This is a genomic window from Myxococcus dinghuensis (assembly GCF_024198235.1).
GTDB classification, from domain to species: Bacteria; Myxococcota; Myxococcia; order Myxococcales; family Myxococcaceae; genus Myxococcus; species Myxococcus dinghuensis.
On the sequence record NZ_JAKCFB010000011.1, the window covers coordinates 114684 to 169578 of the forward strand.

The 54895-nt window shown below is 72.2% G+C and carries 53 protein-coding genes and 2 pseudogenes (2 of these 55 only partly in view); 26 read left to right on the forward strand and 29 right to left on the reverse strand.

Annotated features, from left to right (window positions below):
- The 3 genes from LZ198_RS17160 to LZ198_RS17170 form a co-directional block, all read left to right on the forward strand.
- Positions 1 to 804, forward strand: partial view of a DUF4215 domain-containing protein gene (locus LZ198_RS17160; protein ID WP_253973061.1) — the 3' portion only. Its footprint begins 702 nt before the window's first position; only the last 804 of its 1506 coding nucleotides appear in the window; the start codon falls outside the window, past its left edge; its stop codon occupies positions 802 to 804.
- A gap of 189 nt (positions 805 to 993) precedes the next feature.
- The gene (locus LZ198_RS17165) at positions 994 to 1638 is read left to right on the forward strand and encodes a LemA family protein (RefSeq protein WP_253973062.1); all 645 of its coding nucleotides are present in this window, start codon (positions 994 to 996) and stop codon (positions 1636 to 1638) included.
- A complete protein-coding gene (locus tag LZ198_RS17170; protein WP_253973063.1) occupies positions 1632 to 2855 on the forward strand; it encodes a TPM domain-containing protein in 1224 nt (407 codons plus the stop codon). Before LZ198_RS17165 ends, LZ198_RS17170 begins: the two co-directional genes overlap by 7 nt.
- Positions 2856 to 2888: 33 nt before the next feature.
- Here the strand turns inward: LZ198_RS17170 and LZ198_RS17175 are convergent, their stop codons facing one another.
- Positions 2889 to 4184 (reverse strand): hypothetical protein, encoded by a 1296-nt coding sequence (locus LZ198_RS17175; RefSeq protein WP_253973176.1) that lies wholly within the window; start codon positions 4182 to 4184, stop codon positions 2889 to 2891.
- 325 nt (positions 4185 to 4509) lie between these two features.
- On the opposite strand from LZ198_RS17175, the gene LZ198_RS17180 reads away from it, so the two are divergent.
- The 5 genes from LZ198_RS17180 to LZ198_RS17200 all read left to right on the forward strand — a co-directional run bounded on the left by LZ198_RS17180 (position 4510) and on the right by LZ198_RS17200 (position 10501).
- Positions 4510 to 5538 (forward strand): AAA family ATPase, encoded by a 1029-nt coding sequence (locus tag LZ198_RS17180; protein ID WP_253973064.1) that lies wholly within the window; start codon positions 4510 to 4512, stop codon positions 5536 to 5538.
- A 6-nt stretch (positions 5539 to 5544) separates the two neighbouring features.
- Positions 5545 to 6423, forward strand: a complete 879-nt coding sequence (locus LZ198_RS17185; RefSeq protein ID WP_253973065.1) for a DUF58 domain-containing protein — start codon at positions 5545 to 5547, stop codon at positions 6421 to 6423.
- Positions 6420 to 8522, forward strand: a complete 2103-nt coding sequence (locus LZ198_RS17190; protein ID WP_253973066.1) for a BatA domain-containing protein — start codon at positions 6420 to 6422, stop codon at positions 8520 to 8522. Before LZ198_RS17185 ends, LZ198_RS17190 begins: the two co-directional genes overlap by 4 nt.
- Positions 8523 to 8663: 141 nt before the next feature.
- Positions 8664 to 9560 (forward strand): ribosomal protein L7/L12, encoded by an 897-nt coding sequence (locus LZ198_RS17195; RefSeq protein WP_253973067.1) that lies wholly within the window; start codon positions 8664 to 8666, stop codon positions 9558 to 9560.
- 38 nt (positions 9561 to 9598) lie between these two features.
- On the forward strand, positions 9599 to 10501 hold the full coding sequence (locus LZ198_RS17200) for a hypothetical protein (protein WP_253973068.1): 903 nt from the start codon (positions 9599 to 9601) through the stop codon (positions 10499 to 10501).
- On the opposite strand, the gene dbpA is transcribed toward LZ198_RS17200, so the two are convergent.
- Positions 10502 to 11887 carry an ATP-dependent RNA helicase DbpA gene (gene dbpA, locus LZ198_RS17205; RefSeq protein ID WP_253973069.1) on the reverse strand — a complete coding sequence of 462 codons (1386 nt, stop codon included), beginning with the start codon at positions 11885 to 11887 and terminating at the stop codon, positions 10502 to 10504.
- A gap of 92 nt (positions 11888 to 11979) precedes the next feature.
- Positions 11980 to 12375 (reverse strand): DUF488 domain-containing protein, encoded by a 396-nt coding sequence (locus LZ198_RS17210; RefSeq protein ID WP_253973070.1) that lies wholly within the window; start codon positions 12373 to 12375, stop codon positions 11980 to 11982.
- 340 nt (positions 12376 to 12715) lie between these two features.
- Between LZ198_RS17210 and nagZ the strand changes: the two genes are divergently transcribed.
- A complete protein-coding gene (gene nagZ / locus LZ198_RS17215) occupies positions 12716 to 13780 on the forward strand; it encodes a beta-N-acetylhexosaminidase (protein ID WP_323382735.1) in 1065 nt (354 codons plus the stop codon).
- Between the two features lie 47 nt (positions 13781 to 13827).
- On the opposite strand, the gene LZ198_RS17220 is transcribed toward nagZ, so the two are convergent.
- The 4 genes from LZ198_RS17220 to LZ198_RS17235 form a co-directional block, all read right to left on the reverse strand.
- A complete protein-coding gene (locus LZ198_RS17220; protein WP_253973072.1) occupies positions 13828 to 14265 on the reverse strand; it encodes a hypothetical protein in 438 nt (145 codons plus the stop codon).
- Positions 14266 to 14366: 101 nt separating this feature from the next.
- Positions 14367 to 14861 (reverse strand): hypothetical protein, encoded by a 495-nt coding sequence (locus LZ198_RS17225; RefSeq protein ID WP_253973073.1) that lies wholly within the window; start codon positions 14859 to 14861, stop codon positions 14367 to 14369.
- A gap of 124 nt (positions 14862 to 14985) precedes the next feature.
- Positions 14986 to 15705, reverse strand: a complete 720-nt coding sequence (bcp, locus tag LZ198_RS17230; RefSeq protein WP_253973074.1) for a thioredoxin-dependent thiol peroxidase — start codon at positions 15703 to 15705, stop codon at positions 14986 to 14988.
- Positions 15706 to 15774: 69 nt separating this feature from the next.
- Positions 15775 to 16287, reverse strand: a complete 513-nt coding sequence (locus LZ198_RS17235) for a hypothetical protein (RefSeq protein WP_253973075.1) — start codon at positions 16285 to 16287, stop codon at positions 15775 to 15777.
- A gap of 57 nt (positions 16288 to 16344) precedes the next feature.
- Between LZ198_RS17235 and LZ198_RS17240 the strand changes: the two genes are divergently transcribed.
- A complete protein-coding gene (locus LZ198_RS17240) occupies positions 16345 to 16992 on the forward strand; it encodes a hypothetical protein (RefSeq protein ID WP_253973076.1) in 648 nt (215 codons plus the stop codon).
- A gap of 21 nt (positions 16993 to 17013) precedes the next feature.
- Here the strand turns inward: LZ198_RS17240 and LZ198_RS17245 are convergent, their stop codons facing one another.
- Positions 17014 to 18342, reverse strand: a complete 1329-nt coding sequence (locus LZ198_RS17245) for a response regulator (protein ID WP_253973077.1) — start codon at positions 18340 to 18342, stop codon at positions 17014 to 17016.
- 114 nt (positions 18343 to 18456) lie between these two features.
- Between LZ198_RS17245 and LZ198_RS17250 the strand changes: the two genes are divergently transcribed.
- From LZ198_RS17250 to LZ198_RS17275, 6 genes are all read left to right on the forward strand, one after another.
- Entirely contained in the window at positions 18457 to 18825 is a 369-nt protein-coding gene (locus LZ198_RS17250; RefSeq protein ID WP_253973078.1) for an MXAN_6627.5 family MYXO-CTERM protein, read from the forward strand.
- A 6-nt stretch (positions 18826 to 18831) separates the two neighbouring features.
- On the forward strand, positions 18832 to 19878 hold the full coding sequence (locus LZ198_RS17255) for a class I SAM-dependent methyltransferase (protein WP_253973079.1): 1047 nt from the start codon (positions 18832 to 18834) through the stop codon (positions 19876 to 19878).
- A gap of 95 nt (positions 19879 to 19973) precedes the next feature.
- A complete protein-coding gene (locus LZ198_RS17260) occupies positions 19974 to 21419 on the forward strand; it encodes a UbiA family prenyltransferase (protein WP_253973080.1) in 1446 nt (481 codons plus the stop codon).
- 13 nt (positions 21420 to 21432) lie between these two features.
- Complete coding sequence (locus tag LZ198_RS17265; protein ID WP_253973081.1) at positions 21433 to 22824, forward strand: FAD-binding oxidoreductase; 1392 nt, start codon at positions 21433 to 21435, stop codon at positions 22822 to 22824.
- A gap of 24 nt (positions 22825 to 22848) precedes the next feature.
- A complete protein-coding gene (locus tag LZ198_RS17270; RefSeq protein ID WP_253973082.1) occupies positions 22849 to 23586 on the forward strand; it encodes an SDR family oxidoreductase in 738 nt (245 codons plus the stop codon).
- A gap of 63 nt (positions 23587 to 23649) precedes the next feature.
- Positions 23650 to 24237, forward strand: a complete 588-nt coding sequence (locus LZ198_RS17275; RefSeq protein WP_253973083.1) for a Uma2 family endonuclease — start codon at positions 23650 to 23652, stop codon at positions 24235 to 24237.
- A 21-nt stretch (positions 24238 to 24258) separates the two neighbouring features.
- Here LZ198_RS17275 and LZ198_RS17280 read toward each other — a convergent pair whose 3' ends face one another.
- Positions 24259 to 25374, reverse strand: coding sequence for an aldo/keto reductase (locus LZ198_RS17280; RefSeq protein ID WP_253973084.1), 1116 nt, complete (start codon positions 25372 to 25374; stop codon positions 24259 to 24261).
- Between the two features lie 90 nt (positions 25375 to 25464).
- Between LZ198_RS17280 and LZ198_RS17285 the strand changes: the two genes are divergently transcribed.
- Positions 25465 to 26367 carry a LysR family transcriptional regulator gene (locus LZ198_RS17285; RefSeq protein ID WP_253973085.1) on the forward strand — a complete coding sequence of 301 codons (903 nt, stop codon included), beginning with the start codon at positions 25465 to 25467 and terminating at the stop codon, positions 26365 to 26367.
- Here LZ198_RS17285 and LZ198_RS17290 read toward each other — a convergent pair.
- Positions 26353 to 27819, reverse strand: a pseudogene (locus tag LZ198_RS17290) (alkaline phosphatase family protein); the annotation flags it as partial. The gene LZ198_RS17285 and the pseudogene LZ198_RS17290 sit on opposite strands and share 15 nt — an antisense overlap.
- A gap of 173 nt (positions 27820 to 27992) precedes the next feature.
- Between LZ198_RS17290 and LZ198_RS17295 the strand changes: the two are divergent.
- Positions 27993 to 28928 carry a LysR family transcriptional regulator gene (locus tag LZ198_RS17295; protein WP_253973086.1) on the forward strand — a complete coding sequence of 312 codons (936 nt, stop codon included), beginning with the start codon at positions 27993 to 27995 and terminating at the stop codon, positions 28926 to 28928.
- A 23-nt stretch (positions 28929 to 28951) separates the two neighbouring features.
- Here LZ198_RS17295 and LZ198_RS17300 read toward each other — a convergent pair whose 3' ends face one another.
- From LZ198_RS17300 to LZ198_RS17310, 3 genes are all read right to left on the reverse strand, one after another.
- Positions 28952 to 29515, reverse strand: a complete 564-nt coding sequence (locus tag LZ198_RS17300; RefSeq protein WP_253973087.1) for a regulatory protein RecX — start codon at positions 29513 to 29515, stop codon at positions 28952 to 28954.
- 222 nt (positions 29516 to 29737) lie between these two features.
- Positions 29738 to 31000 carry an RNA polymerase sigma factor gene (locus tag LZ198_RS17305; RefSeq protein WP_253973088.1) on the reverse strand — a complete coding sequence of 421 codons (1263 nt, stop codon included), beginning with the start codon at positions 30998 to 31000 and terminating at the stop codon, positions 29738 to 29740.
- Positions 31000 to 31407, reverse strand: a complete 408-nt coding sequence (locus tag LZ198_RS17310) for a YciI family protein (protein WP_253973089.1) — start codon at positions 31405 to 31407, stop codon at positions 31000 to 31002. Before LZ198_RS17310 ends, LZ198_RS17305 begins: the two co-directional genes overlap by 1 nt.
- Before the next feature lie 255 nt (positions 31408 to 31662).
- On the opposite strand from LZ198_RS17310, the gene LZ198_RS17315 reads away from it, so the two are divergent.
- Positions 31663 to 33003: a DoxX family protein gene (locus tag LZ198_RS17315; RefSeq protein ID WP_253973090.1), complete on the forward strand. Its 1341-nt coding sequence runs from the start codon at positions 31663 to 31665 to the stop codon at positions 33001 to 33003.
- A gap of 3 nt (positions 33004 to 33006) precedes the next feature.
- Here the strand turns inward: LZ198_RS17315 and LZ198_RS17320 are convergent, their stop codons facing one another.
- Positions 33007 to 34095, reverse strand: a complete 1089-nt coding sequence (locus LZ198_RS17320; protein ID WP_253973091.1) for an MBL fold metallo-hydrolase — start codon at positions 34093 to 34095, stop codon at positions 33007 to 33009.
- A gap of 95 nt (positions 34096 to 34190) precedes the next feature.
- Positions 34191 to 35234: an SDR family oxidoreductase gene (locus LZ198_RS17325; RefSeq protein ID WP_253973092.1), complete on the reverse strand. Its 1044-nt coding sequence runs from the start codon at positions 35232 to 35234 to the stop codon at positions 34191 to 34193.
- Between the two features lie 90 nt (positions 35235 to 35324).
- Here LZ198_RS17325 and LZ198_RS17335 point away from each other — a divergent pair, with 90 nt between their 5' ends.
- Positions 35325 to 35966 carry a TetR/AcrR family transcriptional regulator gene (locus LZ198_RS17335; protein ID WP_323382713.1) on the forward strand — a complete coding sequence of 214 codons (642 nt, stop codon included), beginning with the start codon at positions 35325 to 35327 and terminating at the stop codon, positions 35964 to 35966.
- A 7-nt stretch (positions 35967 to 35973) separates the two neighbouring features.
- On the opposite strand, the gene LZ198_RS17340 is transcribed toward LZ198_RS17335, so the two are convergent.
- From LZ198_RS17340 to LZ198_RS43660, 8 genes and pseudogenes are all read right to left on the reverse strand, one after another.
- Positions 35974 to 37071 carry an NAD(P)/FAD-dependent oxidoreductase gene (locus LZ198_RS17340; RefSeq protein ID WP_253973093.1) on the reverse strand — a complete coding sequence of 366 codons (1098 nt, stop codon included), beginning with the start codon at positions 37069 to 37071 and terminating at the stop codon, positions 35974 to 35976.
- Positions 37068 to 38822, reverse strand: a complete 1755-nt coding sequence (locus LZ198_RS17345; protein WP_253973094.1) for a fatty acyl-AMP ligase — start codon at positions 38820 to 38822, stop codon at positions 37068 to 37070. The genes LZ198_RS17340 and LZ198_RS17345 overlap by 4 nt, the downstream gene beginning before the upstream one ends.
- Positions 38819 to 39097: an acyl carrier protein gene (locus LZ198_RS17350; RefSeq protein ID WP_253973095.1), complete on the reverse strand. Its 279-nt coding sequence runs from the start codon at positions 39095 to 39097 to the stop codon at positions 38819 to 38821. The genes LZ198_RS17345 and LZ198_RS17350 overlap by 4 nt, the downstream gene beginning before the upstream one ends.
- A complete protein-coding gene (locus LZ198_RS17355; RefSeq protein WP_253973096.1) occupies positions 39090 to 39665 on the reverse strand; it encodes an isoprenylcysteine carboxyl methyltransferase family protein in 576 nt (191 codons plus the stop codon). Before LZ198_RS17355 ends, LZ198_RS17350 begins: the two co-directional genes overlap by 8 nt.
- The gene (locus LZ198_RS17360; protein WP_253973097.1) at positions 39659 to 40747 is read right to left on the reverse strand and encodes a type III polyketide synthase; all 1089 of its coding nucleotides are present in this window, start codon (positions 40745 to 40747) and stop codon (positions 39659 to 39661) included. The genes LZ198_RS17355 and LZ198_RS17360 overlap by 7 nt, the downstream gene beginning before the upstream one ends.
- 213 nt (positions 40748 to 40960) lie before the next feature.
- The gene (locus LZ198_RS17365) at positions 40961 to 42466 is read right to left on the reverse strand and encodes an MXAN_6640 family putative metalloprotease (RefSeq protein ID WP_253973098.1); all 1506 of its coding nucleotides are present in this window, start codon (positions 42464 to 42466) and stop codon (positions 40961 to 40963) included.
- Positions 42463 to 43377 (reverse strand): HmuY family protein, encoded by a 915-nt coding sequence (locus LZ198_RS17370; RefSeq protein ID WP_253973099.1) that lies wholly within the window; start codon positions 43375 to 43377, stop codon positions 42463 to 42465. Before LZ198_RS17370 ends, LZ198_RS17365 begins: the two co-directional genes overlap by 4 nt.
- Positions 43378 to 43426: 49 nt before the next feature.
- Positions 43427 to 43645: pseudogene (locus LZ198_RS43660) on the reverse strand (hypothetical protein); the annotation flags it as partial.
- A 459-nt stretch (positions 43646 to 44104) separates the two neighbouring features.
- On the opposite strand from LZ198_RS43660, the gene LZ198_RS17380 reads away from it, so the two are divergent.
- Positions 44105 to 44812 carry a siderophore-interacting protein gene (locus LZ198_RS17380; protein WP_253973100.1) on the forward strand — a complete coding sequence of 236 codons (708 nt, stop codon included), beginning with the start codon at positions 44105 to 44107 and terminating at the stop codon, positions 44810 to 44812.
- Positions 44813 to 44816: 4 nt separating this feature from the next.
- Here the strand turns inward: LZ198_RS17380 and glgC are convergent, their stop codons facing one another.
- Positions 44817 to 46064 carry a glucose-1-phosphate adenylyltransferase gene (gene glgC, locus LZ198_RS17385; protein WP_253973101.1) on the reverse strand — a complete coding sequence of 416 codons (1248 nt, stop codon included), beginning with the start codon at positions 46062 to 46064 and terminating at the stop codon, positions 44817 to 44819.
- Between the two features lie 307 nt (positions 46065 to 46371).
- Here glgC and LZ198_RS17390 point away from each other — a divergent pair, with 307 nt between their 5' ends.
- Positions 46372 to 46980 (forward strand): hypothetical protein, encoded by a 609-nt coding sequence (locus tag LZ198_RS17390; protein WP_253973102.1) that lies wholly within the window; start codon positions 46372 to 46374, stop codon positions 46978 to 46980.
- A gap of 45 nt (positions 46981 to 47025) precedes the next feature.
- Here LZ198_RS17390 and modC read toward each other — a convergent pair whose 3' ends face one another.
- Genes modC through modA form a run of 3 tightly spaced genes read right to left on the reverse strand, consistent with a single transcriptional unit; the run spans position 47026 to position 49540 of the window.
- On the reverse strand, positions 47026 to 48096 hold the full coding sequence (gene modC / locus LZ198_RS17395) for a molybdenum ABC transporter ATP-binding protein (protein ID WP_253973103.1): 1071 nt from the start codon (positions 48094 to 48096) through the stop codon (positions 47026 to 47028).
- The gene (gene modB, locus LZ198_RS17400) at positions 48093 to 48770 is read right to left on the reverse strand and encodes a molybdate ABC transporter permease subunit (protein WP_253973104.1); all 678 of its coding nucleotides are present in this window, start codon (positions 48768 to 48770) and stop codon (positions 48093 to 48095) included. The genes modC and modB overlap by 4 nt, the downstream gene beginning before the upstream one ends.
- Positions 48767 to 49540: a molybdate ABC transporter substrate-binding protein gene (gene modA / locus LZ198_RS17405; RefSeq protein WP_253973105.1), complete on the reverse strand. Its 774-nt coding sequence runs from the start codon at positions 49538 to 49540 to the stop codon at positions 48767 to 48769. The genes modB and modA overlap by 4 nt, the downstream gene beginning before the upstream one ends.
- Before the next feature lie 110 nt (positions 49541 to 49650).
- On the opposite strand from modA, the gene LZ198_RS17410 reads away from it, so the two are divergent.
- Together LZ198_RS17410 and LZ198_RS17415 are read left to right on the forward strand one after the other, a co-directional pair.
- Entirely contained in the window at positions 49651 to 50154 is a 504-nt protein-coding gene (locus LZ198_RS17410) for a MarR family winged helix-turn-helix transcriptional regulator (protein ID WP_253973106.1), read from the forward strand.
- 141 nt (positions 50155 to 50295) lie between these two features.
- Positions 50296 to 51864, forward strand: a complete 1569-nt coding sequence (locus LZ198_RS17415) for a trypsin-like peptidase domain-containing protein (protein ID WP_253973107.1) — start codon at positions 50296 to 50298, stop codon at positions 51862 to 51864.
- Between the two features lie 172 nt (positions 51865 to 52036).
- Here LZ198_RS17415 and LZ198_RS17420 read toward each other — a convergent pair whose 3' ends face one another.
- Together LZ198_RS17420 and LZ198_RS17425 are read right to left on the reverse strand one after the other, a co-directional pair.
- On the reverse strand, positions 52037 to 52660 hold the full coding sequence (locus LZ198_RS17420; RefSeq protein WP_256559660.1) for a YdcF family protein: 624 nt from the start codon (positions 52658 to 52660) through the stop codon (positions 52037 to 52039).
- A gap of 40 nt (positions 52661 to 52700) precedes the next feature.
- The gene (locus tag LZ198_RS17425; RefSeq protein ID WP_253973109.1) at positions 52701 to 54065 is read right to left on the reverse strand and encodes a hypothetical protein; all 1365 of its coding nucleotides are present in this window, start codon (positions 54063 to 54065) and stop codon (positions 52701 to 52703) included.
- A 159-nt stretch (positions 54066 to 54224) separates the two neighbouring features.
- Between LZ198_RS17425 and LZ198_RS17430 the strand changes: the two genes are divergently transcribed.
- Together LZ198_RS17430 and LZ198_RS17435 are read left to right on the forward strand one after the other, a co-directional pair.
- Positions 54225 to 54608, forward strand: a complete 384-nt coding sequence (locus tag LZ198_RS17430) for a hypothetical protein (protein WP_253973110.1) — start codon at positions 54225 to 54227, stop codon at positions 54606 to 54608.
- Positions 54609 to 54746: 138 nt separating this feature from the next.
- Positions 54747 to 54895, forward strand: partial view of a hypothetical protein gene (locus tag LZ198_RS17435; protein WP_253973111.1) — the beginning only. The gene runs 403 nt beyond the window's last position; 149 of the gene's 552 nt are visible here — the first part of the coding sequence; it begins with the start codon at positions 54747 to 54749; the stop codon falls past the right edge of the window.

Genomic DNA, 54895 nt, shown 5'->3' on the forward strand with positions numbered 1-54895 from the left:
TTCCCGGCGGACAACTGGGGGTGGGCGGCCAGCGGACAGGAGCCGCTCCGCAAGGACAGCAGCGGAATCGGACACAACTTCAGCTTCACCAGCGAGCTGCGCCACACGTTCGTCTACACGGGCTCGGAGGTCCTGAACTTCCTCGGGGATGACGACGTCTGGGTCTTCATCAACGGTCGGCTGGCGCTCGACCTGGGCGGTATCCATGGCGCGGCGGCGGGCTCCGTCAACCTGTCGCAGCGCGCCGCGGTGCTGGGCCTCGTTCCGGGCAAGACCTACGAAATCAGGGTGTTCCAGGCCGAGCGCCACACCGTGGGCTCCACGTACCAGCTCCGGCTCATCGGGTTCAATTTCTCCAGGACCCGGACGGAGTGCAGCACCCCTTCTGCGTGTGGCAACGGCGTCCTCGACGACGGTGAGGAGTGCGATGACGGCGTGAACGCCGGTGGCTATGGCCAGTGTGCTCCCGGCTGCGTCTACGGCCCCCGGTGCGGCGACGGAGTCCTCCAGGGCGCCAACGGCGAGCAGTGCGACGACGGCGTGAACGGCGGCGGCTATGGCCTGTGCGCCCCGGGCTGCGTGCTCGGTCCCCGCTGTGGCGACAGCATCGTGCAGCTCGCCTCGGGTGAGCAGTGCGACGACGGGGTGAATGGCGGCGCCTACTCCCGCTGCGCTCCCGCCTGCCTGTTCGCGCCCCGCTGCGGCGACGGCATCGTCCAGCTCTCCGCGGGCGAGCAGTGCGACGACGGCAACCTGCTGAACGGCGACGGGTGCGGCTTCACCTGCCAGCTCGAGCTGCCCTGAGTCACGCCCACGGCTCCGGAGGTCCGTCCTCCGGGGCCGTGGGGTCACTGTCCCACCGGATGAAGCAGCGTTGACCCGAGGCCAACGCGCTGGCCCCGCGGAACGCTGTCCACCCTCCGCACCCAGCACCAGCCTTTCCGTGTGCGTGACGACGGGCCACGCGTCCGTCGTCCGGCGGGGGGCCTGGGCATGAGGGACCGGCGTCGCACGGGTTCATCCGAGCCAGGTGAACAGGTCGCCTACGCGGATGTCGACGAGCTCATCCGCACGGCGACGAAGCTGATGCAGGAGGACGCATCGCTGGAGACCCTCACTCCCGAGGAGCTCCAGCGCATCGGCGAGGAACTGGACATCCCCGCCCGGTACATCGACCAGGCCCTGGCCCTCCGGGCCGAGCGGATGGAACGACAGGAGCAGACCCGGCGCGCGGCGGAGCACGCCCGGCGGGCACGTCGTCAATGCCTCCTCCGACGCGCGCGCTGGAGCGCGGCGCTGCTCGCGGGCGCGGGGCTCCTGCTCGGGATGGGGACGACCGCCGTCCACAACGGCCTCGACACGCGGGCCCAGGAGGTGGGGCGACAACGGGCCCAGGTGCGCAACGTGATGGAGCGCAGCGAACGACTGCGGTCGCGCTTCGCCACCACCACGCCCGGCCCGGAGCGCGACGCCGAGCTGTCCGGCGCCGACAACCGCGTGTCCGTGGAGCAACGCCGCTACGACCAACTGGCCTCCGACTACAACGCCGCCGCAGCCTCCATCCCGAACCGCTGGGTGGTGGAGGTCGCCGGCCTTCCCAGGAGACTCCCGCTGTCCACGGAGCTGACGTCATGGTGAAGACCGCCCTGCTGCTGTTGGTTCCGCTCCTCACGCTGGCCGTCCCCGTCCCTCGCATCACCCAGCCCGTCGAGGACCTCGCGGGCGTGCTGCCCTCCCAGGACCACGAGGCCGTGTCCGGCCAGCTGCTGCACCTGGGTGAGCGCACTGGCGCGCAGATGGCCGTGCTCCTCGTCGAAACCACGTCCGGAGAGCCCATCGAGGACTTCGCGCTGCGCGCCGCCGAGGCCTGGAAGGGCGGAAGCCCGACCCGGAACGATGGACTCCTCCTCGTGGTCGCCGTGAAGGACCGGCGCCTGCGGCTGGAGGTGGGGTATGGACTGGAAGCGTCCCTGCCGGACGGCATCGTGCGGAGCATCCTCGACGCGCAGGCGCCCTTGTTCGCGCGCGAGGACTGGCGCGGTGGGCTGACGAACATCGTCGAGCAGCTCCTCCAGCGGCTGGAGCGCGGAGACGCCGAACCTCCGAACACGCCGTCGGGCCCCGCCAGCGCCGCCGAGCCGCACCTCGCGCCGCGGCTCGAACCACCCGGAGCGTCCTTCTTGATGATGCTCGTCCTCGCCGCCGTGGCGGGCATCGCGCGGAGCCTGCCGTGCTCGCCTCGTTCGAAGCGCGCGCGCGGCCTCGCGGCCACGCTCATGGTGCTCGTGACCGGCGTCGTGACGGCGCTGGCCTCCTGGGGCGGGCAGTCCATCAGCATCGCCCTGGGCCTCTTCGGCGCCCTCACCCTCTGGTTCTTCCTGGCGTGGCGACTGCCGAGGAAGCAGCCCCCCAGCGCCAGGCTCGTCGCCATCGGTACGCCGCTGGTGGGGTACCTCCTGGCAACGCCCGCCATCGCCAAGGCGCCGACGTGGATGGACTGCGCCACCGTCCAGCCGCCGGTGGTGTTCCTCCTGCTCGCCTTCACGCTCCGCTACAGCGTCGGCATCATCGCGAACGCAATCCCGCTCCACCTCGGCTCCGAGCCCCGGGTCCAGTCCCTCACCCTGAAAGCAATGATTCGGTTCGGATACCTGCCGGAGTACCTCCGCCTCGAGTCCACGAGCCACCAACGACTCGACCGGCACGCGGGAGAACACGGCCCCGGGCGCTACGACCCTGGCAGCCACCCGGGTGGACACCTCGGCGGGGGCGAAGGCGGCTGGAGCGGAGGAGGTGGCGGCAACAGTGGAGGAGGCGGCGACTTCGGCGGTGGCGGCTCCAGCTCCTCCTGGTAGCCCCGCCCCGTACGGAGTCCGCGCGCGTCAGGCTCACTGCGGGACCACGCGCCGCACGAACCCATCCTGGTTCCACGTGTCGCCCGTGCCATCCCGCTGCCAGCCCGCGACCACGACTCCGCCCTGGGGCTCCGCCGCGATGCCCGTCGCCGCGAGCGAGCACGTCCCGCTCGCGCACCCCACCGGGGGCACCGTCCGGTCGTCGCGCCACGTGCCATCCGGCGTGTAGCGGGAGAGCACGTCGCCGCACACCACCGTCGCGCCGCCCTCGTCATCCACCGCGACCGAGGGCCCCAGCGCCATCACCTCGCCGCACGCCGGCTGGCGCAGCCCCAGCTCCTCGCCCTCCGCGCCCACCCGGAGCAGGAACGGCCCCGACGACCCGAGCGACGCCCCGTCCCACACCAGGAGCCCGGTGAAGTCCCCCACCACCGACACCGCGCCATCCGGTCCCGACGACACGGAGGTCACCCGCCCCTTCGCGCCCGGCAGCTCCTTGCCCCACACCAGCTTCCCCGCGTCGTCGAACGCCAGCACCACGAACCCACGCCGCCCCTTCGCGCCGAACGTCCGCCCATCCACCTCCAGCGTGTCCGACAACTGCCCCGCCCACACCGTCCGCCCGGAGGGCGTCAGCGTCACCGCGCGCAGCGCCGTCTCCTCCCCCGTCCCCGGGAAGCGCCGCGTCCAGCGCACCGAGCCGTCCGCGTCCAGCCGCGTGAGCACCGGGTCCTGGACCTCCTCGCCCTCCCACTCCTCGGCGGCCACCACCACGCCGCCCGTGCCATCCGCCGCCACCGACCAGGCCTTCTGCCCCACGCGGCGCTGCCACCGCGCCTTCCCCTCGGCGTCGAACCGCACCACGAAGCCGTCGTTCGTCGCCCCCAACCCGAAGTCCGCCGGGTACAGGAACGCGTTGCCGCTCAGGAACATCGAGCCGTCCGCCCCCGGGGACGCCGCCACGCGCAGCTCCGCCAGCCGCTCCCGGGGGAACTCGCGCAGCCAGCGCCGCGTCCCGTCCGCCGCGTAACGCGCCAGCGACACCACCAGGCGCTCACCCGGGACCGGCGCCCGGTCCTCGTCCTGCCGGGGCGTCCCCGACACCACCGTGACGACGTCCCCGTCCCGCCCCACGGCCACGCCCGTGGCCGTGTCGTCCTCGGGCCCGCCCAGGCCGTGGCCCCAGCCCCCGCTCGCCGTCTCCCCGGCCGAGGGGCGCTCCGGGTTGGACGCCGCGGAGCCGCCGCCCGGGCCCCCCGCGTCCGGAGACTCCGGAGTCCCGTGCTCCGTCCCGCAGGCCACCCCAAGGCACAGCGCGGCCAGGGGCACCCATGCCCTCCAGCCCCGAGCCCTCGTCCGCTTCGACCTCATGCGCGCTCCCAGGGGCCGCCTCCGTCCACCGGAGGCCGCGCCTCCTGGAAGGTAGCCAGCGTGTCCGGGACACGGCATTCCCCGGCCCTCCGGGGGCTCTGGAGCAGGCCTGGGGGGCATGCAGGCGCGGTCCACCGGGCACGAGGCCCTCCGGAAGCACCCTCCCGGAGTGTATGGCAGCGGAATAGGTCGTCGCTCCAACGGTTGCCAGCGCACGCCGCGGCCGCTTGGAGGGAGGAAACCGTTGGTCCGAGCGGCGCCCACGAATTAAGAGACATCTTCCATGGAAAGCGCCGCCCCCGCCCAGACTCCCGTGCCCGACGCCTCGAGCGACGACCTCCGCGCAGTCGAGGAGCTTGCCCAGGCCCGCAACGCCATCGTCGCGCAGATCGAAAAGCGCGTGGTCGGCCAGCGCGAGGTGGTGGAGCACCTGCTCATCTCCCTCTTCAGCCGGGGCCACTGCCTGTTCGTGGGCGTCCCGGGCCTCGCCAAGACGCTGCTCATCTCCACGTTGGCGGACGTGCTCAACCTGTCCTTCAACCGCATCCAGTTCACGCCGGACCTGATGCCGTCGGACATCACGGGCACGGACATCCTGGAGGAGGACCGCAACACCGGTCGGCGCAACTTCCGCTTCGTGCAGGGGCCGCTGTTCGCGAACATCATCCTCGCGGACGAGGTGAACCGCACCCCGCCCAAGACGCAGGCCGCCCTGCTGCAGGCGATGCAGGAGTACCGCATCACCGCCGGCGGCCGGACGTACCCGCTGGACCTGCCCTTCCTCGTCTTCGCCACGCAGAACCCCATCGAGCAGGAGGGGACGTACCCGCTGCCCGAGGCGCAGCTCGACCGCTTCATGTTCCTGGTGGACGTGGGCTACCCCACCGCCGAGGAGGAGGTGCAGATCGTCAAGAGCACCACCGGCGGCGCGCAGCCCGCGCTGGAGAAGATCCTCTCCCCCGAGCGCATCCTCGCGCTCCAGGAGCTGGTGCGGCGCGTGCCGGTGCCGGACCACGTGGTGCGCTTCGCGGTGGAGCTGGTGCGCAACACGCGCCCGAAGGAGGCCGGCGTGCCGGACTTCGTGGCGAAGAACGTGTCCTGGGGCGCCGGTCCCCGCGCCAGCCAGTACCTGGTGCTGGCGGCCAAGGCGCGCGCCATCCTCCACGGCCGCTTCGTGGCCACGGTGGAGGACGTGCGGGCGCTGGCGCGGCCGGTGCTGCGCCACCGCGTGCTCCCCAACTTCACGGCGGAGAGCGAGGGCATCACCTCCGTGAAGCTCGTCGACCAGCTGCTGTCGGTGGTGAAGGGCTAGCGCGGCGTGCTGCTCGATGCCCAGACGCTGGCCCGCCTCAAGGGCGTGAAGCTGCGTGCCCGCGCGGTGATGGAGGGCGTGCTCTCCGGCCTCCACAAGAGTCCGCACCAGGGCCAGAGCGTGGAGTTCGCCGAGCACAAGGAATACGCCCCCGGCGACGAGCTGCGGCACCTCGACTGGAAGGCGTACGGCAAGTTCGACAAGTACTACGTCAAGCGCTTCGAGCACGAGACGAACCTGCGCTCGGTCATGGTGGTGGATGCGTCCTCCTCCATGGGCTACACGAGCGGCGCGCTGACGAAGCTGGACGTGGCGACGACGCTGGCGGGCGCGCTGTGCTACCTGCTGGTGCGTCAGCAGGACGCGGCGGGGCTGGCGCTGCTCACCGGCGGCAAGTGGAAGGACGTGCCGCCGCGCGCGTCGGCGGGCCACCTCAACGTGCTGCTCGACACGCTGGACGCGACGGTGCCGGGGGGCGGCACGGACCTGGGCAGCGCGGCGGACCACCTGGCGGAGGTGCTGCCCCGGCGCTCCTCGGTCATCGTCCTGTCGGACCTGCTGGACGAGAAGCAGGACGCGCTCAAGCGGGTGCTGGCGCTGCGGCAGCGCAAGAACGACGTGTCGCTGTTCCACGTCGTGGACCCGGCGGAGCTGACCTTCCCCTTCGACGACCCCACCCTCTTCCTGGACATGGAGGGCGAGGGGCGCATCGAAGTGAACCCGCGTGAAATCAAGGAGAGCTACCTGGAGGAGTTCCACGCCTTCCTCGCCCAGGTGAAGGCCGCGTGCGCGGAGGCGGACGTGGACTACGAGCTGGTGCGCACCGACGAGCGGCTGGACGACGTGCTGCTGCGCTACCTGGCGCGGCGCGGGAGGCGCGGGTGACGTTCGGCAATCCGTGGATGCTCCTGGGCGCGCTGGGCGCCTTCATCCCCCTGCTGGTGCACCTGTTCGACCGGCGCCGGCCGCGTCCCCACCCGTTCGGCCCCATGGCCTTCGTGCTGCGCAGCCAGAAGCGCACCGCCAGCCGCCTCAAGCTCAAGCGCCTGCTGCTCTACGTTCTGCGCACGCTCATCCTGCTGGCCATCCCCTTCGCGCTGGCGAAGCCGGAGCTGGGCAGCGAGGCGAACGCCGCGCAGGTGGTGAAGGGGCCGGCGGCCACGGCCATCATCCTGGACGCCTCGCTGTCCATGCGCTGGTCGGACGGCACGGCCCTGTTCGAGCGCGGACGCGACGAGGCGCGCGACGCGCTGAAGGACCTGCTGCCGGAGGAGCCGGCCACGGTGCTGGTGTGCACGGCGTCGCCCGCCGCGCCGCCGCCGCCGGGCTTCGACCGGGCCCGGCTGCGCGCGTTGGTGGACGAGGCGAAGCCGACCTACGGCGGCGCGGACCTGTCGCGCTGCATGGACCTGGCGGCGCGCGCGCTGGAGGAGAACCCCATGCCGGGCAAGCGGCTGGTGGTGGTCTCCGACATGGCGGCGTCGGCCTTCCGGCTGGAGGCCCCGCCGCCCACGGTGAAGGGCCCCACGGGCGCGCCGGTGAAGCCGGAGGTGGTGCTGCGCGACGTGGCCTCCGGGCGCGACGCGCTGGGCAACCACGCCATCGTCGACCTCAAGGTGGAGCCCGCGCTCCAGGCCGGGCCGCGCGCGTTCCAGTTCACCTTCACGGTGCGCAACTTCGGGACGGAGGCGGCCAAGGACCTGGAGGCCGCGGTCCGCGTGGGCGAGACGACGCTGGCCAAGGGCTTCGTGGACGTGCCCGCGGGCGGCACCACGCAGAAGGCGCTGACGGTGCGCTTCCCGCAAGGCGGCACGGTGGTGGGACAGGTGACACTGGCGCCGGACGCGTTGGCGGAGGATGACCGCCGGGCCTTCGTGCTGCCGGTGCCCCGCGCGCTGAAGGCGCTGGTGGTGAACGGCGCGCCGCACGCGACGCGCTACCGGGACGAGGCCTTCTTCGTGGACGCGGCGCTGACGGCGCCGGGCTCGCCCGTCGAGGTGGCGGTGCGCGACGCCGAGGTGGGGTTGGGCGAGGACTTCTCCGGGTACGACCTGGTGCTGCTGCTCAACGTGACCGCGCCGAGCGCCGAGGAGGCCGCGCGGCTGGCGACCTTCGTGGAGAACGGCGGCGGGCTGTTCATCAGCATGGGCGACCGGGTGAACACGGAGGACTACAACCAGCGGCTGGGCGCGGTGCTGCCGAGGCCCCTGCGCGTGGTGCGCACCAGCGCCGAGCGCGAGACGGACCCGGAGGCGGAGACGAAGGCCGCGCGGCTGGCGCAGGTGAAGTCCGAGCACGTCCTCTTCTCGCCCTTCACGGGCCGCGCGGAGGAGGGCCTCATCGGGGCGCGCTTCTACCGGTACATGCTGCTGGAGGCGGACAACCCCGCGAACCCGGGCGCGAGCCAGGTGCTGGCCACGTACGAGGACGGCGCGCCCGCGGTGGCGGTGATGCGCAAGGGCAAGGGCCGCGTGGCGCTGTTCACCAGCACGGTGGACCGCGACTGGAGCGACTTCGCCATCCGCACCAGCTTCCTGCCGCTGATGCAGCGCTTCGCGGCGTACCTCACCGGCTCGCTGGAGGAGCGCGAGGAGGTGCGCGTGCGCGTGGGCGAGCAGGTGACGCTGCGCCCGGAGGGCTCGCAGAAGGTGACGGCCGTGCGCACGCCGGACGGTGGCGACCTGCCGGTGAAGGAGCAGTCGGACGGCTCCGTGGTGGCGGGCCCGGTGATGGAGCCCGGGGCGTATTCGGTGCTCGGCGCGGACGGGAAGATGCAGCCCGCGCTGTCCTTCGCCGCGACGCTGGACCCGGCGGAGAGTGACTTGACGCGCGTCCCGCAGGACACGCTGACCGCCTACTTCGGCGAGGAGACGGTGAAGGCATCCACGGGTGACGCGGACAAGCCCACCGTGCCGTTGTGGACGTGGCTCATCCTGGCCGCGTGCGTGGCGTTCTTCCTGGAAGGCACGCTGCTGCGCAAGTAGCGGCGGGGCGGGGCACTCCCTCACGCGCCGGCGGCCGTGTCAGGGAGTGGGGCGCCGGAGCCGTCATCCCCAGGCCACGCGTCCATCCCGGGCGCGCCGAGCCTGCGCGCCTGCACGGGCGCCCCGGATGGAGTCCCTGTCATGGTCCCCGGTCCCGACGTGGTCATCGCCTGTCCGCGCTGCGGCGCACTCCACCGGCGCTGGTCCCTGGCCTCCGGCAATACGTTCGGCGCGGTGCTCTGGAGCGATGGCTGGTTCGAGGCGCCCATGTGCCCGCTGCCGCCGTGGATCGCCCGCTGCGTGGGCTGCCGGGTGTTCTTCTGGGTCAAGCGCGCCGTCGAGCTCGGTGAGATGGACCACTACACCTCCCAGTGCGACGAGACGCTCACCACCCTCACGCTGGAGAGCACGGGCACACGTCGCGTCGAGGTCATGCGGCAACTCCGAGCGCGGCTGGGGCTCGGCCTCCAGGCGGTGAGACACCTCGTCGACCATCTCCCCGCGCGAGTCGGCGAGTACGTCCGCCCGTCCGACGCACGAGACGTCGTCGCCGCGCTGGGACAGCTCGGCGCCCATGTCAGCTCGACCTGCGTCGTCACCCAACCCTACGTGCAGACGAATCCCCAGGAATGGAGCGAGGCGCCCCAGGTGGAGTACGTGACGGAAGCGCTCTTCCTGGAAGCGATTCGCGAGGGGCTCGCGACGACGCCCGACGAGGAGCGCGAGCTGAGGCAGTGGGCCTGGTGGGTGGGGAACAAGGACTATCGCCGAGGCGCGCCCTGGGTGCCGCTCTCCCAACGGGCTCCCGAGGTCCGCGAGAACGCCGCGGCACTGATGGCGCTGTGCTCGACCCACGACGCAGAGCAGCGACTGATGCACGCGGAGCTGCTGCGTGAATCCGAGCGCTTCGAGGAAGCACGCGCCCTCCTGGACCTCCCGCCGCCCCTGGCGACGAGTCCGGGGCTCGACGTCCTGCGCGACGCGGTGCGACGGGGTGAGTCTCGGCTGCTCCCGCTACCGCGGCCCGAAGCCGTTTGAGGAAGCACACCCCGGAGTCGTTAGACTCCCTCCCCGTCATGCTCCCGGGTCCCGACATCGTCCTGGCCTGTCCTCACTGCGGCGCTCCCCACCGGTCCCCCTCGCTGGCCACCGACAATACGTTCGGCGCCGAGCGCTGGAGTGACGGCTGGTTCGAGACGGCGATGCGGGCGAGTCTTCCCACGGTCGCGCGCTGCGTGGGCTGCCGCGTCTTCTTCTGGGTCGAGCGGGCCCGTCGCCTGTGTGACCTGGATTCCATCTCGGAGTGGCGCGAGGAGCCCCACACCCGCCTCATCCTCGACCACGCAGGCAAGCGGCGTGTCGACGTCAGGCATCTGCTCCTGCAGGAGCTGGGAACCAACCTCGAGGACGTGCGGCGGCGCATGGACCGACTCCCCACGCCCATCGGCCAGTACAGGACCCGGGAGGAGGCACGAAAGGTCACCCTCCGCTTCGAGCATCAGGGCGCGGCCGTCTCCTCCCAGGAGGTGGCCGTCAAGGTCCCCCTCGACACGAGACCCGCCGAGTGGAGGCAGGCGCCCCGCATCCGGCTCGAGGACGAGGCCCTGTTGCTCGACGCGCTCCGCGAAGGGCTCGCGCGGACACTCGACGAGGAGCGCGAGCTGCGTCGGTGGACGTGGTGGCGGGGGAACGACGCCTTCCGTGGCGGGGACGCGTGGGTGCCGCTCTCCCAGCGCGATTACGAGGTCCGCGAGAACGCGCGGGCCTTGATGGCGCTTTGCTCGAGCGAGGGCACCGAGCCCCGCTGGCTGCACGCGGAGTTGCTGCGCGAGCTCGAGCGCTTCGAGGAGGCGCTCGTCCTCCTCGACCGCATGCCCTCTCCGGAGCTGGAGCCGCTCCGCGACGCGGCGCGCAGGCGTGATTCGCGGCTGCTCCCGCTGCCCTTCCCGGTCAGGGAGTCGCCAGCCTCGGAGCCGTGACTAACGCACCCACGCGATGCGGTGCTTGCGGCCCTTGATGCGGCCTTCGCTCAAGCGCTGGAAGGCCACCTTCGCCACGCGCCGCGCGACGGCCACGTAGGCGATGTGGTCCTGGATCTCGATCTTGCCCACGTCGGTGGCGTTGAAGCCGCCCGCCTCGCCCGTCAGCGCGCCGAGGATGTCTCCAGGCCGCATCTTGTCCTTGCGTCCGGCGGAGATGTAGAGCGTCTCCCACGTCGAGCCCAGGAACGCCGCGCCGCCGCCTTCGGCCGGGGGCAACGTGTCCACGTCCCCGACCTCCAGCTTCGTGCCGATGGCCTCCTCGATGGTCTCCACCTTCCGCTCGTCGCGCGGCGTGCAGAGCGAGATGGCCAGGCCCGTCCGGCCCGCGCGCCCCGTGCGGCCGATGCGGTGGACGTAGGGCTCCGGCTGGAACGGCAGGTCGAAGTTCACCACGGCGTCCAGGGCCTCGACGTCGATGCCGCGTCCCGCGACGTCCGTGGCCACCAGCACGCGCGTGCTCAGGTTGCGGAACTTCGCCATCACCTGGTCGCGGTCGAACTGCTCCATGTCGCCCTGCAGCCCGTCCACGCTCACGCCGGACGCCGCGAGCGCCTTCGTGACCTCCACCACCGTCGCCTTCTGGTTGCAGAAGACGATGGCCGAGGCCGGCTGGTACTGGCGGAGGACACGAAGCAGCGTCGCCTGCTTCGCCTCGGGCTCGCACGTGTAGCGCACCTGACGGATGTCGGGCGCGGCGGCCGTGTCCTCGACCGTCACGCGCACGGGGTCGCGCTGGAACGTCCGGCTCAGCTTCTCGATGTCCGGCGGGAAGGTCGCGGAGAAGAGCACCGTCTGCCGGCGCGACGGCATGGCGCCGAGGATGCGCTCCATGTCCTCGCGGAAGCCCATGTCGAGCATCCGGTCGGCCTCGTCCAGCACCACCGTGCCCAGCCGCCGCGTGTCGAGCGCCTCGCGGTCCAGCACGTCCAGCACCCGCCCCGGCGTCCCCACGGCGACGTGCGCGCCCTTCTCCAGGGCCTCCAACTGCGGACGGATGGGCTGTCCACCCGCGAGCACCACCACCTGGAGCTGGGGCATGCGGCGCCCCAACCGGCGCAGCTCCCCGGCGACCTGCGCGCACAGCTCGCGCGTGGGGCACAGCACCAGCGCCTGGACGCTCCGCTCCGGCAGGCGCACCTTCTGGAGCACGGGGAGCGAGAACGCGGCCGTCTTGCCGCTGCCCGTCTTCGCCTGGCCGACCAGGTCCTTGCCCTGCAACAGCACGGGGATGGCCTGCTCCTGGATGGGCGTGGCCGTCTCGAACTTCAGCTCCTTCAAGACCTGGAGCAGCGGGGGTGACAGGGAGAGCGTGGCGAAATCCATCGATGCCTCGAGTGAACGGAGGCGCGGAAGGTGCCTCGGAATCCCGGGCGCCCTTGTAGCAGCCGTCGGCGCGGGGACAAGCCCTGCGTCGGTCAATGGACCGTGGGACGCCGCCGCGAGCGGCGGGGCTTGCTCCGCAGCTCCCGCTCCAGGACGTCCTTCAGGACGACGGCGCTGTTCCGGTCCTCGTCCCGCGCGCTGTACAGCAGCGTCACGTCCCCGTGGCGGGCGGCCTCGACCAGGGGCGCCAGGGACTCGCGATGCTCGCCCAGCTCCCGGGCGTACCGACGCTGGAACTCCTTCCAGCGCGCGGGGTCGTGCGAGTACCACTTGCGCAGCTCCGTGCTGGGGCTCACGTCCTTGAGCCAGCCATCCATCTCCAGCCGCGTCTTCTTCACGCCCCGGGGCCACAGCCGCTCCACCAGGAAGCGCGCGCCCTCCGAGTCCTCTCGCGCCAGGTGCTGGTACACACGCTCGAGCTGAATCATCGCCTTGCCGGCTCCCGTAGGTGGAGGTGTGGAGTCCACGCCAGCGGCGCTGCGCCACCGTGGATGCCTCCAACGTGGCGTCGCGACAGGCGAAGTGGGGAGCAACGGCCGGGGTCCCGCCTCCTCGTCCGGGAGGCGCCGGCGCCCGCATGGCGCGGGTTCGATGGCGGCACGCGAAGATTCTGGCCGGCGTGCAGCGCACCGGGCCGCTCCAGGGGCTGACGAGCATCCGACGCATGGCGTGCCCCGTCGCTTTCCGACCTCCTGGCTCACGCGCGGTTCTGCCAGACTGCGGAATGTGACTGCTTCCGCCCTCTATCGCGACTGTGCCCGCCTCTTCATGGTGGGCTTCCCTGGCACCCGCATCGACGCTGACCTCGCCTCGCTGATGGACGACGGCATCTATGGCGCCATCCTCTTCAAGCGCAACGTGGGCACGGCGCAGGAGACGGCGGGCCTGTGCCGCGAGCTGAAGACGCGCGCGGGGCGGCCCTTCATCCTGTCGGTGGACCAGGAGGGTGGACGCGTGGCGCGGCTGCGAGGCGCGCCCTTCACCACGCTGCCGCCCATGCGCGAGCTGGGTCAGCAGGGAGATGCGCGAAAGGCGGAGCGCGTGGGCCGGCTGCTCGCGCACGAGCTGCGCGCGGTGGGCTTCGACTGGGACTTCGCGCCGGTGCTGGACGTGGACACCAACCCGGCCAATCCCGTCATCGGCGACCGGAGCTTCAGCCGGGACCCGGAGGAGGTGGCGCGGCTGGGCGTGGCGCTCGCGCGGGGCATGGAGGCCGGCGGCGTCGCCTCGTGCGGCAAGCACTTCCCCGGACACGGGGACACCACCACGGACAGCCACCTCACCCTGCCCCGGCTGGCGCATGACCTGGAGCGGCTGCGCCGCGTGGAGCTGGTGCCCTTCCGCGCGTTCGCGCAGGCCCGGCTGGCGTCGTTGATGACGGCGCACGTGCTCTTCGACGCGCTGGACCCGGGGGTGCCGGCGACGATGAGCCAGCGCGTGCTGGGAGGCGTGCTGCGCGAGGAGCTGGGCTTCGACGGCGTGCTCGTCAGCGACGACCTGGAGATGAAGGCCATCGCCGACCACTACTCGGTGGAGGAGGCCGCGGTGCTGGGCACGCTGGCCGGCGTGGACCTGTTCCTCGTGTGCCACCAGGCGGACGTGCAGCGCCGGGCCATCGAGGCGCTGGTGAAGGCGGTGGAGTCCGGGCGCGTCCCGCGTCAGCGCATCGTCGACGCGCACCGCCGGCTCGACGTGCTCGCCTCCCGCTTCGCGCACCCGGCGGAGGACCGGCTCGCCACGCTGGGGGACACCGAACACCAGGCGCTCGCCCGCGGCCTCGACAGCGCCTTCGCGGGCAAGGACCCCACCGAGGTCATGCTCGCGTCGCGCTGAGCCCGGCGCCCGCTCGACGCGGTGTGCCCCACGGTGACGCAGGGGCCTCACGGGTTCCGCGGGGCCTGCTTCTGTTTCCGCTGCTGGAGGTCCTGGGGCGGCGGCGTCTCGCGCTCGTTCGGCGGCGGCGGGATGCCCTCGCGCTGCTGCTGTTCGAGCTTCTCCACGTCCACCGGATTGCCCGCCGCGACGCCGGGCAGCTCCTTGGGCGGGACGTTCTTCACCGCCGTGGGTGGCAGGTTCTCCCCCACGCGGTCCTGCACGGGGGCGATGTTCTGGAAGCCCGCGCCACCCGTGCCGGGCCCGAAGCTGCTCAGCGGCTGCTCGTCGTTGGCGACGCCCTGGTACGACGTGCCCGCCTTCGGAATCCGCCGCTCCTCGCGCTGGAGCTCCCGCTCCTCGCGCTGACACCCCGCGGTGCCCAGCGCCGACGCCACGACGAGCACGCCGGGCAGGAACCACTGACGGACGCTTGCCTGGGACATGTTCCATCCTCCCGGCGGAGCCGTGATGCTCCCGCCGGGAGATGGATAGTCACGCCGCTCGGAGACGACGGCGGGGCGCCGGGCAGGCGCCCCCCGGCTCCCTAGCGGTGAGGACGCACGTTGCGGTCCTGCCAGCCCACGGGGCGATAACCCCAACTGTGGTTGTAGTCCGTGGGGCCGCCGACGCTCGCGCCGTCCTCGCCGCCGAGCCCCTGGGCGGAAGGCGAGTAGCCCGCGCCACCCTCGAGACCGTACCGGTGCTGCATCATCTTCCCGGAGTCGTCGTGGATGGACTTGTTCTGCTGGCCCTCGAGCTTCGGCGTCCGCGGGTCGATGCTGGAGCCAATCTGCTTGATGGTGCCGTTGTGGCCCCGGTCCGCCGTCATCAGGTACGGCGGCGCCTTCTCCGCGTGGATTTCACCCTGCATGTCCAACAGGGCCTCCGGCTGGGTGCCGCGCTGCGCGAACGCGCCGCCCCGCGGCTCGTCCGGCTGCTTTCCACCCGTCTCGGGCAGCCCGCCACAGCCCACGCTCCACACCGCGCCCACCGTCAGCGCCACCACCTGGGTCCACCGCCGAAAACTCCGCTCGCGCATATGCACTCCTCGGGTTCGCTTCCCTTCGATTCCTCCGTCTGTCCGGAGGAATGGGCACCACGGGTGCCCGAACCACGGGGCGGGTACTCGGCGGCCTCGTCGGCCGCCCGTCCAGCTTCGACCTTCAACGGCCCTTCTTCGCCGCTCCCGTGGAACCGATTCTCTTCACGACCGGAGCCTTCTTCGCACGCGCATTCTTTGCGCCTGACTTCTTCGCGACGGGAGCCTTCTTCTTCGCCGGCGCGGTCTTCTTCTTCGCCGGCGCGGTCTTCTTCGCGGGAGCCGCCGCCGACCGGGCCACCTTGCCCGCGGGCGCCTTCTTCGCGGCGGCCTTCTTCGTCGACGCCTTCTTCGCCGGCGCGGACGCCGCCGAGGTGGTGCCGCCCCTCGCGCCGAGCGCGGCGAGGACCTCCGCCACGTGGCCGTCCACCTTCACCTTGGGCCACACCTGCTTCACCTTCCCGTCGGGGCCGATGAGGAACGTCGCGCGGGTGATGCCCAGGAACTTGCGGCCATACAGCGACTTCTCACCCCAGACGCCGTACGCGTCGGACAGGGTGTGCCCGGTGTCGGCCACCAGCGGGAAGGACAGGTTGAACTTGGTGGCGAACTTCCGGTGGCTCGCGGTGCCGTCCGCGGACACGCCCAGCACCACCGCGCCGGCGGCCGTGAGCGCCGAGTGCTCGTCGCGGAAGTTGCACGCCTCCACCGTGCAGCCGGGAGTGTCGTCCTTCGGATAGAAGTAGAGGACGACGTCCTTCCCCGCGAACTGGGAGAGCGTCACGGTGTTGCCGTCCTGGTCGGGGAGCTGGAAGCCAGGGGCCGCGTCACCTGCTTGGGGCATGGGCATGCGCGCTCCATAGCCACAAACAGGCCGCGTTCTCAATCACCCGAGCGCCGTGACGCAACCGACTCAGTGCAGCTCGCCGCCGTGCTCGTCGCCGGCCTCGCCCGGAGGGTGGTTGTGGGACTCCAGGCGCACCAGTTGCGCGCGGCAGTCGTCCAACGCCTTGCGCAGCGGCGCGCGCGTGGGCTCGTCGTGTGTCTGGCCCAGCTTCTTCGCCAGCGCCTCGCACGCGGCGCGCTGGGTGTCCGCCTCCGAGGTCCCCGGCCCCGTCGCGCCGGGCGTCGCCAGCGGGCGCGGCGGGAGGGCGCCGCGCAGGGTGCGGATGGCGGCGATGCGCCTGTCCGCTTCTGGACGGGCCTTGGAGCCCGGGGGGACCTTCTCGAACGCGGCGACGACCTGGTCCCAGGCCGGGTCGTTCAGGGGGACCTTTTCGGTCACGGACGCGGTGTACTTCGTGTCCGCGGCCTGGAACTCCGCGTCCCCGGACGGTTGGAGGGGCCCGGAGTCACACCCGGCGAAGAGCGAGAGACCGACACAGAGCGACAACGTCGCCGGAAGCCTTCGGAAGACAGTCCACATGACGCGTAGGTACCTCCTGCTGGCCTCCGGAGGGAAGCGCGGCTAGGGTGACACGCCGTGTCGCCCATCCTTCTCGCCTTCCTGTTGGGTCTCTCCCAGGGTCTGCTCCACGCGGTGGGGCCGGACCACTGCGCCGCCATGGCCACGCTCGGTACCTTGGGCGGCGGGCGACGGCGCGCCGCCATCACCACGGCCTTCCGCTTCGCCCTCGGGCACGCGGCCATGCTCGGCGGCATCGCCACCCTCTGCCTGCTCGCCGGCGTCGGCCTGTCGGAGACGTTCGAGCGCTGGGCCGAAATCTTCGGCGGCGCGGTGCTCGTCGCGCTCGCGGTGGCCGCGCTGCTGTTCCCCAACACCATGAACCACGGCCACCCGCACCTGCCCGGCCACGCGCACGAGCCGCATGAGCACGTGCACACGGTGAGCACGGCGGCCGGCGCGCTGATGGCCGTCAGCGGCGTGCGCTCGCTGCTGCTGGCCCTGCCCCCGCTGCTGGTGGGCGGCAGCATGAGCCTGGCGGCGTGGACCTACCTGCCGGGCTTCGCGCTGGGCATCCTCCTGGGCATGGGCGCGGTGGGCCTGCTCTTCGCCGAGGGCCTCACGCGCCTCAACTCCCGCCTCACCGCCTGGGTGCAGCGCGCGGTGGCGCTGGGCTCCGGCGCGCTCGGGCTGTTCTGGATCGGCTCGCGCCTGGCGGGCGGCTGAAGTCGCCGGGGTGGACGGGCGCTACGAGCGCTTGTCCAGGATGCCCAGCGACATCATCGCGACGAGGAAGCCGTAGACGACGTGCTCGGGGCGGTTGGCGAAGGCCAGCAGCTCCGCCACGGTGCGGTTGCCGTCGATCTTCGGCAGCAGCTCCGCCTCCCACCGCTCCAGCTCCACCTCGTTGAGCTGGTAGGCCGGGGCCACCGCCGGGATGAGCCGGTCCTCGGGCTGCAGCAGCCGGCGCAGGCGCTCCGGCTTGTAGAGCTTCTTGATGCCCCGGACGATGAGGTTGGCCGGGTGCACGTCCAGCTTGATGGACTCCGCGCTGGCCTTCTCGCGGAAGCTCATCACGTAGGTGCCCTCGTCCCAGGCGAAGAGCGAGTAGATGACCGCCTTCACCTGCTGGCCCACGTAGTAGAGCCGCTCGGTGTCCTTGAGCAGGCCCCGCTCCACCAGCACGTCACCGGTGCGGCGGTTGGTCTGCGCGGCCACCGCCGACGCGTCCTGGAGCTGCTCCGGCTTGATCTTCCCCACGCGCACGAGGAACTGGCCGAACCGGTCCGCGAGCAGGTTGGAGAGGGCGAACACCGGCATGCCCTTCTCGAAGTAGACGACCTTCTTCACCTTGCCGCGCTGGATGCCCAGCTCGCCCGTCTCGCGGGAGAGGTAGTACGCGGTGAGCAGCGAGGGCAGGTTGTCCCTGAGTTCGCCGCGGCGGCTGCCCGGCGCGCCGGACCCCGCGGGCAGCGGATCCGGCGGGCGCCCCGGGGTGGGCGGGCGCACCTGCGTGGCCGGCACCTTCTGCATGGGGCTGGCGGTGAGGTTGGCGCCGCGAATCTCCGCGGTGATGTTGCCGCCGCCGGTCACCTTGATGCGACCCGTCAGCTCCATCACGTCCTGCGGCCCCTCCTCCTCCACGTCGATGTCCAGCTCCACCTCGAAGGCGTCCTGGAGCGAGGCGGCGGGGGCGGCCTTCTGCGGCGGCGGGAGGACCTTGGTGACGGCCTCCAGGAGCTTCTGCGCCTCGAACGGCTTCTCGAAGTAGCCGGCGGACTGGTACTTCTGCCGGGCCTCCAGCGCGTGCTTGCCACCCTTGAACACACCGGTGATGAACAGGAGCGGGAGCTGGGGGTTGTCCTTCCGCAGCGCGTCCGCGAGGTGGTAACCCATCATGTCCGGCAACAGGATGTCGAGCACGGCCGCGCCGGGCGGACTCGCGCGGGCGACCTCCATCGCCTGCCTGCCGCGGCTGGCGCCGACGACCTCGTAGCCCGCGTCCTCGAACAACTGGGTGAGGAGGGAGAGAAGCTCCGGGTTGTCGTCGACGACGAGGATTCTGGGGGCGGCCATCGCGGGGCGTACGCTACCAGATGACAGCCACGGGGTGGGACAATCTGCCCCCGACGTCCGGTTTCCACGGTGGATGCATCTGTGCCGCCGGGCGGTTAGGGTGCCGTCTCCGTCATGGCTTCTTCCTTCCGTCTCTCTCGCGCCCAGGGCCTGGCCCTGCTGGCCTGCCTCCCCCTCCTCCTGCCCGCCGCCGCGCTGGCCCAGTCGTCGGAGGATGGGGGGGTCATCATCAACGTCCCGGACGCCTCCAGCGGCGAGGGAGGCGCGGACCGGGACAACCCGGAGCAGGACGACGGGACGGGACGGGTGACGACGTCCTGCCGGAGCACGAAGGACTGTTCGCCCCGCTTCACGTGCCAGAGCGGCTCCTGTCGCTACACGGGTGTACGCCAGGCCAACCAGCAGGGGTGTGTGTTGGGGGCCGAGGCGGCGTTGCTGGTGGTCGGGCTGGCCGCGATGGCCGTGCCCCGCCAGAAGAGGTAGGCGAGCATGCGACTGGGCCTCAAGGCGGACTCGCTGCTGGAGCGCGTGGCGGACTGGTTCAACCTGGCCCCCCAGCCGCTGGCGCACGCCTTCTTCGGGATGATGGCGTCGCGCACGCTGATGGCGGGGGCGCGGCTGGGCCTCTACGGCGCGCTGGCGGAGGAGGGCTCCGCCACGTCGGAGGCGCTGGCGTCCCGGCTGGGGTTGTCGCCGGAGGGAACGCGGTCGCTCTTGGAGGCGCTGGTGGCGTGCGAGGCGGTGGAGCGCCAGCGCGACGGGCGCTACCGCCTGGCGCCGCGCTCGAAGCGGTGGCTGGATCCACGCTCGTCCCGGTACGTGGGCGCCTTCCTGGAGTTCAACTACGCCCAGTGGGACTGGTGGACGGGGCTGGAGGGCGTGGTGCGCTCCGGCCAGGCGGTGGACATCCACGACTTCGCGCCGGAGGACCCCCGGTGGCGGGACTACATCCACGCCATGCACCAGCTGGCGCGGCTGGCGGCCCCGGAGGTCGCCGCGGCCATCCCCCTGCCCCGGGGGGCGAGGCATCTGTTGGACCTGGGCGGTGCGCACGGGTGGTACGCGGCGGAGCTGTGCCTGCGCCACCGGGGCCTGCGGGCCACGGTGCTGGACCTGGAGGGCAGCGCGCGCGTGGGCCGGGGCATCATCGCCGCGGCGGGGCTGAGCCACCTGGTGGGCCACCGCGAGGGCGACATCCTCGGCGCGGACCTGGGCGGGCCCTATGACGGCGTGCTGCTGTTCCAGGTGATGCACCACCTGTCGCCCGCGCAGAACGTGGCGCTGCTGCGGCGCATCCGCTCCGCGCTGGCGCCCAAGGGGACGCTGGCGGTGCTGGAGTACCTGAGGGGCGACATCGAGGACCCGGCCAGCTCCGCGCCCCTCATCGGCCTGCACTACTTCGTCACCTCCGGCGCGGCGGCGTACACCCCGGCGGAGGTGGAGGGATTCCTCGACGATGCGGGTTATCGCATCGAGAGCAGCCGGCCCATCCGCCACCTGCCCCTCCAGACGCTCCTCATCGCCCGCCTGGACTGAGCCGGGCGCCCCGCCGGGCGCCGGGCGGCCAGGACGCGCCGGTGCGCTTCTGGTCCCACTCCGCGAACCGGTGGGCTACCCTTGGCCGCCTTCTCATGGTTCCCGAGGCACCCCTCTCCCCCGACTCGCCCGACGTGGCGCTCGCCGTCGACCTCGACGGGACGCTGGTGCGCACGGACACGCTGCACGAGAGCCTGCTCGTGCTCTTCAAGCGCGCCCCCTGGCTGCTGCTGCTCCTGCCGCTCTGGGTGCTGAAGGGCAAGGCGTTCTTCAAGGCGGAGGTGTCGCGGCGGGCCACGCTGGACTTCGCGCACCTGCCCTACCACGACGAGCTGCTGGCCTTCCTGCGCGAGGAGAAGGCGCGGGGCCGCAAGCTGGTGCTGGCCACGGCCGCGGACCAGCGCATCGCGGAGGGCGTGGCGAAGCACCTGGAGCTCTTCGACGCGGTGTTCGCCAGCGACGGCGTGACGAACCTGTCCGGCGCGCGCAAGCTTTCGCGGCTGCGGGAGGCGCTGGGCACGTTCGACTACGCGGGCAACGACGCGGTGGACCTGCCGCTGTGGCAGCAGTCCCAGCGGCTGGTGGTGGTGCACGCGCCGGCGGGGGTGCTCGAGCGGGCGCGGGGCCTGGGCCGGGAGGTCCACAAGGTCTTCGAGCGCCCGTCCACGGGGGTGCGCACGTGGGTGAAGGCGCTGCGGGTGCACCAGTGGGCGAAGAACGCGCTCGTCTTCGTGCCGCTGCTGGCCGCGCACAAGGCGGCGTCGGGGGACCTGCTGGCGAAGGCCGGGCTGGGCTTCCTCGCGTTCAGCCTGTGCGCCTCCAGCGTGTACGTGCTCAACGACCTGCTGGACCTGGACTCGGACCGGCGGCACCCGTCGAAGAAGAAGCGCCCGTTCGCCGCGTGCGCGCTGCCGGTGAGCACCGGCGTGGTGCTGGCGCCCGTGCTGCTCGCGGCGGGGGCGGCGGTGTGCGTGCTGCTGCCGTCGAGCTTCGCGGCGCTGCTGGCCACGTACTACGTGCTGACGCTGGCGTACTCGCTGCGGCTCAAGCAGGTGGTGATGCTGGACGTGCTGGTGCTCGCCGGGCTGTACACGGTGCGCATCTTCGGCGGCTCGCTCGCGGTGGACGTGCCCACGTCGCGCTGGCTGCTGATGTTCAGCATGTTCCTGTTCCTGTCGCTGGCGCTGGTGAAGCGGCTGAGCGAGGTGCGGCGGCTGCGGCTGTCCAACGAGACGTCCGCGCACGGGCGCGGCTACCTGGCGCAGGACTACGAGCAGCTCGCCAGCCTGGGCGCGGGCGCCGGCCAGGTGTCCGTGCTGGTGCTGGCGCTCTACATCTCCTCGAAGGAAGTCACCGTCTACTACGACCACCCGGACCGGCTGTGGCTGCTGTGTCCGGTGATGATCTACTGGGTGGGCCGGGTCTGGGTGCTGGCGCACCGGGGCCTCGTGAACGAGGACCCGCTCGTCTTCGCGCTCAAGGACAAGGTGAGCTACGCGGTCGGGCTCGTCTCCGCCCTGGTGCTGTGGGCGGCCACGTGAGAGGGCTTGCGAGATGAGGTCACCGGAGTCCTGGGGGCGCTATCCCCGCGTCGAGCAGACCACGCACCCCCTGGTGTGGCGCACGGACGCGCTGCCGTCCCTGTCCGGGAAGATGCTGCCGCACGGGCTGGGGCGCAGCTACGGCGACTCGTGCCTCAACGCGGGTGGGACGCTGCTGCTGACGTCGGGCCTGGACCGCTTCATCGCGTTCGACCCGGCCACCGGCGTGGTGCGGTGCGAGGCGGGCGTCACGCTGGACATGATCCTGCGGCTGGCGGTGCCGCGCGGCTGGTTCCTGCCCGTGACGCCGGGCACCAAGTACGTGACGGTGGGCGGGGCCATCGCCAACGACGTGCATGGCAAGAACCACCACCGGGGCGGGACGTTCGGCCGGTACGTGCGGCGCTTCGAGCTGGTGCGCTCGGACGGCAGCCGCCGGGTGTGCGCGCCGGACGAGCACGCGGACTGGTACGGCGCGACGATTGGCGGCCTGGGGCTGACGGGGCTGGTGACGTGGGCGGAGGTGCAGCTCAAGCCCATCCACAACCCGTTCGTGCTCCAGGAGACGGTGCCGTTCGAGAACCTGGACGCGTTCCTGAAGGTGGCGCGCGAGTCGGAGGCGGACCACGAGTTCACCATGGCGTGGGTGGACTGCCTGGCGCGCGGGAAGAAGGTGGGCCGGGGGCTGCTGTACCGGGGCAACTTCGCGCCGCCGCAGTTCGACCGGCTGCCCCTGGCCAAGAGCCACCTGTCGCACGGCATCGGGCTGGCGGTGCCCATGGACATGCCGTCGTTCTGCCTCAACCGGCTGTCGGTGTCGGCGTTCAACTGGCTCTACTACCACCGGCAGAACGGCAAGCCGCAGCAGCGGCTCACGCACTACGACCCGTTCTTCTATCCGCTCGACGCCATCTACGGCTGGAACCGCATCTACGGCTCGCGCGGCTTCCTCCAGTTCCAGTGCGTGGTGCCGTACGCCACGGCGCGCGACGCGCTGAAGGAGATTCTGGAGCGCAGCTCGCGCGGCGGGCTGCCCAGCTTCCTGTCGGTGTTGAAGACGTTCGGGGACGTCCCCTCGCCGGGGTGGATGTCCTTCCCGCGGCAGGGCGTGACGCTGGCGATGGACTTCGCCAACCGGGGCGAGAAGACCTACCAGCTGGTCGAGGACCTGGACCGGCTGACGCGCGAGGCGGGCGGCGCGGTGTACCCGGCGAAGGACGCGCGGATGAGCGCGGAGAGCTTCGCGGCGTACTTCCCCCGGCGCGCCGAGTTCGCCGGCTACGTCGACCCCGCCTTCTCGTCGTCCTTCTGGCGGCGGATGAACCCCGTGAGCCTCCCCTTCTCGTTGGAGGCGGAGCGCGGCGCGGGCGCGCCCCAGCCCCAGTCCGTGCTTGCGCTTCGCTGACTCCTTTCCGAGATTGCCCTGCCCATGAAGAAAGTGCTCGTCCTCGGCGCCACCAGCGCCATTGCCCAGGCGACGGTGCGGCTGCTCGCCGCGCGCGGGGCCTCGCTGTACCTCGTCGGCCGCAACGCGGAGAACCTGGAGGCGGTGGCGAGGGACGCGGCCACCCGGGGCGCGGCGAAGGTCGACTCCCAGGCCGTGGACCTGAACACCTTCGACGCGCACGAGGCGCTGGTGGACGGCGCGTTCCAGTCGCTGGGCGGCTTGGATGGCGTGGTGCTCGCGCACGGCGTGCTGGGAGACCAGGCGGAGGCGCAGCGCTCGTGGGAGGCGACGGAGGCGGTGCTGCGCACCAACTTCCTGAGCGCGGTGTCGCTGCTGACGGTGCTGGCCAATCGCTTCGAGGCGCAGAAGGCCGGCACGCTGGTGGTGATTTCGTCGGTGGCGGGGGACCGGGGCCGGCAGAGCAACTACGTGTACGGCGCGTCCAAGGGCGCGCTGAACGTGTTCCTCCAGGGCCTGCGCAACCGGCTGGCGAAGTCCAACGTCGCGGTCGTCACGGTGAAGCCCGGCTTCGTGGACACACCGATGACGGCGCACCTCCCGAAGAACAAGCTCTTCGCATCTCCAGACAAGGTGGCGCGTGGGCTGCTGCGCGCGGCGGACGGACGCAAGAACGAGGTCTACGTCCCCGGCATCTGGGCGCTCATCATGCTCATCATCCGGAGCATCCCGGAATCCGTGTTCAAGAAGCTCAAACTGTAGCGTCGCGCGCCAGCGCCCGGCGCAATGCTTGTCAGGGGGCGTTGGTATCCCCACACTCCAGGCATGGCCTACGGCAAGCGTGAACTGGAGAGGGAAGCGACCCTCTCGGACATCGAGGCCCTGCCCGAGGGCGTCGTGGGCGAGATCATCGATGGAACGCTGTATGCGCATGCCCGCCCTGGCGGCGGGCATGTCTATTTCGGGCTGAGACTCTTCGGGGAGTTGGATAGCCCCTTCCAACTCGGCAATCCTGGACCGGGCGGCTGGTGGCTCATGGTCGAGCCAGGCATCCAGGTCCCGGGCTCACCCGAGTTCGTACCGGACCTGGCCGGCTGGCGCCGCTCGCGAGTCCCTTCGCTCCCCGAGCGTCAGTGGACCACGCCTCCTGACTGGGTCTGCGAAATCCTGTCCCCGTCGACGCGCGCCTATGACCGGCGCATCAAGCGTCCCTTCTACGCGCGCATCGGCGTCCAACACCTGTGGTTCATCGACCTGGAGGAGCGCACGCTCACCATCCACCAGCAGTCGGACGGACGGTGGTTGGAACTGGGCGTCTTCGGAGAGGAGGACACCCTCGTGAAGGCCGCGCCCTTCGAGGACCTCGAGCTGCGGCTCGGCTGGCGCTGGCGCTCCGTCCAACCGAGCACCTGAGCCAGCGCGGGCGCCGCGACCCTAGCGAGGCGCCGGTCGGAACCAGCCCGGCTCCTTCCGCACCGTCGTGCCGCCGGTGAACATCCCTCCGGTGAAGAACGCATCCTCGAAGAAGATGTAGGGGTGGACGAGGTCGGGGCGGCCCGCCGCCTCCAGCTTCGCGGCCTGCGCCGGCGGAAGCTCCACGTCCAGCGCGCGCATGTTGGACTCGAGCTGCTCGGACTTCGTCGCCCCGATGATGGTCGAGGCCACCCCCGGCCGCCGCGCCACCCACGCCAGCGCCACCTGCGCGGGCGACTTGTCCAGCTCGCGCGCCGCCGAGATGAGCGTGTCGACGATGCCCCAGTTGCGCTCCGTGAAGAGCTTCACGATGCCGGGGTTGCCGTTCTCCAGCGCGCCCTTCAGCCGCCCGTCCCCCTTCGCGTTGACGCCCTCCCGGGTGTACTTGCCGGACAACAGCCCGGAGCCCAGCGGACTCCACGGGACGATGCTCGCGCCCAGCTCCAGCGCCGCGGGGATGTGCTCACGCTCGATGTTGCGCTCCACCAGCGAGTACTCGAGCTGCAACGCCACCACGCGCTCCAGCCCCTCCTTCTCCGCCAGCGTCTGCGCCCGCGCGAAGTACCACGCCGGCACGTCCGACAAGCCGAAGTAGCGAATCTTCCCCTGCCTCACGAGGTCCGTGAGCGTGTGCATCACCTCCTCCAGCGGAGTGATGCCATCCCACGCGTGCATCCAGTACAGGTCCACGTAGTCCGTCTTCAGCCGCCGCAGCGAGTCCTCCAGCGCCCGGCGGAGGTTCTTGCGGCCGTTGCCTCCCGCGTTCGGGTCGCCCGGCGACGTGTTGACGGTGAACTTCGTGGCGATGACGGCCGCGTCACGTCCGCCGTTGCTCGCGAAGTAGTCACCGATGATGCGCTCGCTCGTGCCGCCGGTGTAGCCGTCCGCCGTGTCGATGAAGTTGCCCCCCGCCGCGAGGTAGCGGGCGAGCAGTTGGTGGGCCGTCTCCTTCGGACTGCCCCACCCCCACTCCGTGCCGAACGTCATGGTGCCCAGGGCCAGCGGGCTCACCCGCAATCCCGAACGCCCCAGCAGGTGGTACCGCGCCAACGAGTCGATGCGCTTGTCCTTGGCCATGCGTGCCTCCGTGAATGCACTCAAGGTGCACGCCGTGCGCTTTTTCGAGAAGAGGCGTCCGCCGCAAAGACTGTTTAGAGTGGCTTCACAATGGCCGCTTCCAGGCTCCACGAGCTATCGGTGTTCCTCATCGTCGCCCGGCACAAGAGCTTCACGCGCGCGGCGAAGGAGCTGGGTGTCTCCACGTCGGCGGTGAGCCAGACGGTGCGCCAGTTGGAGGAGCGGGTGGGGCAGGCCCTGCTCTTCCGCACGACGCGCAGCGTGTCGCTCACCGACGTGGGACAGCGCCTGATGGAGCGCGCGACGCCGGGAGTCGAGACGGCCATGGACGCGCTCGAGCACCTCTTCACCGACAGCACGCAGCTCTCCGGGACGCTGCGCCTCACGGTGCCCGTGTTCGCGCTCGCCACCATCCTCGAACCCATCCTCCCCCGCTTCCTCCAGGAGCACCCCCAGGTCCGGGTGGAGGCCCGCGTCAGCGACCGGTTCGTGGACATCGTGTCGGAGGGGCTCGACGCGGGGTTCCGGTTGGCGGAGTCCGTCGAGCGCGACATGGTGCAGGTCCGCCTCACGCCCGCGTTCCGCTTCCTCGTGCTCGGCTCGCCCGACTACCTGCGCAGGCGCGGCACGCCGACGAAGCCCGCGGACCTCGTGAAGCACGACTGCCTCAGCTACCGGGCGCCCACCACGGGCCTCATCTACCACTGGGAGCTGGAGCGCGGACGACGGACGCTGCGCGTCCCCGTGAAGGGCCCCGTCGTCTCCGACAGCGCCCACTTCCTGATGCGCATGGCGGCGGCGGGCCTGGGGCTGACCTACGCCGCGGAGCCGGAGGCCGCCCCCTTCCTGCGCGCCGGCACGCTCCAACCGGTGCTCGAGGACTGGGCCCCGTCCGTCCCCGGCGTCTTCCTGTACTACCCCCACCGCACCCGCGCCTCGCCGCTCCTGCGCGCGTTCGTCGAGGTGGCGAGGAAGGTCCTACCGGTGCGTTGAACCGGGGCGCGGCACGGGCATGACAGAGCGCCGGGGCGGCGCGTCCGCCGTCCGTCCACACGGCCCGCTCCGAGCCGGAAGCGCCTCGCACAACGGCGTCCCCGAAGCCTCCGGCAACGCGACCTCCAGCCACGACGCGAGCGTGGGCGCGAGGTCCAGCGGAGTGATGGCGCGTCCCTCTCGCACGGCCGGCAGTCCCTGTCCGAAGACGACCAGCGGCACGTGCGTGTCGTATTCGTACGGCGTTCCGTGCGTGCTCGCGTGCGCATCCTCCACGCCCAGCAGGACATGCGGCGCAGGGATGACGACGAGGTCTCCCGAGCGCTCGGGCACGTACTCGCCCCGCACCTCCCGCGCGAAGCCCCGCCTGCCACCCGCGCCCACGTCGGCCGAGGACACGACCTCCGCGATGCCCGGAATCCCCCGGAGCACCTCACGGGCCACCGCGAGGACCGCCTCCTTGCGGACCGCACGCGCCTCGATGCGCTCCCGGCGCGGATACAGATGCGGAGCACTGCAGGCCTCCACCCAGTCCTCAGGACCGAAGGCCTTGTCCAGCGCGGACTCCACGGCCTCGGTCACCCGCGCCTCCGACAAGCGCTGTCCGGCCTGCGCGGGGGCCGGCGCCATGCCATGGTCCGCCGTCATCGCCACCAGCACATTGCCGAGCCCGACCTCGCGGTCCAGCGAGGCGAGGAACGCGGCGAGCGCGCGGTCCAGTTGGAGCAGCATGTCCACCACCTCGTGACTCTCCGGACCGTAGCCGTGGCTCAGCACGTCCACGCTCGACACCCCCACCGCAAGCAGGGCCCTGGCGCCCGCGCGCTGCCCGAGCTGTTCCGCGTGGGTGGCGCTCGCGGCGAAGTCGAACAACGCGCGCGCGCCCAGGGGCGTGTAGAGGAATGCGTCGCGCGTGGTGAGGGGATGGGGGAAGGTCCGTCCCAGCTGCTCGGGTGGGCGCTCCCGAGCGTCGTCATCGGGGCCGAGCGTGGCGTATACCTCCGGGGCCTCGCCTCGCGTCCACGCGGTCGCCTTCACTTCCGCGTTCGCCTGGTTCCACGAGGCCACCCACTCGGGGAGCCGCTCGGCATGGTGGCGGCTCGTGGTGAAGCCCCGCTCACCCCACCAGTAGGCCTGCCCGCGATGGCCCCCGAGCATGATGGCCGCGCGGTCCTTGAGGGACACGGAGACGACTCGGGAGGAGCCGTGCGTCGCCAGGAGGCGATCTCCCAGCGTCGCCACGAGCAGTCGTCGAGGCGACACGCCCTTCCCCTTCGGGTCATCGAGCAGCGGGCTGGCGTCGTCGTTCACACAGCTCACCTCCCGGCCCTGCTCCCGCGCATACCACTCGTTGGAGATGATGCCGTGACGCGCGGGCAGCGCGCCGGTCGCGAGGGTGGCGTGGCCAGGACACGTCTTCGTCGTCGCGTAGGGGTAGCGCGCGGCGTCGAAGACGGTGCCTTCCTTTTAGCAACCTGCGGAACCCGCCGGGCCCCATCCGGTGACGCCAGCGCTCCAGGTCGTCGTAGCGCAGCCCATCGAAGACCAGCCGTGAGGGGCATCCTGCGAGGCGAGCCACTCATCAATCCAATGGATGGTTTCGATGATTCCGATAGAATGGTTCGATGGACCTCGACCCCCGCTATCTCGAGACATTCCTGATGGTGAGTCGGGAGCGCGGCTTCGGTCGCGCGGCCACCCTGCTCCACCGGACCCAGCCCGCGGTCAGCTACCAGATACAGAAGTTGGAGGAGCAGCTCGGCACGAGGCTCTTCGACCGGACGACGCGGCGCCTGACGCTGACGGAGTCCGGCGCGAAGCTCCATGCGCTGTGCGAGCGCTTCTTCGAGGAGTTCGGTCGGCTCGCGAAGGCCTTCCAGGAGGGGGACAGCGCCCCTTCGCCCCTGCGCATCGCCTCGGTGAGCGGCTTCGGACGCTACGTGCTCTATCCGCTCCTCTCGCGGGAGGCGAAGGCGGCGCCGTACTCCCTCCGCTACCCCACGGCCGACCAGGTGTTCACCTCACTGGAGGACGGGACCTGTGACGTGGGCTTCGTCTACCTGCCGCACGTGTCGAGTCGGCTGCTGACGACGCCGGTGTGGCGCGAGAAGCTCGTGCTCGTCGGCCCCGCGTCCGAGCGTGGACGTCCCATGCCGTCACTCGCCGCGTTCGAGACGCTGCCCTTCGTCACCTACGACGAATGCGAGTACGTGTTCGGCAGGTGGTTCGAGGCGATCTACGGGCGGCAGCCCCGTTCGGTGCGCGGCACGTACCACTTCGAGGAGCTGGAGGAGGTCGTGGGCACGGTGGCGGCGGGACACGGTTGGTCCATCCTCCCCGACCACTGCGTGGCCCGCGCCGTGCGCGAGGGCACGGTCTTCGTCCCACGATTTCCCGGGCGCAAGCAGGTCGTCAATCGCATCTACGCCGTGCGCCGGGCGAACGCGCCGGAGCATCCCACCGCGCTCCGGCTCATCGAGGCGCTCTGCGTCGCGAGTGGGCAGGACGGTGACGTGCCCCCCGAACCCGTGAAGCGCCGTTCCAGGAGCACGAAACGCTGAACCCCACGGCGCGCCTCAGGGGCTCAGTCGAGCGCGCCGTCGATGACCTTCTTCGCGATGCCGAATGGGAAGCCCGCGCGGGCGAGCGCGGCGAGGTCGCGCTGGCGATTCTCCTCGCGGGTCGTCGGGTCGCGACGGAAGGGCCCGAGGCGCTTCTTGCGTGCCCAGATGCGCGCGGCGGCCTCGTCGGAGACCTCCGCGGTCGCCAAGGCCAGCTTGCGTTGCACCAACTCCGCGTCGACGCCCTTGAGTCGCAGCTTCTGCATGATGACCCGCGAGCTGCGCCCCGAGGCGCGCAGTGACTGGGCCTTCATGCCCGCGTAGGCGTCATCGTTGATGAGCCCGTTGCGCATGAGCTTCTGCACGAGCGCGTCGATCCATCCGAGCGCCTCCGCGCGGTCCCCGCCGTGCTCCTTCACCGAGCGGTCCACGCGGCGCACCAACACGCGGCGCAGCTGGCTCACCGTGGAGGCGTAGCGCTTCAGGTAGTGGAGCGCCGCGTTCTCCAGATAGCGGGGTGACACCTTCCGTGGACGCTTCTGCGTCCTCGGGGGCCTGCTGTCCTGTCCGGTCCTGTCCTCGTCCACGCGGCTCCCTATCTACCAGGGCACCCTGACGCGGGTGGGGACAAGCTTCGTGGGTGGGCAGGCAAGCAGGATGTCCGAGCCCCACGCCTCGAATCGTCACCGCGCCGGTGGTTCCACTACCCTCGAGGAGACGGGCACTCCAGGTCGCGGACGTCTCCCCCATCCGCCGAGCACGAGCCGCGGTCGCCTGACGCCCGGCTCGGAGTGGAGTCGCGCGGCCCGTCAGGTCCCTCGCTGCTCCGCCAGCCGCGCGGCCCGGGTCAGCAGGTAGTCGCGCTCGGGGATGCTCGCGGTCCTGCCGGCCGCTCGCCGGTAGTGTGTCACGGCGGCGGCGTACCTCCCCGCCCGCTCCAGCAGGTGCGCGCGCACGACATCGAGGCGGTGGTGGTCCGACAAGCGCGGGTCCGCGTCGAGCGGCTCCAACGCCTTCAACCCCGCCTCCGGCCCCTCCACCATCGCCAGGGCCACCGCGCGGTTGAGCACCACCATCGGGTTGTCCGACAACCGCATCAGCACGTCATAGAGCCCGAGGATCTGCGGCCAGTCCGTGTCCTCGGCCCGCTTCGCCTCGTCATGCACGGCGGCGATGGCCGCCTGGACCGGGTACTCCCCCGCCGGTCCCCGGGACAACGCCGCCGTCACCAACGCGATGCCCTCCGCGATGGCCTCCGCATCCCACAGGCTCCGGTCCTGCTCGGAGAGCGGAATCGGCTCCCCGGCCGGCCCCGTCCTCGCCTCGCGCCGCGCGTCCGTCAGCACCATCAGCGCGAGCAGCCCCGTCACCTCGCCGTCCTCCGGCAGCCGCGCGTGGAGCATCCGCGTCAGGCGCAGCGCCTCGCCCGACAAGTCGCAGCGGTGCAGCGCCGCGCCCTCGCTCGCCGTGTAGCCCTCGCTGAACACGAGATAGAGCACGTGCAGCACCGCCCCGAGCCTCCGCTCGCGCTCCTCCACCGAGGGGAGCTGGAAGGGCACCCCCGAGGCCCTGATGCTCTGCTTGGCCCGGCTGATGCGCTGGGCCATCGTCGCCTCCGGCACGAGGAACGCCCGGGCGATCTCCACCGTCGTCAGGCCCCCCACCGCGCGCAGCGTGAGCGCGATGGCGGACGCCGTCGACAACGCCGGGTGACAACACATGAAGAGCAGGACGAGCGCATCGTCCCGCCCCGTCGACTCGTCGTCATCCGGCCCCAACACGAGCTGGAGCTCCGGCGGCACCAGGCTCACCACCAGCTCCTCACGACGGCGGCGGGCCGACTCCGCCCGCGCCTGGTCGGTGATGCGCCGCGCGGCCACCTGGAGGAGCCAGCCGTGCGGGTTGTCCGGCAGGCCCTCGCGCGGCCACTGCTCGGCCGCGGCCATCAACGCCTCCTGCACCGCGTCCTCCGACGCGGCGAAGTCATGGAAGCGGCGGATGACCGAGCCGAGCACCCGCGGCGCCAGTTCGCGCAGCAGGTGCTCGATTCGCGAGGCCCGGGACGACACCATCACGGCATCGCGTCGGGCGGCGGCGCGCTCATCACCTGGCGCACCTCGATGGGCATGTTGAGCGGAACCCCACCCTGCCCCGGCGCCGCCGACGCCTCCGCCGCGATGGCATACGCCCGCTCCGGGCTCTCCACGTCCACCATCCAGTAGCCGACGAGGAACTCCTTCGACTCCGGGAACACCCCGTCGGTGATGGGCTTGCCGTCCTTGTCCGCGCGCACCCGCCGCGCCTGGTCCGGCCCCGCCAGCCCCTCCGCGCCGACCAACTCCCCGGACGCGGCGAGCTTCTGCGCGAAGCCCTTCATGAACGCGATGTGCGCCTGGAGGTCCTTCTGCGGCCACGAGGCGACCTGGTACGGCCCCTTCCCGGGGTGGTTCATCATCAGGAGATACTTCACGGTCGGCATCCTCTCGAATCCGGCCACCCGTCCATCGGGGGCGCGGTCATGGGCAGGTCGGAGCCGAGCGCGCGTTCTCGACATCCGCGCCGAAGATATTCGTCGCTCCCAGGCACGCAAACGACGAGCCCACCCCGCGCACAGTCTCCTACTCGGGGCGGCAGGGCCCCATGAGGGCACGACGCACCGCGTTCTCCCTCATCCAGCAACGGCTCCGCCGACTCTCCGAGCGGCTTCACTACACTCCGCGTTCGGAGACCCGCCATGTCGACCGCCGCCCCGCTGCATGTCGAACCCGTGCCCCCGCCCGAGCCCGCCGCGACGCCCGCCGTGCCTCCGGAGCCCGCCCCCTGGCCCCTGGCCGCGCGCATCGCGTTCCGCTTCACCTGCGTGCTCGTGCTCCTCACGTGCTTCCCCTACCCGCTCGACAACATCCCGGGCGGCTACACCGTCATCGCGGAGGTCAACTCCTTCTGGAGCACCGTGGTGCCGTGGCTCGTCCTCCACACGACGGGCTTCGAGGTCACCGAGCCCCCGCTCATCACCGGCAGCGGCGACACCCAGCTCGAGTTCGTCAAGGCGGGCTTCTTCCTCCTCCTGTCGGTGGTGGCGACCCTCGTCTGGTCCATCCTCGATGCGCGGCGGCCCCGGTATCCGCGGGCGCACCACTTCCTGCGCGTCTACGTCCGGTACGTCCTCGCCGGCGCGATGCTGGGCTACGGCTTCGTCAAGCTCTTCCCGTCGCAGTTCCCGCCCATCGGGGAGGAGCGGCTGGCACAGCCCCTGGGCGAATTCTCCCCCATGGGACTGCTGTGGACCTTCATGGGGTACTCGCTCGGCTACAACATCCTCACCGGCGGCGCGGAGGTCCTGGGCGGCCTGCTGATGTTCTTCCGGCGGACCACCACGCTGGGCGCGCTGGTCCTCGTCGGGGTGCTGACGAACGTGGTGGCGCTCAACTTCTTCTACGACGTGCCCGTCAAGCTGTACTCCCTGCGGCTGCTGCTGCTCGCGGTGTTCCTGCTCGCCCCCGACCTGCGGCGGCTCGTCGACGTGCTGGTCCTCAACCGCGCCACCCGCCCCGCGGAGATTCAACGCCCCTTCCACCTGCCCAGGCGCGTCACCTGGGGCCTGCTCGCCGCGAAGCTGGTCCTCGTGGGCCACTTCATCTACGGCAACGCCATCCAGGGCTGGGGATCGTACCAGCGCTTCCAATCGAGCGGGCCGCCGCCGGCGCTCATGGGCATCTACGACGTCGAGGGCTTCCATCGCGGAGGACAGGAGCTCGACGGCGGCGAGCGCTGGAGGCGCTTCAGCATCAGCCCCTACGGACACGTGCAGATACGCACCGCGGGCAACTCCCGCACGCGCTTCAGCCTCGTCGAGTCCGCCGAGAACAAGACGCTCACCCTCACCGAGCTATGGGTCGCGGAGCCGAAGCAACTGACGCTCACCTTCGAGAAGCCCGACCCCACGCACCTCGTGCTGCGCGGGGACCAGGAGGGCGCGCCCATCGAGGTGCACCTGCGCAAGGTGGACACCTCCAACTCCCTGCTCCTGAACCGCGGCTTCCACTGGGTGCAGGAGCAGCCCTTCAACCGCTGACGCTCAGTCGGCGCGGACGGCGACGTCCTCGCGCGCGAGCGCGGGGACCTCGCGCCCCTCCCCGAACCCCAGCGCCCAGAAGCGCGGACGCACCGGCTCGCGCGCCAGCAGGCGCAGCAGCAGGAACTTCGCCTCGTCCTGCCCGTCGAAGGCCATGGGGAAGGTGTTGTAGTGCATCGCGACCGACGTCGAGGAGCGCAGCACGTGGTGCGCGTCCAGCGCCTCGCGAGGCCCCATGTGCACGGTGTGGAGGATGCGCGGGCGGTACGCGCCGATGGGCAGCACCGACAGGCGCATGGGCCCGAAGCGCTCGGCCACCATGGCGAAGTGCGGCCCGAAGCCGGTGTCCCCCGCGAAGAGCACCGGCCCGCCGCGCGTGGAGATGACGTAGCCGGCCCACAGCGTCTCCTCCACGTCCGTCAGGCCCCGGTTGGAGCGGTGTTGCGCGGGCACCGCCGTCACCGCGACGTCCGGCGTCACCTCCGTGGCCTGCCACCAGTCCAACTCCTCCACGTGCTGGAACCCCTCCGCGTCGAGCAGCGCCTTGTTGCCCAGGCCGACGACGAAGCGCGGGTGGTGCGCCGCCTCCAGCCGCCGCAGCGTGGGCAGGTCCATGTGGTCGTAGTGGTTGTGGCTCACCACCACCACGTCGATGGGCGGCAGGTCCTCGAAGCGGATGCCGGGCGGGTGCACGCGCCGCGGCCCGAGGAAGGACACCGGGCTGGCCCGGTCCGAATAGATGGGGTCGGTCAGCACGTTGACGCCATCCGCCTGGACCAGCACGGTGGCGTGGTTGATGACCGTCACGCGCAGCGTCCCGGCGCCCACCCGCTCCGGCGGAGGACGCCCCGGGGGCAGGTCCTCGTAGTCGCGCCACTCCCCGCGCTTCTCCTGCAGCGCCGCCGACACCAGCTGGGACACCCCCAGCCGGGGAGCGTCCCCCAGGTTCTTGAACTTCTCGCCGTCGAAGTGCGCCGTCACCGGACCGCGATGACTCGGGCCCGCGAACAGGCACCCGCCGAGCAGCGGCGCGCACACGAGGAGGAGGAGGGACAGACGCCCCGGGCTTGCGGGGGGATGGCGGGGAGACATGGCGGAAGGTCGCTCCGTCGGCGTGGAGGCTGGCCCACCGGCCCGGGCCAGGACGAGCCCGATGTTAATGAGCGGCGCCGGGGGCCGCAGCGCCATCACGAGGACGCGGCGACGGAGGTCGTCTCGGAGACGACAGCGGAGGCGGCCGGGCGCTCGCGCAGCCAGGCCACGGTGTCGCGCAGCGTCTCCTCCAGGGGCCGGAACGAGGCGCCCAGCTCCCGCTGGGCCTTGCGCGAGTCCACGGACAGCTTCGCGTGCATGACGCGCACCCCCTCCACCGTCAGGGACGTGGAGCCGCCCGTCAGCCGCGCCCCCGTCTGGGCCAGGGCGCCCAGCGTCACCGCCAGCCAGTGCGGCAGGACGCGGCGCGGCGCCTTCACCCCCGTCAGCCGCTCCAGCCCCATCGCGAGCTGCGAGAGCGTCACGAACCCGCCGCCCACCAGGTAGCGCTCCCCAGGCCGGCCCTTCTCGATGGACACCACCGTGGCCTCGGCCACGTCGCGCGCGTCCACCAGGCACGAGCCGCCATCCAGCATCGCCGGCAGCCTGCCCCCGAGGAAGTCGAGCACGAACTGGCCCGCGCCGGTGGGGCCCGCGTCCCAGGGGCCGAACATCCACCCCGGCAGGATGAACACCACCGGCATGCCCGTGCGGGCGCTGAAGGCGTTCAGCTCCCGCTCCGACTCCACCTTGCTCTTGAAGTACAGGTTGTCCGCGACGAGCGGAGCGGCCGGCGTGGACTCGTCGCCCGGAGAGCCATCCGGCTTCAACCCCACGGTGCCGCTGGAGCTGACGTCCACGAAGCGCTTCACGCCCCGGCGGTGCGCCTCCTCCGCCAGCGCCACCGTCCCCTTCACGTTGATGGCGTACAGCTTCGGCCAGTGGTCGCCGGCGGCGTAGTATTCGCGGAAGTAGGCCGCGGTGTGGATGACCACGTCGCACCCCTCCAGCGCGGCCGCGAAGCCCTGCACGTCCTCCATGTCCCCCTCCACCACCTCCACCCCGGCCAGCCCTCCCAATACCTGCCGCGCCTTCGCCGGTGAGCGCGCCAGCGCCCGCACCGCGTACCCCCGCGACACCAACGCCCGCACCAGGTTGTTGCCCAAGAGCCCCGTGCTTCCCGTCACGAACGCGCGCATGCGGCGCCTCCCAGCAAATGTGAACAGTATTCAGATAAGGCCCGGTCTAAACACTGTCAAGATGAACGCCTCGGGATGGAGGGTGGGGTCGTGACGACACAGGGACGGAAGACGGCGGCGCCGCGCAAGCGGCGGACGTACCACCACGGGGATTTGCGGCAGGCGCTGGTGGACGCGACGCTGGCGCTCATCGCGAAGGAGGACGTGGGGGCGGTGTCGCTGCGGGAGGTGGCGCGGCGGGCGGGGGTGACGGCGGCGGCGCCGTACCACCACTTCCGGGACAAGAACGCGCTGCTCGCGGCGGTGGCGGAGGAGGGCTACCGGGCGCTCAACCAGCGGATGGAGGAGGCGCTCGCGAGGACGCGGGCGCCGGACCTGGCGGGGCGGGTGCGGGCCCTGGGGCGCTGCTACGTGTCCTTCGCGGTGGAGCACCCCGCGCACTACCGCGTCATGTTCCGCGAGGAGTGGGGCGACGAGGAGAAGTACGCGGCGGTCCACGAGGAGGGGATGCGCGCCTTCCAGCGCCTGCTGGAGCTGACGGCGGAGGCGAGCGCGGCGTCCGGGGGCAAGGTCGACATGGAGACCCTGGCCTTCAACATCTGGGCGTGGGTGCACGGCCTCGCGTCGCTGTGGAACGAGGGGCCGCTGCGCAAGAAGACCGGGAGCGACTCCATCTCCCCGCTGCTGGAGCGCTCGCTGGACCTGCTGGTGATGCTGATCGTGGGGAGCTGAACGCCCCTCACGCCACGACGGAGCGCAGGAGGCGCTCGAACAACCAGGGGCTCTTCTCCAGCACCTTCACCACCGGACGGCGCAGCCGCGGCCTGCGCGCCAGCGTGAGCAGCGCGCGCGTGGTCCACGCGTACTTGCGGAACACGCCCTGGAAGGCGTGCTCGTAGGGGCGCAGCGCGTCCACGCCCGCCCCCTTCGCCAGCGCGTCCGGGAGCAGCGTCCCCAGCGACTCCGCGCAGGTGAAGGCCAGCGACAGCCCCTCGCCCGTCAGCGCGTCCACGTAGCCCGCGGCGTCGCCCACCAGGGCGAAGCGGTCCGCCACCCGCGCGCGCGCCACCCGCGCCAGCGGCCCCGCGCCCCGCACCTGGGAGTCCGGCGTCATGCCGTGCAGCCGCGCCTCCAGCCGGGGGAAGCGCGCCAGGAGCGTGTCGAAGCCCACGCGGCCCTCCACCCCCCCGTCCTCCCACAGGAAGGCCAGGCCCACGCGCCGCGCCCCGGCCGGCGTCACGTACGCCTCCACGCCGCTGGCGAAGTGGACCTCCACGAACGGCGACCACGGCGCCACCTGGAAGTGCTGGCGCAGCCCGAAGCGACGGGGCACGTCCGCGTCCACCTCCAGGCCCTCGGCCCGCCGCAGCGGCGAGCCCAGCCCGTCCGCGGCGACCAGCATCCGCGCCTCCACGGGCGCGTCCGCCGTCTCCAGCGACATGCCCTCCGCCGTCCTGCGGTGGGACAGCACCTGCGTGCGCTCGCGCAGCTCCACGCCCACCGCGCGCGCCCGCGCCACCAGCGCCGAGGCGAGCGCCACCCGCCGCACGCCCAGCCCGCCGGGCTCCGGCAGGCGCCCCTCCACCGAGCCTCCGTCCTCCTGCACGTAGCGGATGCCCACGAAGGGCGCGCTCTCGCCGCGGTCCAGGTGCGGCAGCGCGCCCAGCCGCTCCAGCGCGGCCAGCCCCGGGGGCATGAGGCCCTCGCCACAGGCCTTGTCCGCGGGCACCGTCGCGCGCTCCAGCACCACCGTGTTCAGCCCGCGCGTCGCGGCGTGGATGGCCACGGCCAGCCCCGCGGGACCGGCCCCCACCACCGCCACGTCGTACCGCCTCACGGCTCCTGCTCCGCCCGGGCCATGGCGAGCGCGCTCTTCGCCATCTCCACCGCCATGCCCACCATGCCCACCTTCTTCGGCGGCGTCAGCGCGCCCGTCTGGTAGCGCCGCAGCGCCTCGCTCCGGCGCAGCTTGCCGCTCGACGTGCGCGGCAGCGTCCCGGGCTCCAACAGCCGCACCGTGTGCGCGCGCACGCCCGTCGCCTCCAGCACCGCCGCGCGGATGCGCTCCTCCACGGCCTCCGCCGCCTCCGGCCCCGAGCGCTCCGCGAGGATGAGCAGCGCCTCGTCCGTCTCGCCCTCCGGGACGAAGCCCAGCGCCACCGCGCAGCCGGTGCGCACGCCGTCCACGCCGTGCAACGGGTCCTCGAAGGCCTGCGGCGCGTGGTTGGCGCCCCGGATGATGACCACGTCCTTCGCGCGGCCCGTCAGGTACAGCTCCCCGTCCGCGAGGAAGCCCAGGTCCCCCGTCTCCAGCCAGCCGTCCGTCGTCAGCGCCCGGCGCGTGGCCACCGCGTCGCCGAAGTAGCCCGCCATGAGCGACGGCCCGCGCGCGAAGACGCGCCCCACCCGCCGCTCCGGCAGCACCACGCCGTCCGCGTCGCGCACCTCCACCTCGAAGCCCGCCACCGGCGAGCCCACGCTCACCAGCTCCCGGGTGCCGTCCTCCACCAGCCCCTCGCGCGCGAGCCGCTCCGGGTCCACCCCCAGCCCGCGCGGCCCCCGCGCGGAGGGCGGGAAGGTCACCGCCAGCGAGGCCTCGGACAGGCCGTAGACGGGGCGCAGGGCGCGCGGTGAGAAGCCCCACTTCTCGAAGCGCTCGGCGAAGCGCCGCAGCGTCTGGAGGGACACCGGCTCCGCGCCGTTGAGCGCGTGCTCCCACGACGACAGGTCCACGCCCTGCATCTCCGCGTCCTTCACCCGCTTGAGGCACAGGCCATACGCGAAGTTGGGCGCGGGCGAGATGGCGCCCCGGTGCCGCGACACCGCGCGCAGCCACAGCGCGGGCCGGGCGAGGAAGACCTCGGGCGGTATCAGCACCAGGTGCCCGGGGAAGACGAGCGCGGCCAGCAGACAGCCGATGAGGCCCATGTCGTGGTACAGCGGCAGCCAGCTCACGCCCACGCGCGGCCCGCCGGGAGGCAGGGGCATGGCCACCTCCAGCGCCGCCAGCTGCGCCATCAGCGCGCCGTGGGTCAGCGCCACGGGCTTGGGCGCCACCGTCGACCCGGAGGAGAACTGGATGAGGCCCAGCGCCTCCGACCGCACCCGCACCTCCAGCGAGTCGTCGCCGCGCGACAGCTCCTCCACCGTGTGGCAGCCCAGCCGGGGCCGCGCGCGCTCCACGCTCGGCCCCAACAGCAGCCGCACGCGCGAATCCGTCAGCACCAGCGCCGCCCCCGTCACCTGGAGCATCCGCGCCGTCGCCTGGTGGTACTCCTCCAGCCGCCCCAGCCGGACCGGCGGATACAGCGGCACCGGCACCGCGCCGGCCAGCAGCGTCCCGAAGAACGCGTCCATGAAGGCGGGCGACGTGGGCAGGAGCAGCGCCACCCGCTCGCCCTCGCGCACGCCCAGGCGCGCCAGGCCCGCCGCGGTGCGCCGGGCGCGGCGGTAGACGTCCGCCCAGGGCAGCACCTCCTCGCGCTCCGCCGAGTCCACGAACGTCAGTTGGAAGGACGTCGCGCTCGTCGCCGCGAGCGCCTCGTTCAACGTGGCGTAGCGCGACGCGGGGAGCTGGGGGCCCCTCACGAGCGGGCCTCCACCGGCGCGCGCGACGGGGCGGCGACGCGGTTGGCCACCAGCCGCACCAGGTCCGCCACCGTCTTCACCTCCTGCGCGTCCTCCTCCGACAGGCGGATGCGGAAGCGGTTCTCCAGCCCCACCGCCAGCACCGTCAGGCCGAGGCTGTCGAGCTGCAGGTCCCGGAGCAGGTCCTGCTGCGGCTCCACCGCGCCCTTCCACTCCAGCTCCTCGACGGCGATGCGGCGGATCTCCGCCAGGACCTCCTTCTCGAGCTCAACCATGCGGCACCTCCGGAATGAAGCGGGGACGGTGGGAGAACGCTCGCGCGTAGGCCTCACCCAGCGCCGCCTCCTCCGCGCGGATGCGCACGAAGAGCAGCGCCGCGTTGCCCACCGAGAAGACGACGGCGGTCCACCACGCGCCGTGGATGAGCGGCACGCAGGCCAGCTCCAGCACCACGGCGACGTAGTTGGGGTGGCGCAGGAAGCGATAGGGCCCGTGCGTCACCGGCGGCAGGCCCGGCACCGTGATGATGCGCGAGTTCCACCGCGCGCCCAGCGTGGCGATGGCCCAGTAGCGCAGCGCCTGCGCCGTCACCGCGCCCGCCAGCGCCACCCATCCCCACGTGCCCGGGAACGGCCGGTCCCGGAGGAAGACCTCCGCCACGCACGCGCCCAGGAAGAGCGTGTGGAAGACCACCATGAAGCGGTAGTGCGCCTGGCCGGACTCCACGCCCCCCTGCGCGAAGGCGAGCGCCGCGTTGCGCCGGGAGAGCACCAGCTCCACCACCCGCTCCAGCACGAGCAGGGCCATGTAGCCCAGGAAGACGGCCTGAGTGGGGGTCACCATCGCAGGAGCACCATCTCCGCGCAGAAGCCCGGCCCCATGGCCAGCATCAGCCCCCAGTCCCCCGGCCGCGCGCCGGCCTGCTCCAGCGTCTCCCCCAGCACGAACAGCACGGACGACGACGACAGGTTGCCCACCTCCTGCAGCGAGGCCCAGGAGCGCGAGAGCGCCGAGGACTCCAGCTCCAGCGCCTCCTCGAAGGCCTGGAGCACGCGGGGCCCGCCGGTGTGCGCCACCCAGTGGCGGATGTCGCTGCGCCGCAGGCCCTGCTCCACCAGGAAGTCCTCCACGTTGCGGCGCACGTGGTCCTTCACGAGCTGCGGGACCTTGGCGGAGAGGATGACCTTGAAGCCGGAGTCCACCACGTCCCAGCCCATGATGCGCTCGGTGTCCGGATAGAACACCGAGCGCGAGGCCACCACGCGCGGCCCCTTCGCGCCGGGCACCTCCGCGCCGCTGAGCACCGCGCACGCCGCGCCGTCACCGAAGAGGCCGGAGGCGATGATGTTGGGGATGGACAGGTCCTCGCGCTGCAGCGTCAGCGAGCACAGCTCCACGGAGACGAGCAGCGCGGTGTGCGAGGGGAAGGCGCGCAGGTAGTCCGCCGCGCGCGCCAGCCCCGCCGCGCCCGCCACGCAGCCCAGGCCGAAGATGGGCGTGCGCTTGAAGTCCTCGCGGAAGCGCAGCAGGTTCGCCAGCCGCGCCTCGACGCTGGGCGTCGCGATGCCCGTCACCGTGACGAAGAAGACGTGGTCCACGTCCCTCGCCGTCAGCTCCGCGCGCTCCAACGCCTGGCGCACCACCTGCTCGCCGAGCAGCGTGGACTCGCGAATCCACGCGTCGTTGCGCTGCTGGAAGGTGGCCAGCCCCGGGTAGGCGTCCACGGGCAGCGCCAGGTAGCGGCCCTTCACCTGGACGTTGCGGTGCAGCTCCTCCAGGCGGTCCAGGTTGAAGTGGCGCGTCGCCCAGACCTCGCGCAGCGCCGCGATGAGCTGCTCCTGCGTGGCGTAGTGGGCGGGCAACGCGCGTCCCACCGCGCGGATGTACGGCAAGCTGCGGTCGTGGCCAGGGGGGGCACTGTGCATGGGGTCTCGGTCCGTGCGACGAGCAGGAAACCACGCTTAGCCGGAACCGGGCGAGGACGCGATATGCACGCGTCGTCTTCAGCACCCCCAGGCGTCATCCGCGCGCACCAGTGTCACGCGGATGACGCCGCCCTCCGCCTCGAGCCCCAGGGCGCGCGCGCCTGTCACACGTCGGACACGGCGACGGACGCTCCGGTGAAGCTTGGACAGGCCTTATGCAACCGGGCGGACACGCCGTCGCCCACGCGCGGCGAACCCCAGCCAGGACAGCAGCAGGGCACCGGCCCCGCCTGGCGCCGCCGCGCAGCCGCCCCCGTCGTCGTCGCCGGGGGCGTGCGGCTGCTCGGGTTCGCCGGGCTCCTCGGGCGTGGGCTGGACACAGGGCGCGCCCTTCGCGTCCGCGGTGAGGCAGAGCTTGCCGTAGCGCCCCACGCCCTCGTGACGGCCGTCCACCACGGCCACGAGGACGCGCGTGGCGCCCTTGGCGTCCACGGACGCGGTGAGGGGGCTTTGCCCCTCGGCGCGCGCCACCTGGAGCACGGCGGTGTCCGTCACGGCCGCCACCAGCAGGTGCAGCTTCGAGGCGTCCTGCCCCGCGTTGGGCTCGAACCGGGCGAGCACCGTGTCGGCGCCGCCAGGGACCTCGAAGTAGCGCGTGGCGGCGAGCGCCAGCCGGACGTCCGCCTCCTGGGTGGGGAGCGTGCGCGCGGAGGTCAGCGGCTGCGCGAACCCCGCCGCGCGGGCGTAGCCCTGGCCGGACGTCGCGCGCGTGCCCGTGTAGAAGTTCCACCGCGCGAACTCGGCGAAGGCGGTGTCGAAGTCCGCGCCCCACTGGCGCAGCACGGTGTCCAGCAGCACGGGCCAGCGCGCGGTCGGCGCGCGGAGGCTCTCCTCCCACAGGCCCACGAGGGCCGCGTCCCCGAAGCGCTCGCCGATGAACTGGAAGAACACGCCCGAGCCATAGGAGAACGTCGCGGCGGGGCCGTCCGGGTCCAGCACGAGGGCGCGGTCGGGGCGGTTGAAGTAGCTGGCGGCGAAGTGCTCCAGGTCGTCGAGCGCGGGGTCGAAGCGCTCGCTCGCCCAGACCGCGGTGCCCTCGGAGGCGACGCCGCCGAGCCCCGGCCGATACGCGGCCTGGACCGCGTGGAAGAACTCATGGCTGGCGAGGATGTCCACCGCCTCCTCGTAGGAGGGGTAGCCGTAACCCATGAAGTCGTTCTCCTGGAGCATGTGCCCGACGCAGCGGGTGCCGTCGTCCTCGCAGGCGTCGAGCCGGAAGGCGCCGTCGGCGCGGCCCGCGAAGTCGACGAGGTACACGTCGAACAACCCATCCCCGCCGTTGTCCCCGTCCAGCGCCGAGTCGTCCAACGGACGCCGGAAGCCGAGCTGGACGTAGAAGTCCTCGACGCGGTCATAGGCGCGCGCGACGACCTCCACCGCGTCGGGGGTGCCGTTGCCGTCCGCGTCCGCCGCCGGGACCGCGTTCACCCCCACGCGGGAGAAGTGGATGCGGAAGTGCCCCTCGGGGGACACCACCGACTCCACGACCTCGCCCGGGTCGTAGCGCGGTATCGGCGACGTCGGCGAGGTCGGGCGCCCCTCCGACTGCAACCCCGCCTCCGCCGTCGTCGACGACGCGGGAAGCTCGTGCGGCCCGCGCGCGGACTCCACGGGGGCACAGCCCCAAGGAAGCAACAGGAGGAGCGCCCGGAGTCTCATGGCAGGAAGGCCCACTTCACGCGGAACTGACCGGAGCCGCTCGGCGTTCCCGACGGGAGGGAGCCCGTATCGTTGCACGCCGTCTGCACGGAGGGCTCGTAGTACGAGACGACCTCGAACTTCACGTGCCGGCCATCCGCCAGTCGGATGACGAACACCTTGCCGGTCATGGCCAGGCAGCCTTCGTATCGGAAGTAGCTGCCCAACTGCGTGAGCGCACCGCCCAGGACGTCATCGGCGATGAACGTGCACGCGTTGTCGTACCAGGCCTCCTTGTTGAACGTCCACGCGGTGTCGACCGACGTCACCGAGGCGAAGGTCGTCCCCTCCGCGGTCTGCGCCACGGAGACGCAGGAGGCGCCGGAGGTGCCGCTGTTGACGCGCATCGTGTAGCGACGGAACGCCAGGTCCCATTCAGTCGAGCCGAGCGCCGCCTGGTCGTCGATCTGCACGCGCTGCAGCCCCTGCGGCGTGAAGCGCACGTAGGTATAGGACATCGTCGGGGTGAGGCCACCGGCGCGCGCGTCCACGTACGAGAGGAACTCGCCGGAGGTGGTGCCCTCCTCGGACATGTTGCCCGTGGACACCACCGTCAACAGGTCGAGCTTGTCGATGCTCTGCTCCTTGCAGATGACCTCGGATGGCCCGCAGGTCTGCGGCGTGGTGCCACCGTCTCCGGTGCCCGCGTCCGTCTCCGTGCCACCGTCCTCGGAGCCGGTCCCCGAGTCCGGGGTCCCCGAGTCCGTGACGCCACCGTCCACCTGCGTCCCGGAGTCCGGCGACGGGTCGTTGGGCTCGTCGTCGTCCCCGCAGCTCGCCAGCAACACCAGCGACATGGCCACCGCGGCCAGGACCCACAGGCCCTGCTGCCCCGAGCGCCTCGGCATCGTCTCGTCGGACTGAATCATCATGGCTTCTGCTCCCTCTCCCTGTGTGGATTGCGTGACTCGGTGCCCGGGCTCACGCCCGTGCGGGCGCGGCGGAGGCGACGGCCGGGCGCTCCGTGCCCAGAAGCCAGCTCCGCGCGCGTTCGTGCTCGCGCCACAGACGCGCGGACAGGCCGTCCTGGGCGAGCAAGGCTTCGTGCCGGCCGCGCTCGACGATGCGGCCCTGGTCCAGCACGAGAATCTGGTCGGCGCCCTGGAGGGTGCGCAGCCGGTGGGCGATGACCACCACCGTCTCGCGGCGCACCCGCTCGCCCGTGGTCCGCGTGGCGAAGAAGGACGGCGGCACGTCCCCCAGCTTGCGCGCCAGCCGCAGCCGCACGTCGTGCAACAACCGGAACGCCGCGACGTGTGCGAGTACCGGTGCCAGCACGTGACGCGCCGGCACCGCCCCCAACGCCTGCGTGGGCACGGCCTCCAGCCGGGGCGGCGTCGCGTGGAGGGCCGTGGCCCTGCGCGCCGGGCAGCAGTCCGGCACCCACCCCACCGCGGCGCCCGCCATCCGACGCACGTCGAACCCGTCCTGCCGCGTCAGCGGTTCCACCGCCTCCGTGGGCGCGGGCATCACCTGGCTCGTCGACATGCCGGCCTCTCACCTCCGGGCGCGACCCCGCCCGCCGGCGCCAACCTATTTGATAACGATTCTCATTTTCAATATTAAATCTTTCCAGCAGGGTGGAACGCGGAGGACCCCATGCCCGAGATGCCGGCGGTGATTGCGAACGCGGTGGAGCCCTGGTTGATGAAGCCCTCGCGGGTGACGCGGGTGGAGACGCTCGCGCCGAGGTTGCGGCGGGTGTGCCTGGAGGGGGACGCGCTGCGGGGCGTGGCGTTCACGCCCGGCCAGGAGGTGGAGTTCCGGGTGACGCCGACGGCGTTCCGGCACTACACGCCCTCGCAGGTGGACGCGGTGCAGGGGACGCTGGAGCTGGTGTTCTACCTGCACGGGCAGGGGCCCGGCAGCGCGTGGGCGAGCGCGCTGAAGCCCGGGGACGCGGCGAACGTGCTGGGGCCCGGGGGCGGCTTCGGGCTGGAGCCCGACGCGCGGGCGCACCTGTTCCTGGGGGACGAGACGTGCCTGGGGCTGTTCGTGGCGATGGCGAACGCGCTGCCGGAGACGGCGCGGCTGTCGGGCGCGCTCGAGGTGGAGGCGGGGGCGGAGGACTGGCCGCGCCTGGTGGGGCTGGGCTTGTCGGCGGTGACGCGGGAGCCGGGCGAGGCGCGCGGCGAGGCGCTGCGGCGGTGGCTCGGGGGGCAGGCCGTGACGGACGTCACGGCCTATCTGGCGGGGCACGCGGGCAGCATCGCGCTGTGGCGCAAGGAGCTGCTGGAGCGCCGCGACGTCCCCCGCCGCCGCGTCCGCACCAAGGCCTACTGGGCGGACGGCAAGCGGGGGCTGTGAGGCGTCAGTCGAACTTGTAGCCCTTGGGGACGACGACGATGCCGCTGTCGGTGACGGTGAAGCCCCGGGCCTTGTCGGCCTCCAGGTCGAAGCCGATCTTCGCGTTGGGCGGCACGCGCACGCCCTTGTCGATGATGGCGTTCTTCACCTGGGCGTGCCGGCCGATGTCCACCTCGTCGAAGACGATGGAGCGCTGCACGCTGGCGTAGCTGTTCACGCGGGCGCGGCGGAAGAGGATGCTCTCGCGCACCACGCCGCCGGAGATGATGCAGCCGCCGGCCACCATGGAGTTGAGGGCGCGGCCCACGCGCTCGCCGGACTCGTGGACGAACTTGGCCGGCGGGCTGTACTCGCTGGCGGTGCGCAGCGGCCACTCGGCGTTGAAGATGTCGAACTCCGGGTTCACCGACACCAGGTCCATGGACGCCTCGTGGTACGCGTCCAGCGTGCCCACGTCGCGCCAGTAGGTGTTGGGCCCCGTCTGGCCCGGGATGGGGTTCTTGGCGAAGTCGTAGGCCTGGATGTGGTAGCCGTCGCGCAGCGCGCGGGGCAGCACGTCCTTGCCGAAGTCGTGCTGCGAGCCCTCCGACTTGGCGTCGATTTCGAGCAGCTCCGCGAGCACCTTGCTGCGGAAGATGTAGTTGCCCATGCTGGCCAGCGCCGTGTCGGGGCGGCCGGGGATGGGCTTGGGGTCCTTGGGCTTCTCCTGGAACTCCGTCACCCGGCCGCGCTCGTCCACCTGCATGACGCCGAAGCGGTGCGCGTCCGCCAGCGGCGTGGGGTACGCGGCGATGGTGATGTCCGCGCGCTGGGCCTCGTGCTGCTCCAGCATGTGCGCCACGTTCATCTTGTAGATGTGGTCACCGGAGAAGATGGCCAGGTGCTCGGGGCGGTGGTTCTCCACCAGGTGCTGGTTCTGGTAGATGGCGTCCGCCGTGCCCCGGTACCACACGGGCCCCAGCTCCTCGTACAGGTACATCTGCGCCGGCACGAGCGTGATGAAGTAGTCCGACAGCAACACCGACCCGAAGCGCCAACCCCGCTGGATGTGCTCCGTCAGCGACTGCGCCTTGAACTGCGTCAGGACGTAGATGGAGTAGATGCCGGAGTTGATGAAGTTGTTGAGCGCGAAGTCGATGATGCGGAACTTCGAGCCGAAGGGGACCGCCGGCTTCGAGCGCCGCTGCGTCAGCGGCGCCAGACGGGTTCCCTGACCTCCGGCCAGAATCATTCCCAGGATGCGCGTGCCCATGTGTCGGAGGGACTCCCTTTCGAGGCGCGCAGTATAGGGCCCGCACGCGCCTTGTCCGGTTCCACGTCCCCTCCCGGCAGCGACACGCGTGTCCTGGTGCGAGCGCCGGAGCCCCCGCCTGGAACGACATCCCTGTCCGGGTCCGGCGTCACTCACGAACGCGGCCACCGAGGATTTCCGAGGGAAACCCTGCCTCCGACCGTTACCTGCTTCGAGGCATGCGACTTGCTCAGTCCCGAGCACCCCCGACGAACCCACGCCCGATTCCAGGCGCCTCGCCAGGGGCCCGCACGTGGGGAACCTTCACATGAATCGACGAGTCTTCGCCCTGGTCGCCGTCCTGCTGTGGCTCGGAGCGCCCGGCGTGGTCCGCGCGGAGAGCCGCGCCTTCGAGTTCTCGTCCCGAGGCGCCTCCGTGCGGCTGACGGGGAAGCGCCCCGTGAAGAAGCGGCTGCCCCGGACGACGGCGGACCGCATCCGCCTCTTCACCGCGGCGAGCACCACCACCACCGTGAGCGACACCGCCGACGACTCGGTGCCGACGCACCTGTGGCTCGTCCCCCTCGTGCTCACCGGCGCGGGGCTCTTCACCGGCGTCGGCATGTGCGCGCTGGGGAGCGACGATGGCTCCTGCGGGCGGTCCATCCTGGGCGGGCTGGTGCTGGGGATGTCGCTGAGCCTGAGCTACCTGCGGCTGGTCGCGTGCGCGGAGGGAGACGACTCGGCCTGCGACGACCTGTGCGACGACGACTGCGCGGAGGATGCCGCCGCCCGCAAGTCGCGCGCCCGCGCGAAGGTCGCCAAGGCCACGAACGTCCAGCGGCGCCCCGGCGGCTTGCGCCTGCCCATGGGCCTCAGCCCCGCCATGGGCATCGTCCACGACCAGGCCGTCATCGGACTCGGCAGGAGCTTCTGACCGGCGCGCGGACGACGCCGTGCGTCGCGGCGCCCGCGCACGCGCCTACCGGAGCCGGCGACACGCAGCCGTCTTCACGGCCAGGAACACGCGCTGCCCGGGCGACACGGCCAGCTCCCGCACGGAGAACGCCGTGAGCCGCACCACCCAGGCCACGCCCGCCACCTCCACCGTCGCGGCCAGCTCGCCCGCGCTCGCGGGCTCCACGGCCGTCACCGTTCCCGCCAGCACGTTGCGCGCGGAGACGCCCGTCAGCGGCCCCGTGGACAACAGGATGTCCTGGGCCGGGACGGCATAGGCCGCGCGCGTGCCCGGCGGCACCTCCGGCGCGTCGGGCACCCAGAGCGACAGTGCCTCCGTCACGCGCAGCCGCGTGTTGCCCTCGGGCGCGCGCTCCAGCACGCCCTCCAGGATGTTCTCCTCGCCGTCCGCCTCGCCCGCGAGCAGGCTCCGCGCCGACGCCCCCAGCACGTCCGAGGCCGCGCCCACCGCCCTCACCCGCCCCGACTCCAGCAGCAGCGCCTCGCGCGCCAGCACCCGCGCCTCGCCGAGCTGGTGCGTCACGTACAGCATGGGCACCCGCGCCTCGTCGCGCACGCGCAGCAGGTACGGCAGCACGCGCTCCTTCAACGCCACGTCCAGGGCGGCCAGCGGCTCGTCGAGCAGCAGCAGCGCCGGGTCCGTGGCCAGCGCCCGCGCGAGCGCCACGCGCTGCTTCTCTCCGCCGGACAGCGTCGCGGGGTAGCGCTCCAACAAGGGCTCCAGCTCGAGGAGCGCCACCGCCTCGTCCACGCGGGACGGCCGCCCCGCGCGCGCGCCGTAGCGCACGTTCTGCCTCGCCGTGAGGTGCGGGAACAGGAGCGCGTCCTGGGGCACGTACCCCATGCGCCGCGCCTCCGGGGGCACGTCCACGCGGGCCTCGCCGTCGAGCAGCACCCGGCCCTCGAAGACGATGCGCCCGCGCGCCCCGCGCCGCAGGCCCGCGAGCACCTCCAGCAGCGACGTCTTCCCGGAGCCCGAGCGCCCCAGCACCGCCACGCAGGCGCCCGTCAGGCGCGCGTCCACCGTCAGCGGGAAGCGCGCCAGCGGCAGGTGGATGGACAGCTCCAGGCTCACGCGTGCGTCCGCCTTCCCCGCCGCCGCGTCACCCACTCCGTCGCGTAGATGGCCACGAAGGCCAGCAGCGACGCCACGAAGGCCAGCCGGAGCGCCTCCGCGTCCTGCCCCAACTGCGTGCGCTGGAAGATGGCCAGCGACAGCGTCTGCGTGAAGCCGGGGATGTTCCCCGCCACGAGCACCGTCGCGCCGAACTCGCCCAGCGCGCGGGAGAAGGCCAGCAGCGCGCCCACCACCACGCCGCGCCACGCGAGCGGCAGCGTCACGCGGAAGAAGGCCCGCGCGCGCGAGTCCCCCAGCGTGCGCGCCACCGCCACCAGCCTCGGGTCCACCTCCTCGAAGCCGGAGCGCGCCGAGCGCACCAGCAGCGGGAAGGCCATCACCGCGCTCGCGAGCACCACCGCCCGGGGCGTGAACACCACCTCGATGCCCAGCGCGTCCAGCACCCGCCCGGCCGGCCCCTCGCGCCCCAGCAGTTCCAGCAGCACCAGGCCCACCGCCGTGGGCGGCAACACGAGCGGCAGGGACAACACCGTGTCCACCACGCCCCGGCCCGGGCCCGTCCAGCGGGACAGCGCGTACGCCACCGCCACTCCCGGCGGGAGGATGACGAGCGTGGCCACCGCCGCCACCGTCAACGTGAAGACGACCAGCTCCGCCGTGGACTCCGTCACGGCGCGCGCGGCTCCTGCTTCGCACCACCCGCCATGCCGAAGCCGTGCCGCGCGAAGGCGGCGCGCGCCACGTCCGTCTGGAGGAACGTCACGAAGGCCTGCCCCACGGCGGGCGCCTTCCCCTTCACCAGCGCCGCCGCCGGATAGACGATGCGCGGCGCGTCCGGGGCCGGCACCTCGAAGGCCACGCGGACCTTCTTCGACTGGGCCGCGTCCGTCGCGTACACCACCCCCGCGTCCACCCGCCCCGACTCGACCGCCGCCAGCGCGGCCCGGACGTCGAGCGCCGGCACCACCTTCGGCGAGAGCGCCGTCCACAACCCGACCTTCTCCAGCCACGCACGGGCGTACACCCCCGCGGGCACCATCGCCGGGTCGGCCAGCGCCAGCCGCCGCAGGGACTTCAGCTCCCCCGGCCCCTTCGGCACCTGCTTCGCGTCCGAGGGCACGACGACCACCAGCCGGTTCGACAGCAGGTCCACCCGCGTGCCAGGTCGCAAGAGCCCCGCGCGCTCCACCGCGTCCATCCGCGCCTCGTCCGCCGACAGGAACGCGTCCGCGGGCGCTCCCGCCATGGCTTGACGCGCCAGGTCACTCGAGGCCCCGAAGGCGAACTTCACCGTGTGGCCGGTGGCCTTCGTGAAGGCCGGCTGGAGCTCCTGGAGGACGTCCGTGGTGCTCGCCGCAGCGAAGACCAGGCCCTCCTCCGCCCGCGCCGGGGTGGCGCGGAATGCCACGAGGCTGACACACAGCAGGAGAAGGGCTCGCATTCCAGGTCGCTCCTCGCGAAGACCGCCAGACGGGGGCGCATTGTCCGCACGGCGGCCCCTGGCAAGACAACCGGTTGACCCACAGCGGATCGCCCGCTAAGCCATACTCTGTGTCGCGGAATATCCATCCTAAAGAAGATGAGGACATCTCGGCGGACGTCCTGAGGCTCCAGCAGTTGCTGCTGGCCCTGGGGCGTCGGCGTTCACTTCGCGACCCCATCGCCAGCACGTGCGAGCAGCTGCAGTTCACGCCGCCGCAGGTGCACGCGCTGCTCTGGCTCGGTCAGGATGGGTCGCTCACCATGGGAGAGCTCGCCCGGCGGCTGGGGGTCACGGAGAAGACGGTCACCGGCGTCGTCGACCGCCTGGAGCGCGAGGGGCACCTGCTGCGCGAGCGCAGCGCCGCCGACCGGCGCGTCGTGCGCTGTCGCCTCACCCCCGACGGCCTGCAGACCTTCCAGAAGCTCGAGCGCTTCGTGAACCAGGGCATGTTCCAGGTCCTCGGCATCCTGGACGGCAGCGACCGCAAGGCGCTCTTCCGCATCCTGGAGAAGCTCCTGCGCCGCATCGACACGTTGGGGATGGCGGCCAGCTCGCGTGAGCGCTCGGCCTGAGGGCCGCCCTCCGGGGGAGGGAGCACACGCCCACGTGCCGCCGCCGCGGGGGGACACCACCTCAAGGGGCGCGTGGATGCGCCGGGGCCCAGGCCGTGAGCCCGGCGTGCAGGCGGGCGCCGGCTGGGAGGGGAGAACGCGATGAAGGCAAGCGCACGCGCGGTATTCGCCTCCGCCCTGGCGCTCGTGTTGGGCCAGGCGGGCTGCAAGCGCGGCTCGGAGGAGCCGCCGGAGCCCGCCGCGAGCGCACCGCCCTCCTCCCCGGACACGCGCCCCGAAGCGCCCCAGGAGGCGCCGCCCTCCGAGCAGGCGCCCTCGCAGCCGGTGATGCCGCCGGACATGCACCGCGCGCTCACCTCCATCGCCCCGCTCGTGGAGTCCGTGAAGTCCGCGGTCGTCAACGTGGAGGTGCGCGAGGCGCAGCCCTCCCCGGGCCAGAAGTCGCCCTGGGGTGGAGCGGACGAGGACGACTCGCCCTTCGGAGGCCTGCCCTGGGGCTCGGGGCCGCAGCCGTTCGGCGGGCAGCAGCCACAGGAGGATGCGCCCCAGCAGGGCCTGGGCTCGGGCTTCATCATCGACCCGCGAGGCCTGGTGCTCACCAACAACCACGTGGTGGCGGACGCCACGCGGATCGGCGTGCAACTGCCGGACGGGCGTGAGTTCTCCGCGAAGGTGCTGGGCACCGACCCGCTCACGGACGTGGCCGTGCTGCAGCTCCAGGGCGACGTGAAGAAGCTGCCGGTGGTGCGCCTGGGTGACTCGGACGCGCTGCGCGTGGGCGACTGGGTGGTGGCCATCGGCAACCCGTTCGGGCTGGCGTCCAGCGTCAGCCTGGGCATCGTGTCCGCCAAGGCCCGCGACATCCAGGTCGGCCCCTACGACGACTTCCTCCAGACGGACGCGGCCATCAACCCCGGCAACTCCGGCGGGCCGCTCTTCAACCTGAAGGGCGAGGTCGTCGGCATCAACACCGCCATCGCGGGCCAGGGCTCCGGCATCGGCTTCGCCGTCCCCAGCAACATGGTGAGGGAGCTTCTGCCCCAGCTCGAGAAGAAGGGCGCCGTCACGCGCGGCTGGCTGGGGCTGGTGGTGCAGGACTCGTCGCCGGACCTGGGCAGGGCGCTCAAGACGCCCAGCGGCGAGGGGGCCGTCGTCGCCCAGGTGAACGAGGACACGCCCGCCGCCGAGGCCGGGCTGCGCCAGGATGACGTCATCGTCGCGGCGGACGGCAAGCCCATCACCACGGGCCGGGCGCTGACGCGCACCGTGGCGCAGAAGGCCCCGGGCACCGAGCTGAAGCTCACCGTCTACCGCGACGGGAAGAAGCGCGAGGTGAAGGTGAAGCTCGGCACGCGGCCGGACCTGGAGGGCGTCAGCAAGCGTCCGCCCCCCGTCGAGGACGAGGAGGCGCACCAGCGCGTGGGCCTGAGCCTCTCGGACATGGACGCGCGGCTGGCCCGGGCCCAGGAGCTGCCCCGGGCGGGCGCCCTGGTGACGGACGTGGTGCCCGGCTCCAGCGCCGAGCACGCGGACATGGTGCCGGGCATGGTGGTGGTCGAAGCCCAGGGCAAGCCCGTGCACGGCGCCACGGACCTGGTCCAGGTGATGCGCGAGGCCACGCCGGGCGAGTCCGTGCTGCTGCGCGTGGCACTCCCGGGCGGACGCCGCGAGCTGCGGGCCCTCACCGCGCCGAGCAACGACGCGCCGTAACGCATCCCGGACGTCGCGAGCCGCGAGCCCTCACCGCACGACAGCAGCCAGTCCCCCTCGGCGACGCGTCGACCGAGGTCGGCGCGCCCGCCGTCTCGGCACGACACGCTCGCGCGACTTCGCGCCACAGGCCCGACCGCGACACTTCGTCCCGCTCACTCCCTCCACCGCCTCAAACGTCCTCCGCCACGGGCGCTCGCGCCAGCAGCACGCGGGGATGCAGCAGCAGCGCCACCGCCTCGCGCACGGTCCAGTACACGCGGTCCACCGCGTCGAGGTTGCGCTCGGCCAGCAGCGTGGGGCTCGTCGCCACCTCGAAGCCGTTGAGCCGGAAGTACTGCCGCGCGCGCAGCAGGTGATACGGGTCCGACACCACCACCACGCGCCGGGCCCCCAGCGTTCGCAGCACCCGCGCGGACAGGCGCGCGTTGTCCTCCGTGGAGTGGCTGTCCTCCTCCAACGCGCAGGCCTCGGCGGGCACGCCCAGCCGCGTCGCCAGCGTCAACATCACGCTCGCCTCCGACGGAGCATGCACCCCCACGCCCCCGGAGAAGACGAGCCGCGGCGCGACGCCCTGGTGGTACAGCGCCACCGCCTTCTCCGTCCGCGCCCGCAGCGTCGCGGACGGCACGCCGCCCTCCAACACGCGCGCGCCCAGCACCACCACCGCGTCCGCGGACGCCACGCGCTCACGCTGACCGAAGCGGTCCACGACGAAGGCCAGGCCGAACACCCCACACGTCAGCACGCCCGCGGACACGAGCAGCACACGTTGCAGACGCCCGGACCGGGCCATGCGCGAGAGGGGAGGCACGCGCCGGAGGTTACCCCGGGCCTCAGGGCTCGAAGCCACCGAAGAACAGCTCGCGCCCCCCGCCCACCGGCGCGTCCAGCGGCCCGGTGCCGAAGTCCACCGGCGCCAGCTGCGCGCCCAGGAAGGCGCTCTCCCCCTTGCGCGAGGACGCGACGAAGAAGCGGTCCTGGCTCAGGTCCCCGCCCTTCGCCGGCCCCATCGCGAACGCGTGCGACCACGACACGTCGCCCTCCGCGCGCCCCAGCTTCACCATGAAGAGGTTGACGGTGCTGCCCGGCACACCCGCCTCGGGCCCCGCCCCCAGGTCGTCTCCGTCCGCGTACCGCCCGACGACGACGGCCCCCTCCCGCGCGTCCATGGAGATGCCCAACCCCTGGCGCCCCAACACCCGCGCCCACCGGGGCTGCCCCTCCCGGTCGAAGCCCGCCACGAAACCGCGCCCCTCGCCTCCCCGCGCCTCGTGCACCGTCCCCCGGAACGTGAGCGAACGGGAGAACGTCCCCACCACCAGCACACGGTCGCCCTGCGCGGCGACGCCCATCGCGCGCCCCTGCGCCGTCGCCAGCCGCTGCTCCCACACGCGCCGCCCCCGGACGTCGAGCTTGAGCACGAAGGGAATCGAGTCGCGCCGCGACGGTCGCAGGAGCCCCGCGACGTACGTGTTGCCCTCGGCGTCCGTCGCCACGCCCGTGCCCTCCCCGGGCGCGTCATGGTGGTACGTCCAGAGCAGCGCCCCCTTCGCGTCCACCTTCACGACCATGGGGACGCTCTCCACGTCGACATCCGGCCGGGTGCCCGCCAGCAGGACGTTGCCCAGGCCATCCACCTCCGCGCGCTCCACGCGCAGCCGCGGCGTGAGCTCCATCGCCTCCAGGCCACGCGACCACGCGATGTCCCCGTCCTTGTCCAACCGCATCAGGAAGCGCCCCTGGCGCAGGGCGCCGGAGCCGTAGTCCACGCCCTCCGGGTTGCGCCCCGCGACGAACACCTGCCCCTGCGAGCCCGCCGCGATGGCCTCCGCGAAGCCGGGCAGCGACAGCGACCACACCCGCTCGCCCCCCGTGCCGTACTTCGCCACCACGAAGCGCCCGGGCCCCGGCACGCGCAGCGGCCCGAAGAGGTCCTCCACCGCGTCGTCCGAGTTGAGCGCCAGCAACATGTTGCCGCGCCCGTCGTACGCCAGCCCCGCCGCGGACTCGCGCCCCTGCCCCTTCAACGTCCGCAGCCAGCGGGCCCTCCCGGACAGCTCGCGTCCCGCGGGCAGCGGCGTCACCTCGCCCAGCGACGCCTCGCCGTCACCTCCCGCCGGCGCCTCCCCCGGACGCTCACAGCCCACCACCAGCGCGAGCAGCACCCCAGCACCCCAACCCCAGAACCTGTGAAGCATTGCGTCATGTCCCCGTGCTCCGCCTGACACCCGGGAGCCCAGGACGCAGCGAACGCCAGGGTGGTGACGTGGGCGGGCCCGCGGGAGGAGCCCCCAGGTCGGATGACACGGCCCGCCCCTGGACGTGGGCCCATCACGTCGGCTCCAATCCGGCGGGTGATGACACCCGAAGACGCGACGAGAGCCCTGTCCGACGCGGAGCTGATGCCCTGCGCGGAGATGGCGTTGGCGGATGCACGACGTCTGGTGGAGGCCTGTCTGGACGCGGACGTCCCGGCGCTCGTGCACCGCGAGGCGTGCTCGAAGCCGGGGTGCTCACCCAAGTTCCAGGTGCTGGTGCGGCCCGAGGACGGCCCGCGGGTGGCCTCGCTCCTCCAGGAGCGTTGGATGGACAGCATCCGGCGGGAGGGCACGCTGGCGGACGGCGCCCCGGCGTTCGCCCAGCCCGTGAGCGAGGACGGCGAGCCGCCGTGCCCCGCGTGCGGAACGGTGGCGCCGCTGGTGGCGGGCGCCTGCGCGGACTGCGGTCTCCAGCTCGAGTAGCAAGGGGGCGAGTGCCGTCGCCCCCGCCCCGTGCGTCGCCTGCACCCGGCGCGGGGCCGACCCCATCCTTCCCGGGGACGCCGGGACGGATTCCCTCGCGCGCGGCCCCGCGCGAGGCACGCAGTGGGAGGACACTGGATGGAAGTCAAAGGCGTCGCGTTCCTGGCACGACAACAGATGACGGTGCAGAGCCACGGCGAGCAGGCGTGGAAGGACTTCGTCGCGGAGTTCAAGAAGAAGGAGCCCGTCTTCGGGCAGCCCATCCTCCCCGTGACGCGCATCCCCGT

Coding starts and splice junctions, on each gene's coding strand:
- LZ198_RS17165 (WP_253973062.1), top strand. CDS start 994: ATGAGGGACCGGCGTCGCACGGGTTCATCCGAGCCAGGTGAACAGGTC.
- LZ198_RS17170 (WP_253973063.1), top strand. CDS start 1,632: ATGGTGAAGACCGCCCTGCTGCTGTTGGTTCCGCTCCTCACGCTGGCC.
- LZ198_RS17180 (WP_253973064.1), top strand. CDS start 4,510: ATGGAAAGCGCCGCCCCCGCCCAGACTCCCGTGCCCGACGCCTCGAGC.
- LZ198_RS17195 (WP_253973067.1), top strand. CDS start 8,664: ATGGTCCCCGGTCCCGACGTGGTCATCGCCTGTCCGCGCTGCGGCGCA.
- LZ198_RS17200 (WP_253973068.1), top strand. CDS start 9,599: ATGCTCCCGGGTCCCGACATCGTCCTGGCCTGTCCTCACTGCGGCGCT.
- dbpA (WP_253973069.1), bottom strand. CDS start 11,887: ATGGATTTCGCCACGCTCTCCCTGTCACCCCCGCTGCTCCAGGTCTTG.
- LZ198_RS17210 (WP_253973070.1), bottom strand. CDS start 12,375: ATGATTCAGCTCGAGCGTGTGTACCAGCACCTGGCGCGAGAGGACTCG.
- nagZ (WP_323382735.1), top strand. CDS start 12,716: ATGGTGGGCTTCCCTGGCACCCGCATCGACGCTGACCTCGCCTCGCTG.
- LZ198_RS17220 (WP_253973072.1), bottom strand. CDS start 14,265: ATGTCCCAGGCAAGCGTCCGTCAGTGGTTCCTGCCCGGCGTGCTCGTC.
- LZ198_RS17225 (WP_253973073.1), bottom strand. CDS start 14,861: ATGCGCGAGCGGAGTTTTCGGCGGTGGACCCAGGTGGTGGCGCTGACG.
- bcp (WP_253973074.1), bottom strand. CDS start 15,705: ATGCCCCAAGCAGGTGACGCGGCCCCTGGCTTCCAGCTCCCCGACCAG.
- LZ198_RS17235 (WP_253973075.1), bottom strand. CDS start 16,287: ATGTGGACTGTCTTCCGAAGGCTTCCGGCGACGTTGTCGCTCTGTGTC.
- LZ198_RS17245 (WP_253973077.1), bottom strand. CDS start 18,342: ATGGCCGCCCCCAGAATCCTCGTCGTCGACGACAACCCGGAGCTTCTC.
- LZ198_RS17250 (WP_253973078.1), top strand. CDS start 18,457: ATGGCTTCTTCCTTCCGTCTCTCTCGCGCCCAGGGCCTGGCCCTGCTG.
- LZ198_RS17255 (WP_253973079.1), top strand. CDS start 18,832: ATGCGACTGGGCCTCAAGGCGGACTCGCTGCTGGAGCGCGTGGCGGAC.
- LZ198_RS17260 (WP_253973080.1), top strand. CDS start 19,974: ATGGTTCCCGAGGCACCCCTCTCCCCCGACTCGCCCGACGTGGCGCTC.
- LZ198_RS17265 (WP_253973081.1), top strand. CDS start 21,433: ATGAGGTCACCGGAGTCCTGGGGGCGCTATCCCCGCGTCGAGCAGACC.
- LZ198_RS17270 (WP_253973082.1), top strand. CDS start 22,849: ATGAAGAAAGTGCTCGTCCTCGGCGCCACCAGCGCCATTGCCCAGGCG.
- LZ198_RS17275 (WP_253973083.1), top strand. CDS start 23,650: ATGGCCTACGGCAAGCGTGAACTGGAGAGGGAAGCGACCCTCTCGGAC.
- LZ198_RS17280 (WP_253973084.1), bottom strand. CDS start 25,374: ATGGCCAAGGACAAGCGCATCGACTCGTTGGCGCGGTACCACCTGCTG.
- LZ198_RS17285 (WP_253973085.1), top strand. CDS start 25,465: ATGGCCGCTTCCAGGCTCCACGAGCTATCGGTGTTCCTCATCGTCGCC.
- LZ198_RS17295 (WP_253973086.1), top strand. CDS start 27,993: ATGGACCTCGACCCCCGCTATCTCGAGACATTCCTGATGGTGAGTCGG.
- LZ198_RS17305 (WP_253973088.1), bottom strand. CDS start 31,000: ATGGTGTCGTCCCGGGCCTCGCGAATCGAGCACCTGCTGCGCGAACTG.
- LZ198_RS17310 (WP_253973089.1), bottom strand. CDS start 31,407: ATGCCGACCGTGAAGTATCTCCTGATGATGAACCACCCCGGGAAGGGG.
- LZ198_RS17315 (WP_253973090.1), top strand. CDS start 31,663: ATGTCGACCGCCGCCCCGCTGCATGTCGAACCCGTGCCCCCGCCCGAG.
- LZ198_RS17320 (WP_253973091.1), bottom strand. CDS start 34,095: ATGTCTCCCCGCCATCCCCCCGCAAGCCCGGGGCGTCTGTCCCTCCTC.
- LZ198_RS17325 (WP_253973092.1), bottom strand. CDS start 35,234: ATGCGCGCGTTCGTGACGGGAAGCACGGGGCTCTTGGGCAACAACCTG.
- LZ198_RS17350 (WP_253973095.1), bottom strand. CDS start 39,097: ATGGTTGAGCTCGAGAAGGAGGTCCTGGCGGAGATCCGCCGCATCGCC.
- LZ198_RS17355 (WP_253973096.1), bottom strand. CDS start 39,665: ATGGTGACCCCCACTCAGGCCGTCTTCCTGGGCTACATGGCCCTGCTC.
- LZ198_RS17360 (WP_253973097.1), bottom strand. CDS start 40,747: ATGCACAGTGCCCCCCCTGGCCACGACCGCAGCTTGCCGTACATCCGC.
- LZ198_RS17365 (WP_253973098.1), bottom strand. CDS start 42,466: ATGAGACTCCGGGCGCTCCTCCTGTTGCTTCCTTGGGGCTGTGCCCCC.
- LZ198_RS17370 (WP_253973099.1), bottom strand. CDS start 43,377: ATGATGATTCAGTCCGACGAGACGATGCCGAGGCGCTCGGGGCAGCAG.
- LZ198_RS17380 (WP_253973100.1), top strand. CDS start 44,105: ATGCCCGAGATGCCGGCGGTGATTGCGAACGCGGTGGAGCCCTGGTTG.
- glgC (WP_253973101.1), bottom strand. CDS start 46,064: ATGGGCACGCGCATCCTGGGAATGATTCTGGCCGGAGGTCAGGGAACC.
- LZ198_RS17390 (WP_253973102.1), top strand. CDS start 46,372: ATGAATCGACGAGTCTTCGCCCTGGTCGCCGTCCTGCTGTGGCTCGGA.
- modA (WP_253973105.1), bottom strand. CDS start 49,540: ATGCGAGCCCTTCTCCTGCTGTGTGTCAGCCTCGTGGCATTCCGCGCC.
- LZ198_RS17415 (WP_253973107.1), top strand. CDS start 50,296: ATGAAGGCAAGCGCACGCGCGGTATTCGCCTCCGCCCTGGCGCTCGTG.
- LZ198_RS17420 (WP_256559660.1), bottom strand. CDS start 52,660: ATGGCCCGGTCCGGGCGTCTGCAACGTGTGCTGCTCGTGTCCGCGGGC.
- LZ198_RS17425 (WP_253973109.1), bottom strand. CDS start 54,065: ATGCTTCACAGGTTCTGGGGTTGGGGTGCTGGGGTGCTGCTCGCGCTG.
- LZ198_RS17430 (WP_253973110.1), top strand. CDS start 54,225: ATGACACCCGAAGACGCGACGAGAGCCCTGTCCGACGCGGAGCTGATG.